The organism is Dyadobacter fermentans DSM 18053 (genome assembly GCF_000023125.1).
In the GTDB taxonomy this organism is placed as follows: Bacteria; Bacteroidota; Bacteroidia; order Cytophagales; family Spirosomataceae; genus Dyadobacter; species Dyadobacter fermentans.
In genome coordinates, this window is record NC_013037.1 from 173,015 (window position 1) to 230,685 (window position 57,671).

The following is a 57,671-nucleotide window of genomic DNA, read 5'->3' on the forward strand; positions in this document are numbered from 1 at the left end:
GCTGAATGCCTTGTATTTTTTGCGCGTGCTGATCGCCCGGCGCATCCACCACAGCAGCGACGAGGAATTGCGCGACTGCAATTCCACATTCACAGACTCGTAATGGTACTGCGGATCGAGGATCAGCGGCAGGTACAGGCGTTGCGGGTTGGCTTGCGAAAACCCGGCGTTCCGGTCGGGGCTCCATTGCATGGGGGTGCGCACGCCGTCGCGGTCGCCGAGGTAAAAATTATCGCCCATCCCGATTTCATCGCCGTAATAAATGATCGGTGTACCGGGGAATGTGAAGAGCAGGGAGTTCAGCAACTCGATTTTTTTACGGTTGTTCTCCATCAGCGGCGCCAGGCGGTGCCTGATCCCGAGGTTAATGCGCGCCTTCGGATCTTTGACATACGTCTTATACATATAGTCGCGCTCCTCGTCAGTAACCATTTCAAGCGTCAGCTCATCGTGGTTCCGAAGGAAAATACCCCACTGGCAGTTGTCCGGTATGGCGGGCGTCTGGTCGAAAATGTCGGTAAGCGGATAGCGGTCCTCCATTTGCAGCGACATAAACATCCGCGGCATGATCGGGAAATGGTAATTCATCTGGCATTCGTCGCCGTCCCCGAAATACGCCGCGGAGTCCTCGGGCCACATGTTGGCCTCTGCCAGAAGCAATGTGCCGGGATAGCGGTCATCGACGTACTTTCTCAGTTTTTTCAGGAATGCATGCGTTTCGGGCAGATTCTCGCAGTTGGTCCCGTCGCGCTCGAAAAGGTAAGGCACAGCATCCAACCTGAACCCATCGACACCCATTTTACACCAGAAATTGATGATTTTGAAGATCTCTTCCTGTACATCCATACTGTCGTAGTTCAAATCGGGCTGGTGGTGGAAGAACCGGTGCCAGTAGTATTGCTCGGCCTCGTTGTCCCACGTCCAGTTCGATTTTTCATAGTCCTGGAAAATAATGCGGGCGTCTTTGAACTGATGCGGATCATCCGTCCACACATAAAAATTCCGATACGCCGAGCCCTTGGGCGCGCGGCGCGCACGCTGGAACCATGGGTGCTGGTCGGAAGTGTGGTTGATCACCAGTTCGGTAATCACTTTCAGGCCGCGCTTATGCGCTTCGCGCAGAAACGTTTTGAATTCCTGAATGTCGCCGTACGACGGGTTAATCGTGTAATAATCAGCAATGTCGTAGCCGTCGTCGCGCAGCGGGGAAGGGTAGAAGGGCAGCAGCCAGATGGCCGTTACGCCCAGGTCTTGCAGATAATCCAGCTGTTCCAGTAGTCCCTTGAAATCGCCTATCCCATCGCAATTTCCGTCTTTGAAGGCTTTGATATGAAGTTCGTAAATGATTGCATCCTTGTACCAATGCAAATTTTTGTCGGGCATTCCTTTCCTGTATTCCATGTGCTGTGTCAATTCAATCGTTCAACTTTTAGAATGTGTGCCGGCATTTCCCAGGGATTCATTTGCACATAATTGTATTCCCCCTGCCATCTGTATTTTTCCCCGCTGAGCATGTCGCTGACGACATAGGGCTGGTCATAGCCGATCCCCAGCTCGTGCAGCGGCACTTTTATGTGTGCTCCCTGTGTATGATTATGGTCGAGATTAACCGCGACCAGCAGCGACTCGCCGCGTTCCGGCGCCAGCTTGGTGTAGCTGATCACCTGGTCATTGTTAGTTTCATTAAAATGAATATTCCAGGTCGATTGCAGCGCTGCGTAAGCCTTTCTCACGCGGTTCACGCGGGTAATGATCTCACGGGTGCGGCTGTAACGGTCCCAGTCCCAATGCTTGATCTCGTACTTTTCGTTGTTGGTATATTCTTCCTTTCCGGGATGGGGCGTGTTCACGCCGTATTCATACACGGGGCCGTACAATCCGTAGTTGGAGGATAGTGTCGCGGCCAGGATGAAGCGGATGATGTGCGCATTCTCGCCGCCTTCCACGAGGTGATGCGGGAGAATATCGGGCGTATTGGGCCAGAAATTAGGCCGGAAATAATATTGCTGGTCAGTTTTGGTGAGCTCGTACAGGTATTGTTCCAGCTCCCATTTGCTGTTACGCCACGTGAAATAGGTGTAGGACTGATTGAAACCGATTTTCGCGAGGCGCTCCATCACACGCGGACGCGTGAATGCCTCTGCGAGGAAAATCACCTGCGGATGCACTTTCCGCACCTCTGCGATGATCCATTCCCAAAACGGGAACGCCTTGGTATGCGGGTTATCGATCCGGAACACATTCACGCCATGCCCGATCCAGAAATCGATCACGCTTTTGAGTTCGTGCCAAAGGTTTTGCCAATCCTGCGTTTCAAAATCGAAAGGAAGAATGTCTTCGTACTTTTTGGGCGGGTTTTCGGCATATTGTACGGTGCCGTCGGGGCGCCATTTGAACCATTGCGGATGTTCTTTCACATACGGATGGTCGGGCGCACACTGATAGGCAATGTCCATCGCTACTTCAATGCCCAGCTCCTTTGCTTTGGTTACCAGTTCCGCAAAATCTTCGATCGTGCCCAGTTCCGGGTGGACGGCCTTATGCCCGCCCAGCCGGTTCCCGATCGCCCAGGGCGAGCCCGGGTCGGTGGCGGATGGTACGAGGGAATTGTTTTTGCCCTTCCGCTTCATTTCGCCGATCGGATGAATAGGCGGGAAGTACAGGGTGTCAAAGCCCATTTTGGCGACTTTGGGTAGCAGCCTCAGCACATCGCGGAATGTGCCGTGTGTGCCGGGCAGCTCGGAGGCCGAGCGGGGGAATAGTTCATACCAGGAGCTGAAACCGGCCTTTTTACGTTCGATTTCGAGCCGGAATGTTTGGTCAAAAACGCTGATGCGGTCCGTGTACCGGATTTTCGACATGGCTTCGGCAAGGTCATCGCCCACTACCATATCCACCGCTTCCTGCGGATCGGATGCATTTTCCAACGCATTGATCCATTGTTCAAATGCCGCCTGGTCGGTTTGCGGTGCGAGGCCGGCCGCTTCTTTCAGGATATCCGCCCCGATCCTCAGTTCTACGGCAATGTCCTGGTTAGCATCAAACTTTTTGAGCAAGCCTTTTTTCCAGGTCGTGAAATGATCGACCCAGCCTGTGAACCGGTATTCGTAAAAACCTTCCCGATCGGGCGTCCAGGTTGCCTGCCAGTGATCGTTGCCGGCATGCGCCAGCGGCACATCGTGCCACATTTGATCCGATTCGTGGCGAAAGATCACGCTTGCCGCCACGGCGTCGTGGCCGTCGGCAATAATGTCCGCAGAAAATCCGACGCTTTCACCGATTGCCCGCCTGGCCGTGAACCTGCCGTCCTCGACCTGCGGCCTTACATTACTGATAACTACTCGTTTTCTGCCATCCAGCCCGCTCATTGTCAATGGTTTTTAGTTTTGTTGATGTGATGAATGTTCGGAGTAACGATCAAAATCGTGCCTGCAGAGTGCCGGAGGTCTTGACTGGTAGGCGAGGTCGCGTACGTTGAATCGAAATCGGGCGAATAGCTTGGGAGTAAAAAAACTATTCAGTAACTTTTAATTTAATTAGCCCACTTCTATCGGATTTTACCACTCAACGACAGCCATTTAACAGGCTCATAGAAACAAAGGCAGTGACGGTACATCAACTGGAAATTAGTGCACTGCCCCGGCAATGCTGACCAGCTTTTACACGCAAAAAGGGCCAAAACAAAGGACTGGGTCATATTTGCCGAATTAATCGATTAGATTTAAAATCTTTCTAGCTTATTTACGACAACTATTTCTACAATTAGGATCAAACGTAGAAGTGGGGTAACTTCGGCTGCATGCAATGCATGCTAATTGATTGTTCTGAACCCTTCTCTTAACTGTAAAATGGATTTTATTATCGTAGACGACAGTGTTTTCGACCTATTCACGCAAGAAAAGCTGCTCCTGAAAAGCGGGTTGACGACGTCTGTGCGGACGTTTAATTCAGCCCAGGCCGCAATCGACCATCTTCGGTCGCAGGGGGCCGACATTCCCGATACGGTAATTCTGCTCGACCTGCAAATGCCGGGTATCAACGGTTTTGAATTCACAGAACATTACGGAATGCTTCCCGAGGCGGTACGGGCTCGGATCAGGCTGTTTATGATCTCGTCCACGGTTGATATCTCGGACATCGAGCAGGCCGAAGCCAATCCGCACATCATTCAGCTGCTTCCGAAGCCGCTCGAAATACCGTTGTTGAGAGAGCTCCTCAAACGGTGGTTTCCCTCCATTTAGCCGGCTGCTGGCATAATATTTAACAGGCTGACGGGAACACTTATCATCAGCTTGCATGAACAACCCAGTTTCTACTTACCGGCTTCAATTCCATAAAGAATTTACGTTTCAGGACTTCGAATCACTGATTCCCTATTTCCGCAAATTGGGTGTCGGGACGATCTACGCGTCGCCCATTCTCGCATCCACCGCGGGCAGCACGCACGGCTACGACGGCACCGATCCCGAGCGGATAGACCCCGAAATCGGCAGCGTGGAGCAGCTCCGGAATATCTCGGGCAGCCTGAGCGAGTCCGGGATCGGCTGGTTGCAGGATATCGTTCCCAACCACATGGCATTCCACGCCGAAAACCCGTGGCTGATGGATGTGCTCGAAAAAGGCAAACAGTCAGCGTATGCTTCGTTTTTTGACATTGCGTGGAACAGCGAGCTTTTCCATGGCCGCGTGATGGTGCCCTTTCTGTCGAGGGAAGTAGATGAAATGATCGCCGCAGGAGATGTAAAGGTACATTTTGACGGCAGCCGTTTCAGCCTCGACTTCGATGGCCTTTCATTCCCGCTAAACCTGCGGTCCTACGCAACCATCCTCGCAAAAGTGGAGGCAAAATCCCAGGCCATCACCCAGCTCGCCGAACAGCTCGAAACGATGAACCAGATCGAGGATGCAGCGGCTTTTTCGCAGCGTTGGGACGAATGGATTATGCAGCTACGCGCGCTCTACAATAATGAGGAGGTGAGGCTCGGGATCGACGCGGCATTGTCGGCGATCAATGCGGACAAGGCCCTGCTAACCCAACTTTCGGAACAACAAAACTATGTGCTTTGCCATTGGCAGCGCACCGAAGAGCAGATCAATTTCCGACGCTTTTTTACTGTCAACGGGCTGATTTGCCTCAATATCCAGGACGAGGCTGTGTTTGAAAAATACCATGCATTCACGCGTCAGCTGGCCGAGGAAGGTATTTTCCAGGGCATACGCATCGACCATATCGACGGACTTTTCGACCCCGCGGGCTATTTGCAGAAACTACGGGAAGCGTTCGGAAACGAAACGTACATTGTAGCGGAGAAAATCCTCGGGGAGGACGAAGATTTGCCTACTCAATGGCCCATTCAGGGAACGACGGGCTACGAATTCCTTGCGGTCGTGAATAACCTGTTCACCAATCCGGCAGCAAAAAAGCCATTTACCGAATATTACAAGGAGTTAACGGGAGACGACCGGCCCGCACACGAAATATTGCTCAGTAAGAAAAGCGATATCCTTTACGGCCACATGGCCGGCGAGCTCGATAACCTCTACCAACTCTTCGTATCCTTGGAATTAACCGATGCGGAAACGATCGGGCGCATCGGCGCGGAGCTGATCCGCCAGGTAATCGGCGAGTTCCTTATCCATTGCCCGGTGTACCGGTATTATGGTAACGCCTTGCCGCTTTCAGAGGACGAAGCACAGGCCATTAAGGATATTTTTGTAGATATCAATAAGCATCATCTCGACCTCTCACCGGCCGTGGAAGTGCTGGAACAATGCTTCATTCACCGGCCTGCGCTCGGGGATGAGGATTTTAACCGCCGTGCCGCCAAATTTTACCAGCGGTGCATGCAGTTTACCGGCCCGCTGATGGCTAAGGGCGGGGAGGATACATTAATGTACACTTACAACCGGTTCATCGGCCATAACGACGTCGGCGATGCGCCCGAGCGTTTCGGTATCACCACCGGCGATTTCCACAAATACATGAAAAAGCGTCGCAAAGAATGGCCTATGGCTATTAATGCGACATCCACGCACGACACCAAGCGTGGCGAGGACGTGCGTGCGCGCCTGAATGTGCTCACCGATATCGCCGATGAATGGCTCGGAAAAGTACGCGAATGGCGGGATAGCAATGCGGCTTCCCGGCAGGCTGGCCAGGGCCCCGACGCCAATGATGAGTACCTGATTTACCAAACGATCGTGGGTGCTTACCCCATGCCGGGTGAAGACGAGGACGATTTAGGAAAACGGCTCGGTGAATATCTTCAGAAGGCGCTTCGGGAAGCGAAAACGAACTCCACATGGTCGGCGCCGAATGAGGCTTACGAGCAGGAAGCGCATGATTTTGCGCGTCAGTTGTTGCACGAAGATTCCGCATTTTCAAGCTCGTTTCAGCCGTTCCTGGAATCGATCACGGATTTTGGCGTGATCAACTCGCTGGCGCAGGTTGCATTGAAATTCACTTGTCCGGGCATTCCGGATGTGTACCAGGGCTGCGAATTGTGGGATTTGAGCCTGGTAGACCCCGATAATCGCCGCAAGGTGGATTTCGGAAAAAGGAAGGAATGGCTCGATGAACTGGAAGGCTACGAAACGGACCGGCTGCTGGAAAAGGTTTGGGAGGGGCGCAGGAGTGGGCAGATTAAGCTCTGGCTCACCCAACGCCTGTTTGCGATCCGCCGCCAGCACCCGCTGCTTTTCACCCGGGGCGAGTACATTCCGCTGAAAGTGCGGGGCACGTACAAGGATCATTTACTCGCATTCGCAAGGCGGCATAAGCGGGATGTTTTTGTGACGGTAGTGCCGCTTCACACAGCCATTATGAGCCGCCAGCAGCAAAAATCGTTTTTTGAACTGGATTGGCAGGATACCCACATTGCATTGCCGGACAACCTGATGCCTGAATGGGACAATGTGCTCACCGAAGGCCAGGAGGTTTTTCAAACGAAACTTTACCCGGCAGAGATCTTCCAAACGGTGCCATTGGCTATGCTACGGGGCAAACGAATGGATAACGAGCGGAATGCAGGCGTGTTGCTGCACATAACCTCGCTGGCTTCGCCATTCGGGATTGGCGACATTGGCCCGGCGGCATTCGAATTCGCAGATTTCCTGGAAAAAAGCGCGCAAAAAGTGTGGCAGATCCTGCCGCTCAACCCCACGGAAGGCGCCCAGGGCAATTCGCCGTACAGCGCGCTGTCGAGCCGGGCCGGTAATCCGCTCCTGATCAGCCCGGAAATACTGGCGGCCGACGGTTTGCTTTCCGACGATGACTTACAGCAAAATCACCTGCCCGAATCGTCTACCGTCGATTTTGAGAAGGTGACAGAACTCAAAAGTAGCTTATTGGAACGTGCGTTCCAGAAATTTGCCGAACAGCCCGGCGACGACTCCCCGGCGATGGAAGAATTCATCCAAACGCACGACGACTGGCTGGAAGATTTCGCAGTATACATGGTGCTCAAAAAGCGCTTTGATAACCAGCCCTGGTACACCTGGCCAGAGGAATTCCGCAACCGCGAAGAGGCTGCGATGAATGAACTTCGCCAATCGGAATCGGAGCAGATCCGGTTTATCAAATGGCAGCAATTCGTGTTTGATAAGCAATGGAAAAACCTCCGCCAATATTGCAACGAGCGCGAGATCAGGCTGCTTGGGGACATTCCGTTTTACGTAAGCTACGATTCCGCCGATGTGTGGGCAAACCGTGAACTGTTTTGCGTGGATGAAGACGGCAAAATCACCGGTATCGCAGGCGTTCCGCCCGACGCGTTTTCGGAGGACGGGCAACTGTGGGGTATGCCGGTGTTCAACTGGGAGGCCATTCGCGAGCAGGGTTACCAGTGGTGGATCGAGCGCCTCGCCCGCAATATGGAAATGTTCGACCTCGTGCGCCTGGACCATTTCCGCGCATTTGCCGACTATTGGGAGGTGCCCGGCGGCGAAGAAACCGCCGTGAACGGCACGTGGAAAACAGGGCCCGGTGAAGAATTTTTCAAAAAAATGGAAACCGCGCTCGGCCAGCTGCCATTCATTGCCGAAGACCTGGGCGAGATCAGTCCCGAGGTTTACATCCTGCGCGACAAATTCGGTCTGCCGGGCATGAAGGTGTTGCAGTTTGCATTCGATGAGAATATGTCGCAATCCGAGCACATTCCCCATCATTACAAACACAACTTCATCGCCTACACGGGCACGCACGACAACAATACGACCCGCGGATGGTTCCGCGAATCGGCTGATGCCGACGTGCGCGAGCGGCTCGAAACGTACCTGGGTAAGCCCATTACGGAGGATAATGCGGCAGCGGAATTGGCGAGACCGGTATTCGCATCCATTGCTAAAACGGCCATTCTGCCCATCCAGGACATTCTTAACCTGGACGAAAGCGCCAAAATGAACATGCCGGGCTCGAACGAGAACAATTGGGCGTGGCGGTTGATGCCGGGACAGATTACCGACGAGGCAGCGCAGTTTCTGACGGGCATTACATTGCTCTACAATCGGGAATAGGCGGTAAAAATCCTTGGAGTTATGTCGGGTGTCGATAGCAGTTGTGGCTATATTTGCGCGTAGCCATTAACCCGATACCGTCATGCTTTTCAAGAAAACCGTCATTTATATACTAATTTGCCTCGCCACTGGGCTGACCTTTGCCTGTGACCGTGCTGCCGGCACACCGCAGGAGGCCGCGGAAATGCTTACCGCCTCGTCGCGGTGGAAGATCGAGGAAATTGCCGTGAACGATGCGGTAACCTTCAAGGACGGCAAGATGACCCAGCAGTTCGGCGGGGTTGATTTTCAGCGGTATATGGAAACCGTGGAAATCAAAAAAGACGGTGTGTTTTCCGGCGTTTTTAACGGGGAAAGCACACCGTTTCTTTTGAAATGGCAAATCACGGACAAAAACATTACCATTGGTGCAGCGGAAGGCGGAAGCAAAGGTGAATGGACCGTCCGGCCGGACGATGTCCGCCAGGATTCGTTTGTGATGAAAACCCGAAGCACCGCCTATGATTACCCCCGCATGACCACAATTGCCCTGAAATTCAAGGCGGAACGATAGCGCATTACTCCATACCTCATTCACCATGACCAGACTCGATCAGGCTTTTGAACAATTTGATGACTACAACAGGCGCTCGCCCGGACAAATCGTTTGGGACGGTGTGACTTATCCTGTGGAATATTTTTATGCATTAAAACTTCACGAATGGGTCGTAAAACTGAACCCTAATGCCAGTGAAAGCCTGCTGCTCGCCTCGCGGTGCCAGCATATCGGCCGATGGGAAATTGCCCGCAACAGCTACCCTGACGGTCGGGTCGGTTATCTCAAATGGCGGAGCGATCTTTCGAAATACCATGCGGGCATAGCGGCCGAAATCCTTGCCGGCGTGGGCTACGACGACGATACCATTTCGCGCGTGAAGCAAATCGTGCTCAAACAGCGCCTCAAAACCGATGAGGACGTGCAAACGATGGAGAATGCCTTGTGCCTCCTTTTTCTTCAATACCAATACGATGACCTCATCGCGAAAATGACCGAGGAAAAAATGATCGACATTTTACGCAAGACGTGGGCCAAAATGACTGACCCAGGCCACGAAGCCGCATTGTCGCTGGCATACAGCGAGCAGGGCAGGGATTTGATTTTGAAGGCTTTGAAAGAAGACTAGCGCCGGACGCGCACATCCGTCCGCGTCCCTTCCTGGGAGCCGTCCAGACTTTGTGCAACCTTCACCAGCTGCACAAATTCCGACCGGTAACCTTCTTCATCTTTGCCAAAAGCCGCCCGCGCTCGCCGGATCACGTCCGCGTAACTGGCGCTACCTTTAAATTCCGAACCGCGGAGCAGCAGCCCGAATTCGGCAACGGCAGATGCAAATCGGAGATTGGCCGAACATTGGTCAAATGCCACCGTGGTTGCTGGTACGGGCAGGTCGAACAGCTTGCTTTTCTCGCTATCGGGTTGTTTGTAACGGACTTTGATCGTCATCATTTCTTTATTGCTGCTGCCAGTGGCTGCATTGCCTGGCTGGTATTTTAATGCGTCCGTTGTGGCGACGTAAGGGCTTTTGACGCCGCTGGGCACGATTTCGTAAATGGCTGTTACCGTGTGGCCAGAGCCCATATCGCCCGCATCCTTCCGGTCGTCGTTAAATTCGTCGTTCCGCAATGCGCGGTTTTCGTAGCCGATCAGCCGGTAGGCCTGCACGTGCGCGGGGTTAAATTCGATCTGGATTTTGACGTCTTTGGCGATCGTAAACAATGTCCCGCCGAATTCCTGCACAAACACCTTCCGCGCCTCCTGGATATTATCGATGTAGGCGTAGTTGCCATTGCCCTTGTCGGCCAGCGTTTCAACATGGCTGTCTTTGTAATTACCCATTCCAAAACCCATCACGCTCAGGAAAATACCGGCTTTGCGTTTTTCTTCGATCAGCTTTTGCAGCTCCGATTCGTTGGAAATGCCTACATTGAAATCGCCGTCGGTAGCGAGTATGACGCGGTTGTTGCCTTTGGGCAGGAAATGCTTTTTGGCAAGGTCATAGGCGAGTTCAATCCCTTCACCGCCGGCCGTAGAGCCGCCGGCTTCCAGTTTGTCGAGTGCGTCTTTAATGGTCTTTTTCTCGCTCCCAGACGTTGGCGCCAGCACCATTCCCGCCGAACCCGCATAGGCCACGATGGAAATTTTGTCCTCCACACGGAGCTGGTCGGCGAGCAGTTTGAATGCCTGTTTAAGAAGCGGAAGTTTGTTGGCCTCATTCATCGAGCCCGATACGTCGATCAGAAATACGAGGTTGGAAGCCGACAGGTTTTCGGCGGAAACGGTTTTGGCCTGTAAACCAATGTGAACCAGCTTCAAACCGGGATTCCACGGCGAATCCGTCGTTTCAGCAACGATTGCCACCGGATGCTCGCCGCGCGGTTGGGGGTAATCGTAATCAAAATAATTGATCATCTCTTCAATGCGCACCGCGTCTTCCGGCGGCATTTGTCCATTATTGAGGAACCGGCGGACGTTGCTGTACGCTGCGCGGTCCACGTCGACGGAGAATGTCGTGACCGGCTGCTGGCCTACCGATAAAAATCCGTTTTCATTGATCGGCTTGTAGCTTTCGGTAGCCTGAGGCATTGCCAGAATCGTCTCCGAATGGGTCGATGGCGCGGCGGCCATATCGAACGTAAACATTTTTCTTACCATTACCGGCTGCTCAGAATCCTTCAACTCCTCCCTTGCTATGTCTTTCTTCTTTACACTGGCTTGTGTTAAAACCACTTTCATGACGGAGTCGGAGGTAATGGGTAAGGTCAATGCCTTATACCCGCTTTTGCTGAATACGAGTGCACGTCCCAGCCTCGGCACACGGATCGTAAAATGACCGCCCTGATCGGTGGCGGTGCCGACCGGACTGCCCTGGATGGCTACCCTGACGCCGGCGATAAGGGCATTGGCACCGTCGGTCACTTTCCCTTTAATGAGCCGCTCGGGGAGGAATGCGAATGCGCTGAAAAGCATGGCCAGCAGAATGATCAGTTTTGTTTTCATGGTTTTCTGATTTCGTTATTTATCCGCTGGATGCGGGCCGGAGGCTAATTCCATAAAAGTTTTCAGATTTTTTTATGGAATTTTGATCGAACCCGCATCCATTAACCGGAAAGCAGGAAAAACAATCTCCCCGCGGCACCAGTGAAGTTTTTAAAATATTTTCAGGGCAAGGTCAAAGAACCGGTACCGGAGGCCGAACGGCTTGCGGCATACCGGCGGCATGGCGATGTGGCGCTGCTGGGGGCGCTGTATGAACCTTATATGGAACTGGTTTTCGGGGTATGCTTCCAGTATTTGCGCGATGAAGACGAAAGCAAGGACGCGGTGATGCAGATATTTGAAAAAATAATCATTGATTTAAAGCAACACGAAGTTTCGAACTTCAAAAGCTGGCTGCACAGCGTGGCGCGGAACCATTGCCTGATGAAGCTCAGGGCAACACGAGTTACCGTGGAGGCGGCATCTGTGGATGAAAGGGAACAGGAATTGCAAACCGATACCGAACCGGAACCGGACCTATTCGCCCTCGATGGCCGACTCGACGCGCTGGATGAATGCCTTCACAAACTCACCAGCGCGCAGCGCGTGAGCATCGAGCTGTTTTATATGCAAAACAAATGCTACCGCGCCATTGCCGATGAAACCGGCTTTGACGTGGGTAAAGTGAAAAGTTATATCCAGAATGGAAAGCGGAACCTGAAAATTTGCATCGAAAGTCATGGCAGCCACTAACGACCACATACCGGACTTCGGCGACTTCGAGCGCTACCATTCGGGCAAAATGCTGCCGGAAGAGCAGCATTGGCTGGAAGGGAAAATGCTCGCTGAGCCCCTCGTGGCAGAGTCTTACGAAGGATTTCTGGCCTGGCGTGCAGAACATACCGACCTTGCGGGCGTCCGCTCCGCATTGCATGAGCGCCTGCATACACGCCTGGCGCGCCGGAATGCGCTGCCGCTGTGGGCGTATGCCTCCGCGGCGTCCGTCGTGCTGGCATTGCTGGTTTATTGGAGTGTGTTTGTGCGCGATCAGAATGCGGAAATGCAGCAACCGGCGGTAAAGCCAAGCCGAATTAGTCAAGCGGAGGCCGAAAAAGCGGATGCATCCGTGCCGCCGACCATCCGGCCGGCCGACGCGCCAAAGGCGTCCGCTCCCGCGCCTGCCGCAAAAGACGTGCGGATTGAAACCCCCGCAAGTCCCGAAACGGTGGAACTGGCGGCTAACCCGGTGGCCGAAAAATCGGTACGCGAGGAAGTGATTGACAACGAATGGGCCAATTCCAGCCTCGCCCGGACGGACGCCGCCAAAACGTCACCATCGCCCGCCAGCACCTTGGCCGCGCCGGGCGCAGCGCAGGCCGTGGGCAAATCGATCGCCGCGCGGATGCGGGCCGAACCGTCGACTTTGTACTCCGTGGCGGAAAAAAAGGATGCGGTGCGCAAACTGGATATTAAAAGTGAACAACTGGCGGACGCGGGGCTGTCGGCGGCCGAAACGAAAGTGGTGGCAGCCGATACGCTCGCTCCGATGCCGGCGGCAGGCTGGACGTCCTACCGGCAATATTTGGATAAAAATACAAAGTCCGCCATCGCCACGGGGCAGGTTTCGGTGGCATTCAGCGTGGGTATATCGGGCGAATTGTCCGGTTTTACGGCGAAAGGACCGGAAGCTTTGCTCGGCGAGGCGATCCGGATTGTCACCAATGGCCCCGCCTGGGCGCCTGCTCGTACGCAAGGAAGGCCGGTCGCTGCCAAGGCCGAAATACAGCTACAATTTCGTTCGTCTAAATAAGCCTTTCCAAATCAAGCGGTTACCCATAGTCTTGTAGAAGTAATTTTAAAAATATTCCTAAAATGGAGCACTTATTTTTTGTGATCTTCTTCCCAGTATTTAATTTTACTACAAGCTCTTAACTACTCACCTCTTAATTTTCTAGCAAATCTGAGTTTGCAATTTCGTGGCATTCAAATGTACTGCGGCCATTTTCAGGCGGCGCACAACGGCTGATTCGAATGAAGTTTGCAATTTTCCGGCTTAAATTTTGTTATGGCAAGTATTATTACTAATTCTACGAAATAATTGTCTGCCGCTTTCAATCGTACAACACCGAATTTGCCTATTTATATTTACCTATGGACAATAGAAAGAATCTGTTGATTATAGACGACGAACCTAGTATTACCAAAATACTGGAACATTTTCTGAAAAAGGATTTCAACGTAGTGATCAAAAATGATGGCTCGGAAGGAATGCTGTGGCTCGAAGAAGGCAACCAGGCCGACCTCATTATCGCCGACCTGCACATGCCCAACCTGAGCGGCAAGGAGTTTCTGAAAGTGGCCAAAGCCAGTAACCTCTATTCCGAAATACCGATTATCATTCTGTCGGGTTCTGACGAGAGCAGCGAGCGCATTCAGTGCCTTAATCTGGGTGCCGACGATTTCATGGTCAAGCCGTTCAACCCGATGGAGGTGCACGCGAAGATCAATGCCGTACTGCGGCGCAGCAAACGCTACTCTTAACCTAGACCGACATGATGGAACTGGCCGGAACATCGACAGAGGCGGCAACGTCAGGCAAAACCTACGTTGCCCAGTTCAGGGTTATTTATGTTCATACCAATTTTCAGGAGTACCTCCGCTTTACCGAGCGGTTCGCCGAATACCTTCAGGTAGAATATTTCGATGCACCCGCCAGCGCGCTGGAAGCATTGAAGGAGAACTATCCGGCCGATGTGATCGTGGCGCACGGCGGCAGCGGCGGCATGGAGCTGCTCGACACCATCCGCAAAAGCGCCGGCTTCGCCAATATCCCGTTCGTGCTGCTGGTGGACAAGCTCGACCGCCAGGCCATCGAAACAGCCCGCGCCAAGCATGCAGATGATGTTTTTTCGATCCATTTCGACGACGGCGACCTCATCACGCGCATCAAATACTTCAAAAAGCGGCAATGGTACGTGGCCAGCAAGGCCTCGCAGAAAATAGGTGCGCAAAGCAACAAAACGCCGCTCTGGAAGCGGGCGATCGACGTGGCCATGACGGGCACGGCCGTGTTGCTGCTCCTGCCGGTGTTTATCCTCGTCGCGATCCTCATCAAACTGGATTCGAAAGGGCCCGTTTTCTACAAATCCAAAAGGGTAGGGAGCGGTTACAAGATATTTGACCTCTACAAGTTCAGGACCATGCGGACCGACGCCGACCAACTGATCCGTAAAATGGCGGCATTGAATATGTATTCCAAAGCGGAGCCGGTTTCGCAGATCGAAACGCAGGGACTGTGCGACGAATGTCTGGCTGGAAACCAATGCAAAAGTCTGCTGTTCCACGACGGCAAGGAGATTTGTGAAAAGCTCTATCACTTCCAGAAGGAGCAGAAAGCGGCATTTATGAAATTCCAGAACGACCCGCGCATTACCCGCCTTGGCCGGTTCCTGCGGAATTCGAGCATCGACGAGCTTCCTCAGCTGATCAACATCCTCAAAGGCGATATGTCGCTGGTGGGTAACCGCCCGCTGCCGCTGTACGAGGCCGAAAAAATGACCACCGACGATAAAATATTGCGTTTTGCGGGTCCTGCCGGCCTTACCGGGTTATGGCAGGTAACCAAACGCGGCAAAGGCAAGGCCGATATGACCGAGGAAGAGCGCACACAGCTGGATATCACCTATGCCCGGGAATTTTCCTTTAAAATGGACATGGAAATCATCCTGAAAACGTTCCCGGCCCTGCTGCAATCGGAGAACGTCTGATGGTGTATAACGGTATGTCAGGAAGCTTTAACCCAATCTTTGTATTCGGGATCATATTTTTTGATGATACGCGCCGGGTTTCCGACGGCAACCGAGTAGGGCGGAACGTCCTTGGTCACCACGGCCCCCGCGGCGATCACCGAATGCCGGCCGATGGTAACCCCCGCGGTAACCACCGCATTGGCGCCGATCCAGCATTCGTCTTCGATTACGATAGGGGCAACGCTTACGCCCTGTTTGTGAATCGGTTGCTGAATGTCCTGATAATTATGGTTCAGGCCGCTGGCAACGATATGCTGCGCCAGGATAACGTCGTTGCCGATCGTAACCGGACCGATAATGACATTTCCAAGGCCCACGAGCGAGTTGGCGCCGATATGCACTGCCCCCACGCCATTGTTAATTGTACTGAAATCCTCGATCATGGAATTGTCGCCGATCGAAAAGGGATTGAACGGGAGTACATCCATGCGTACCCACCGGCGGATGATCACATTTTTACCCCTTTTATGGAAGAAGCGGTTCAAAAATATCCGGACCCAGAGCCTCGGGCGCGCCTGATTGGTCGGGATCAGCATCCAATGGACAAATTTTTTCAGCCCCGGACTGTTCCGGATTTGGTCGGATAACGACATTTTACCTAGATTAGAGAGGTGTAGTAATATTTTTATCAAAAGTATTTTGTATTACTACAAAGTCAAGCGAAAGTGATTTTAAATAAATATTGTTCCGTGATATGCCGATGAAATATGCCGCTTTGGGGCTCCTGCTTTTTTTTACCATTCAGAGCGCTTCTGCCCAGGAGTCTTTGAGCAAAGACGTCGATTACGCGTACCTGGACAGGCTGATCGCCATTAGCAAGGCCAATTATCCCAAAATCAAAATGTACCAGGCGCATATCGATGCGGCTGCCACGGGAGTCAGAAAGGCGAAGCTTTCCTATTTCGATATTTTCAACTTCTCTTACCTGTACGTGCCCAAAAACGACCGTGCTGCGCCGGTTTCCCCTTCATTTCCATTCACTTATCAGTTCGGCTTTTTTGTCAATATCGGCGCCATTCTGCAAAAGCCGTCGATGGTGAAGCAGGCTAAAAGCGAACTGGCATCGGCGGAATACGACAAGCAGTCGTTCGACCTGAATATGGAAGCGGAGATCAAGAAAAGGTATTTCACATACATTCAGAAGAAGGCCGTCTACCGCGTGCGCTCGAATGCGTCGCTGGACGTCGAAAGCATGCTCGACAATGTGAAGAAACGCTTCGAAATGGGGCAGGAGACATTGGAAAAGTATAATCAGGTGCTCATCATGCAAACCGACCACGCACAAAATCTCCTGAATTCGGAGAGCGAAGTGCTGGTGGCAAAAAGCAGCCTGGAAGAATTGTTAGGACAAAAATTAGAAGATATCAAATGACGGAGGTTGTACAGTTTTTAAGATTGCTGCAGAGGAATAAGATCACCCTCATCCTGGTTCCGCTGATCACCGTTATCGTGTGCTATTTCCTGGTGCGGCGGCTGCCGGATACCTACGAGTCGCATGCCCGCATTGCCACGGGCCTGGTGGATAAGACCGACCAGGTGGTAACGCGTGCCAAAGACGAGCAAGATCAGCAGATTGCCCGCAAATTCGAGAGCCTCATCCAGGTAATGCGCCTGAAACGGACGCTCGACCAGGTATCCTACCGCTTGATTTTGAACGATTTGAAAGGCCTCAAAGACTCCACCTGGCGCGAGCCCGTGCGTGCGCTGGAAGAAATGAGCAAGGCCGATAAGGCGAACGCCATTGCGCTGATCACCCAGAAATACCAGAAGCGCGAGGAGCTGTTTTTGTGGAAGCCGGGAGAAAAGAAGCTCAACGACATCATCGTGGACATGGGCTACGGGGCCAACTCGCTGCGCGAAAAGCTGGTCATTTACCGCACCGGCGTGGGCGATTATATCGATATCGAATACGAAGCGGAAGACCCCGATCTGGCTGCTTACGTGATCAATACGCTCGCCCAGGAGTTTATTTCGGACAATTCGTCGCGTGTGGTAGGGAATAATAAGAAGACCATTGACTTCCTGCAAAGTTTCATGCAGCAAAAGCTCAATGCGCTCAACGAGCGGATGAACACGCTGAAAAACTTCAAGATCCAGAACCGCGTACTGAACCTGAACGAGCAGGCTAAGAGCATTTACGGGCAAATGGCCGACTTCGAAACGCGCCGCCAGATCGCCCAGAAGGATATTATCGCCTACACGGCGGCCATCGGCAACATCGATCGGCGCTTTAACCCCACCGAGCGCAAATATTTCGAAAGCGCGTTGACGGACATTAACCAGAAGATCATCGCCACAAAGAGCAATCTCAAAGCGATGAACGAGCGCTACATCCTGAGCAATTTCGACAACCGCGTGAAGTTCAGCCTCGATTCGCTGCGGGGACGGCTTTCGGAGGAAATCAATGAGGCTACCGACAAATATGCCTACAATCCGATGGTGGTAAAGCAGGACCTGGTGACGCAGAAACTGAGCATGGAAATATCCCTGGAACTAGCGAGAAACAGCGTGTCGTCCATTCAGGCAGAGCTCGATCGGCTGAACCGGAAGTTTGACGGACTGGTGCCGAACGAGGCGAAAATCCAGGAATACGAAACGTCCATCGACATTGCCAGTAAGGAATACATCGAAGCATTGCAGCGCTACAATGAAGCGAGCCTCGAATTCAGCTTCCCCGTGTACCTGCGCCTGATCGAGCGCGCGATGCCCGGCGAGGTGCAGGCTTCCAAGAAAATGGTGCTCGTGATCCTCTCCGGCGTGATCAGCTTCACATTCTGCGTGTTTGTGTTCTTTATCCTTTTTTACCTCGACAAGTCAATCCGCTATCCGTTGCAGCTTGCGAACGAAACAGGCAAGCCGGTACTCGGTTATCTGAATGCGCTGGATAAAGATTCGAACCTCAGCCTTTCGGGCATGAATGCGTCGGACGATAAGGCGATACGGTTGTACAAAAACCTCGTGCGGTCCATCCGGTACGAACTGGATAATGAAATGAGCGATCCGAAAATCATCGCTGTCACGAGCCTGGGCTATGATGTGGGCAAAACGCCGTTCGTGATTGCACTGGCCTGGGCATTTTCCAAGATCAATAAGACGGTTCTGATCATCGACGGCAACTTCGGGCAGCCCGACATTTCCAAACTGAACCCGGAAAGCACGCCTTTCGAGAGTTTTGTTAAATCCAATACATTGCCGGAAGCGACGCCGGGGCAGATCAGCATTCTCGGTGCAAGATCCGGTGACATTTCGGTGCTCGAACTGGCCGATGAAAAGACGATCGGCGAGCGTTTGCAGGCATTGAAAACGCGCTTTGATATTATCCTGATCGAAACCGATTCGCTGCGTGCGATGAACCGCGCCAAAGAATGGGTGTCGTTTGCAGACCTGGTGGTGTCGGTGTTTGCGGCCGGCCGCTCGATCGGTTCGGAAGATCAGTCGAAAATACAGTATCTCGACAGCCTGAACGGCAAGTTTGCCGGGTGGGTACTGACCAACACCGAGAGCATTCCGGAACAAGCCGGAAAAGTGGCTAAACCCGTGGAAGCATGAGAATCCTGGAATGGATATGGCTGGCGATTCAGGTAGCGATCGGGTACAACCTGGTGTTTCCGGTGCTTCTGCTGCTGATTTACGGCATCAGAAAGGCCGTGAAAGGCCGTGCGGCCGTGAATGCGCAGGCCGGCCTGCTCGACTACGGCATTATCGTGACGGCCTATGAGTACACCGCTCAGCTGCCGGCCGTGGTGGGCTCGCTGTTACAGCTGCGCTACGAGCGGTACCACATTTACGTCGTGGCCGACAAATGCGATATCAGCAACCTGCATTTTCCGACGGACAAGGTGTCGCTGCTGCGTCCCGAGCAGGTTTTGGGCAGTAACACGCGGTCGCACTTTTATGCCATCCGCCGCTTCGTCCGTCCGCATTCGCACCTGACGATCATCGACAGCGATAACCTCACCGACCCCGACTATCTCCACGAACTGAACGCATATTTTGCCCAGGGGTACGAAGCCGTGCAGGGGGTTCGCGAAGCGAAAAACCTTGATACCACCTACGCCTGCCTGGACGCGGCCCGCGATATTTATTACCATTTCTACGATGGAAAGGTGCTTTTCGGCGCCGGCTCATCCGCCACGCTGGCAGGCTCGGGTATGGCATTCACTACGGCATTGTACGAAAAGGTGCTGGGCCATCTGGACGTCACCGGCGCAGGCTTCGATAAAGTATTGCAGGAAGGCATTGTGAGCCGCGGCTATCGCATTGCTTTTGCGGAAAAGGCCATTGTCTATGACGAGAAAACAACCGGCTCCGACCAGCTGGTGAAGCAGCGCGCGCGGTGGATCAATACCTGGTTCAAATACTTCGGCTACGGGTTTAAGATTTTGTTCAAAGGCATTACCCGGTTCAGTATGAACCAGATACTGTTCGGGCTGGTGCTGCTAAGGCCGCCTTTGTTCATTTTTCTGTTGCTTTCGGTGGCATTTATGTTGGTGAACGTGCTCATTGCTCCGGTGCTGGCGCTGGCCTGGCTGGGTGCATTGGTAGTGTTCGTGCTTGGTTTTTACATTTCCCTGAAAAGCTCGCCTACGGACCCGAAGATTTACCAGTCGCTGGTCAACATCCCGAAATTCATGTTTTACCAGCTCACGGCGCTGCTTAATGCCCGGCGTGCGAACAAGATTTCGGTAGCGACGCGCCAGGAAAACAAAACGCAGGGTTAACACACGGATGCCATGAAAATTTATCCCGAAAAGAGAGTCACCGAGCGAAAGGGGGGATTAGCGTCGCTTACACCCTTGCAGCAAAAAATGCGTCAGGCAGCATTGCTGCTTGCGTTGGTGAGCGTGTTTGTCTGGTTTTTCAAAATACTATTTTTTTAGTGAAAGACATTCAGATACATATTCCCGGAAAAAGCAGTGAGGGGCTGAGCCGCGTGGAAAAGCTGCGGGCGCTGTTCGACCGCCGACTGGCGGGGCTTCTTGTGCTGCTGCTGATTTCGCTGGCATTCGGTGCGCTCATCGCCTACCAGGGCATTCTCGCCGGGGCGGGCATTCTGGGGCTGATGTTCGGTCCGCCGGTGGTGTACTGCATTGTAGCGTTTCCGGAATTTGGCATTACCGTGTTGCTGATGCTCGCCTACCTGCTGTTTTTCGTGGGCCGGCTGGGCGTTAACTTCCCGCTCGGCACCGTCATGGATGGCATCCAGGGGCTGCTCATCCTCGGATTTTTCATCCACCAGAAGCGCCGTTCCGACTGGAAGATATTCAAAGGGCCGATCAGCGTCATGATCCTCATCTGGATCGCCTACAACCTGATGCAGGTCGCTAATCCATCGGCCGAGTCGCGGCTGGCGTGGGTGTACACCATTCGCGCGGTGGCGATCGTGATGCTTACCTACTTTGTATTCATGTACCAGATCCGCACGATCAGCTTCCTGCGGTTCCTGATCAAATTATGGCTCGGGCTGGCGCTGTTTGCGGCGCTGTACGCCTACAAGCAGGAATATATCGGTTTCTCGGCGGCCGAGGATGCCTGGCTCAACTCGGAGGGCGTTGCCGACCTGCTCTTTATCGCCGGGCATTGGCGTAAATTCTCCATTTTCTCGGACCCGGTGGCGTTTTCCTATAACATGGTGGTGGCCGCGATTATCTGCATTGCCTTGCTCACTTTCGTGAAAGAAACCTGGAAAAAAGCGGTACTGGTAATCATGCTGCTGCTATTCTTTTCTTCCATGCTTTTTTCGGGCACCCGCGGGGCATATGTGCTCATACCGGCGGCGATGGTGCTTTTTGTGATTTTGCGGATAAACAGGCAGGTGCTGATATTTACCGGGGTAGCCGGGTTGTTCTTCCTTTTCCTCGTTTTTGTCCCCACCACCGATTCGAACATCGTCCGTTTCCAGACAGCCTTCAAACCGAACGACGACATTTCGTTCCAGGCCCGTAAAAACAATCAGAAACGCATCCAGCCGTACATCCTGACGCACCCGATCGGAGGCGGGCTGGGAGCCACCGGAGCCTGGGGGCAGCGCTTTGCCCCGCAGTCATACCTCGCCAACTTCCCGCCCGACAGCGGTTATGTCCGCATTGCGGTGGAGCTGGGCTGGGTGGGCTTGTTTCTATTCTGCCTGCTGATGTTTTTTATATTGAGAGAGGGGATCAATAACTATTTCCTGATCCAAAACCCCGAACTGAAAACCTATTGCCTGGCGATGCTTTTAGTGGTGTTCGCTTACAACGTGGGCAATTATCCGCAGGAAGCGCTGGTCCAGTTTCCTTCCAACATTTATTTCTACCTCGCAGCCGCGATCATCAATATCACACGCATCATCGACGAACGGGAGCGGAGGACGGTAAATGCATAATTACCCAGCGTATGAAAATAGCTCACCTGATACTGGCGCACGCCGCACCGGCCCAACTATCGAAGCTGATCGGCGCACTTGCTCATCAAGACGCTTATGTATTTGTTCACCTCGACCAAAAGGCTGACCTGAGTGCATTCGGTTTCTTGTTGGAAAGTAAAAATGTGGTGCTCGTACCTGCACGCATTCGTGTGGGCTGGGGCGCTTACAGCATTGTGGAAGCGACATTGCAGGGTTTCAGGGCCATTGCGCACTCCGGCATCCATTTCGATTACGTTAATCTGCTCAGCGGCGCCGATTACCCTTTGAAATCCGCCGGCGAAATCCATGACTTTTTCAGCCGGAACAACGGGCATAATTTTATGGAATACCATCGGGTGTCCGACGAATGGACGGAAGCCATTCCTCGCCTCACCGGTTATCACCTGACCAACTATCAGTTTCCGGGCAAACATCTGGCGGAGAAATGGCTGAACAAACTGCTTCCCGCACGCACGATGCCAGCCGGACTTGAAGCGGTGGGACGCTCGCAATGGATGACCCTCACGATGGACGCGGTGCAGTACATCCTGGCGTATCTGGACGACCATCCCGAGGTGATAAGGTATTTCAAGCTCACCTGGGCCCCGGATGAGATAATTTTTCAAACTATTTTGTATAATTCACCATTCCGTTCTTCGCTCGTTAACGATAATTTGAGGTATATTGACTGGTCGAAAGGCGGGGCAAGCCCGAAAGTGCTGACGGAAGAGGACTTTGACAGATTATCGGATTCGGGGAAGCTGTTTGCAAGGAAGTTTGACCTGGCGCAATTCCCGACGGTACTTAGCAAGCTGGACAGAAAATTCGGAATCACTAATTATAAAGCGAGTCTCAACGGAGGTGGGAAGTTATAAACAACCCACATTAGCCACAGCAACATGGATATTGTCATTACGGGACAGCAGGCCTGGGATGTAGAAATCGGGAGTAACTGTAAAAACATCGCCCTGGAATTCAGCAAGAATCACAGGGTGCTGTACGTCAATTCCCCGCTCGACCGCGTCAGTTTGCTCAAAAATGGCGATGATCCCAAAATCGCGAAACGCCGGGATGTTGTACACGGCAAAGCCGCGGGGCTGGAAAAGGTCCAGGATAACCTCTGGGTACTCTACCCCGACAAGATGATCGAGTCGATCAACTGGCTGCCGGAGATGCTTTTCGATATTTTAAATAAGAGAAATAACCAGCTTTTTGCGGGCTCGATAGCGCGGGCCGCCAAGCACCTTGGGTTCAGGGATTATGTTCATTTCAACGACAATGACATGTTCCGGAGCTTTTTTCTCAAAGACCTGCTCCAACCGCGCCTTTCCATTTATTATTCGCGGGATTACATGCTGGCTGTGGACTACTGGCGCAAGCATGGCGCCCGCGTAGAGCCGGCCCTGATCGCCAAAAGCGACCTTTGCGTAGCGAATTCCACCTATTTAGCCCAATATTGCGGCAGATACAACCCGCATTCCTATTATGTAGGGCAAGGCTGCGACCTCGACATTTTTATGGCAGGCAACGAAGCTCCCGAGCCCGCGGATATCAGCAGCGTAAAACGCCCGCGCATCGGGTATGTGGGCGCATTGCAGAGCATTCGCCTCGATATGGAACTGCTGCATTACATTGCCGAAACCCGGCCCGAATGGAGCATTGTGCTCATCGGGCCGGAGGATAACGAGTTCCTGCAGAGCAATCTGCACCAGCTGCCCAACGTCATTTTCACCGGCTCGCGCAATATCGCCGACCTGCCGGCATACATCAATTCGTTCGACGTGTGCGTGAACCCGCAACTTCTCAACGAGGTCACGATCGGCAATTATCCCAGGAAAATAGACGAGTACCTGGCCGTTGGCAAGCCGGTAGTAGCCACCGCCACCGACGCCATGAGCGTTTTCGCCGAACATGTGTATCTGGGCAAAAGCAAAGAAGACTATGTGGAGCTGATCGAACTCGCATTACGTGAAAACTCCGGCGAGCGCACAGCGGCCCGCCGGTCGTTCGCCAGCTCGCACACGTGGGAAAACAGTGTCAGGGAAATTTACAAGGCCATCAGCACCGTCGGCGGCAGCCTTTGAGCGATACTTTACAGGTTTTTCAGCTGCGATAATCCCGTTTCCGATTCAGCTTTCAATTCCACCAGCTTCTGGTTAAGGCCGCTGTTCCAGTTGCCTTGTTTCAGGGTAGCTTCCAGCTCCTTGTATTGATTGGCGGTATTGAGCAATCCCACGGAAAACAGTGAAGATCGGAATTTGTGAATGGCCTGGCGCAGCTTTTCGAGGTCGTTGGCCAGTGACGCGTCGGCAATGTTCATCAGTTGAATTTTGCTGTCTTTTTCGAAAAGGGCGATCAGCTCGTCGCGCAATTCCTGGTCGCCGCCGGTAATTTCGGTGAGGTAGTCGAGATTCAGGATCGTGTCTGTCATTTTAGCAGGGGAGGGTTGTTGAGTAAATTCTTTGGGTTGTGCTTCGTAATTCTCTTTGTTTCCAAGATGTGCAATGGTATATAAAAGTTCACTTTCCTTAAAAGGTTTCGAAATATAGCTGTTGGCGCCGATACTCAGGCATTCTTCTTTCTCTCCGACCATCGCGTGGGCGGTCATGGTGATGATCGGAATGGTGCTCGAAACCGTGCGGCGGATTTCCTTGATGGCCGTGTAGCCGTCCATGACGGGCATTTGAATGTCCATCAAAACGAGGTCGAATGTTTCCTCCCGAAGCCGGTCGAGCGCTTCCTGGCCGTTGTTCACGATCGTCAGCGGGATATTCAGCCGTTCGAAAATCGCTTTCAGCAGCTTCTGGTTCAATGTATTGTCTTCTGCCGCGAGAATGCGCAGTGAGGTTACAGATGCGGTAATGTCAATTTCTTTCTCAATGTCGTCATGCAGCCCGGCGTCGTTCACGATCCTGAAAGGGAAGTCCATGGTAAACACGGTTCCCTGCCCCAGCTCGCTTTCGAGGTTCAATGTGCCTTCGAATAGCTGAACAAGCGATTTTACGATGCTCAGTCCAAGGCCCGTGCCGCCGAATACCCGCGTAGTGCTTTCAGTGGCCTGCACGAAGCGGTTAAACACCTCTTTGAGTTTGTCTTTTGGAATACCCACACCCGTGTCTTTCACCTCGAAACGGATGTTCTGGACGTCGTTCAGCGGCTCGCCGATCGGTGCTACGCGGAGTTTTACGCTGCCTTTCTCCGTGAATTTCACCGCATTGCCGCACACATTGAGCAATATCTGCGTTAGCCGCAATTTGTCTGTTTCGATAAATTCGGGCAATCCGTCGGCCAGCAGCGCTTCGTAAACAATGCCTTTTTCGACGGCGCGGTGGTGCATGATCGCCGAAATCTCGTCGGCCAGCTCGCGGATGGATACGGGCGCTTTTTCGAGATGGACCTGCCCGGCTTCGATTTTGGAAAAGTCGAGAATGTCGTTGATCAGTTCGAGCAGGTTTTTGCCCGCGTACTGAATGTAACCGACATATTCCTGGCTTTTCTGGTCGGTCACTTCTCCCATAAGCAGGTTGGTGAACCCGATGATCGCATTGAGCGGCGTCCGGATCTCGTGGCTCACATTGGAAAGGAAAATGTCCTTCACCCGCACGGATTTCTCGGCCAGGCTCCGTGCTTTTTCCAGCGTCGCCTCGTAGTTGGCCCGCTCGGTAATGTCCCTGAAAACGGTAATCGCGCTCTTGATCCGGCCGTCGAGCCCGATCACCGGCTGCACGCTGGTTTCGAGGTGATAAATCTTATCGTTTTTCACCAGGTCGATCTTGTTGCCGGTGAGTTTTTCGCCTTGCAATGCCCGCGCAACGGGTAGGGTGTCGGCCGAGAAGCGGACGTGGTACCGTGTCGGATCGAGGAGTTTGATGCGCGTCACCTGCTCTTCGAGCGTCGCGGGCCGCTCGCCGTCCACGCCCAGGATTTCCCGCCCCGATTCGTTGATCAGTTCAATTTTCCGTTCGCTATTGATCACCATCACACCGTCGGGAATGGCTTCCAGGTACTGGCTCACCGTCCGTTCCCTTTCCTTGATTTCATTTTGAAGCAGCCGCTGCTTGCGCTTGTCGAGGTTCAGGAAGATGATCGAGAGGATGGTGAGGATGAAGCCGACCGCCCCGGTGAGCAGGATAAACAGGATGGAATTCTGCTGCGTGTCCGAAACGAGCTTCCGGCGCTGGTCCAGGTTGTGGTTTTCGTAATCTTCGATCTGGTCGATCTTGGCCGTGAGCAGCTGGTTGAGCCTGATCCCTTCGCCTTCCTGGATTTTCGCAAATGCAGGCTCGCTGCCCTGGGTCCGGTAAATGCTGACGACATTCTGCGTGTAGGCGACGATCTGGCTCGAAATGCTCAGTAGTTCCTTCACGCGCCGCGTCTGCGTTTCGTCAGTTTTAACAAGGTTGAACAGCGTGTCGGTAATGCTCACGAGCTGGATCTTCTTGTTGTAGTTATCCGAAAGCAGTTCATTATCCTGCGTGATCAGATAACCGCGCATATTCGACTGAAAATCTTTGGTGACAAGCCCGAAATTAGCCGTCTGGTTCAGCACGCCGATCGTCACATTGAGGCGCTCGTTGTTGAGCGAAAGGTCGCGGACGTTCTTGTAGGTGAAATACTGGGAGCCGAAAATCAATGCCAATCCCAGGTAAATACTGGCATAATACCATCTGAATGAGTCAGTTGTCAGGCGGGTCGGCATGTTTCTGGGGCGGAATCGTTGGGTTTAATGGCACCAAGATCGGAATAAACCGAGACTATATTCAGGTCAGATAGTCAAAATTAAATTTCACGTGCCGGTAAAGGTCCCGGATTTGCTTCACAGGAAACCGGTCCGTCTGCCGCCAGTTCTCGCGGGACATGGTACTGGGCTCGGACTCTGAGTTTTTTTGTTCGAACAACCCCTTGAAATCTTTGTAGAACCAGGCCTTGCCATTGTTTTTCAGGAAAGACATCATCATCCGGTATTCGGTGATGTCGCCCTTCTGGCCTTCCACATACCTTCCGAATTTGGTAAAAAAGGTACTCCTGCGCAGGTGCGGGTGGTCGCTGTACGCGTAGAATTTGCGGTAGCCCGGTTTCCAGAGTGCGAAATCCATTTCGTAGAACCCATTGCGCGGATTTTTCAGGTAGGGATATTCAAAATAGGCGTAAAACCGCACCACATCGGTTTGCGGTTGCTCATGCATAATGTCCACCGCCTGGCTGAAACGCTCGGGAAAAATGGCGGCCGGCGTGAAATCCTCCTGTACATACAATGTGAGCGGGGTTTGCACGGCATCCTGGCCCTTGTTGATGTTGTTGCCCAGGCCCCGGTTCTGCGGCGTGGTAATGAGCCTGAATTCATGCTTTTTCTGCAATTGGAGCAGGTAGTCAATGTGCTCGGGCTTGCTGCCGTCGTCGGACACCACAATGTCGCCGAAACGGCAATGCAGCCCCTCGAACGAAAGAAGCAGGTTTTCCAGCGACTGGCTTCGGTTGTAATGCGTGATGAGGAGCGTCACTTCCTCGAAGAAATATTCCTTGTTCATGCGTATCGGTGCGGTCTATTTCATGAAAACCAGGTCCAGGGTATTTTTCAGCCACCGGTAGCGCAGGTACCCGAGCCGGGCCAGCCTGATCACCGGGTTTTCGCTCAGCTTCCAGTCGGCACGTTCCATGGTACTGGGCTCGTCGGAAGAGTTTTTTTGGTAAAATAATTTGGTAAACTCATTGAAAAACAGTCCTTTTCCTTTTTTCTGCAAAAAGCTCACCGCCATTTTGTACTCGGTGAGGTCGCCCTTGATACCTTCGGGATAGCGGCCGAATTTTTGCAGGAATGTGCTCCGGCGCAAATGCGGATGGTCGCTGTAATAGTAGAATTTCAGGTGATTCATGTCCCAGAACCGGTACACCATTTCGGAATAACCCTTCTGAAATGGTTTCAGGGTAGGATAGGCAAAGTAGGCATAGAAACGCACAATGTCCCATTTCGGGTCTTCTCGCATGAATGTGACCGCGTCTTTGAAATGTTCGGGGAAAATGTCGGACGGCTGGAAATCCTCCTGCACATACAGGGTGTACTCCGATCGCACGGCGTCCTGACCTTTGTTGATATTGTTGCCTAGGCCCCGGTTTTTGGGAGTGGTAATGAGCCGGAAATGGAACCGGTTGGTGAGCGCTTTCACCTGGTCGAGGTGTTCGGGCTTGCTGCCGTCGTCGGACACCACGATGTCGGCAAACCGGCAGCCCAGCGACTCGAAAGTCGCCAGCAGTCGTTCCAGGGAGCCGCTGCGGTTATAATGGGTGATCAGTAATGTTGTATCGGGAAAGTGGTGCTGCATAATGCCTGGAATTACGAAAGATAGTCGCGCATGCCCTGCAACTGGCGTTTGGCCCGGTTGAAGAAGGCTTTGGAAATGCTGCCGTCGTCGAGCAGGCGGCGGGGCGAGGTGAAAACCGTTGCTTTGGAGCTGGTTACCTGTTGCAGGTCACCTTCTTTTTTGAGGTTGAGGGCCATCCGGCCATCTTCCGCCTCGTTCTGGAAATCGCTGCCGACGATGTTGGCATAAATGCGCTGGCCGCTGACTTTGAAACCGCCCGTGCGGCGCCCCACTTCCGTCACGAAGCCCATGTTGAAGCCGTAGACATTGAGGTACTCGCGGTTTTTCTTGCGTATCTGGATCATCAGGCCCGCAAATTTTTCGTAAAACCACAGCCCGAGCCGTCCCTGGCCGTCGGGCGGGATGAATGCGTAATTCCCGTAAACGCCGGTAACGCGCGCGTTTTTGGCCATGGGCTCCACCATGAGGTCGATCCAGTCGGGTGGGTAAAAAGTATCGGAATCGGCGCAGAGGTGGAACTTGCCGCGGGCATTATCGAGGCCCATCTGGCGGGCGAAGGGCGTTCCCTGCACGGTTTGCAGGTAATTGCGCACCCCGAGCTTGTCGAGCACATTCTGTGTGCCGTCGGTGGAATTGTTGTTCACCACCACGATCTCTACATTATACCGGGTGCGGCTGGCGGAAAGCGACGAGAGCGTCCGGTAAATATTATTTTCTTCGTTCCAGGCGGGGATTACCACCGACACGTCGGGGGTTTCGTGCTTAAAACGGCTGATCCGTTCCCGCAGCGCCTGAATCTCGGCTTCCGTGAGGTCTTCGAATCGCTTGTTTGTAAAAAGGTGCGGCAAGATCCATTTAGGTAAACCCAATAAACTCATAATCTGGCAATCAGTAGGTTTTGTACATCTTTACAATCAGGCGAACCCATGCGGCAGGGCAGTTGGGAGGAAAGTTAAAACAATATTCCTGCTTTGTGCAAAAATATTGTAAAATTACTTCGCATATTGCGTTTGGTTCCAACTTCGGTGCATTTGTCAAATGAATTTTGGAAAAATAATTCGTATTGACCACCCCATCTTTTGCGCAACCTGATGGCATTTCAGCTCTTACAGAAATTAAGGAATAAACACTTTCTTTCGCTGGCCGGCAACGGCATTATGTCGGTGCTGGGCATGCTCAATATGATTATCCTGTACCGCGCATTACCCGTGGCGGGCATCGGGATGTGGGTGTTCTTCCTGTCGATTTTGCTGTTGGTGGATACATTCCGGTCGGGCTTTCTCACCACCGCCTTCATCAAGTTCTACGCAGGCGCGGGCGATGCGCGGAAGCGCGAGGTCGTCGGTTCGGCCTGGTTTATCGGCGGGGCCATTACAGGCATTCTTGCATTGATCAACATTCCAGCATTCCTGTTTTCGGATTGGTTCAAAAATCCCTCCGTGGTACTGTTCGTGGAGTGGTTTGGCATTATTTATATCGCCTCGCTGCCGTATTTCATCGCTTCCTGCGTGGTGCAGGCGGAGCAGCGGTTCGATCAACTGCTGTGCATCCGCTTCCTGAGCCAGGGGTTTTTCATTCTTTTTGTGATGATCATGGCATTCACCAAAACGGCGACCCTGCAAAACATCATTTACGCCTACCTGGGCGGCGCGGCGCTTACGAGCACTTTTACCATCATCATGGGCTGGGCGCGGCTTGCCAATTTCAAGGACCGCACGCGCGAATGCATCCGGGAGATCTTCCATTTTGGCAAATTTTCGGTGGGTACCACATTGAGTTCCAACCTGTTCGGGACGTCCAACACGATGATCATCAACTTCATGCTCGGTCCGGCGGCATTAGCGGTTTTCAACCTCGGGCAGCGGCTGATGGAGATCATTGAAATACCCCTGAGAAGCTTTGCCGCTACCGGAATGCCCGAACTGTCGGCCGCCTATAACGAGAACAACCGCCCGAAGGTGATCGACACCATGAAACGCTACGCCGGGCTCATTACCATGGCTTTGCTGCCCGCGTGCATTGGCGCGGTGGTGCTGGCCGATGTGGCGATTCACATTATCGGCGGTGAAAAGTACATCGACTCCGAAGCCGCGAACATCATGCGCCTGTACATGACATTCGCGCTCCTGTACCCGCTCGACCGCTTTTTTGCATTAACACTCGACGTTATCCATCAGCCCAAAATCAATTTCATCAAAGTCCTGATCATGCTCGCGGGCAGCGTCATTGCGTCCGTCACGGGCATTTATCTCACCGGCAGCATTTACGGCGTCGCCATCGCGGGCGTCGTTCCTACGCTCATCGGCGTGGGGATCGGCTACTGGGGGCTCAACCGGTTTCAGCCTTTCAGTATCCTGAGCGTCTTTACGACGGGTTATGCCGAGGCGGTAGGGCTGGTGAGGATCTGGTGGGGCAAGCTGATGGTTCACAAGGCACATTAATGGATTATGCTGAACAAAATACTTAGTCTGGTTGTGTTGCTGCGGTATGGAAAGCTACCGTGGGAGCACCGCTATTTTTACCGGGATACATTGCGCTGCCAGGTGCAGCAGTGGAAATACATCTGGAAGGATTACGTCAGCCGGAAGAAATACAAGCGACTGGCGTTCAGCGGGGAGTTTGCGCCGGAGCTGCAATTTGTGCTGCCATTTGCCTACTGGCATTACAAAAACGGCACCCTCGAAAGCACCGTTTCTTCGAAATACACGAAAGAACTTTACTTTTTTTCGCCCGATCACCGCGAGCAGTTCGATACCCGCTCGAATGAGGGCAATTACAATTTCGAAATGCCGCGCATCCTGTACAGCCAGGATTACGACATGTCGAAATGGGTTCCGGTGCCGCTCAAAGAGACTTACCGAAACGATATTTACGTCTATCAAAAGCCCATTCTGATCATTGCCAACCGGTATAATATGGAATGGGACGGTCCTCCGGTGAGCTATTACAGCATGGAAATGCTCGGTTTCATTCTCGACAGGCTGAAAAGCAAGTACACGGTGATTTACAACCGTCCACGCCCGCAGCACATCACGATGGACAACTCCGACATTTATGATATGGACGAGTTCAGTTGGCTTGCCGCCGAGCATCCCGACGTGATTTTAATGGAAAACCTTTTCAGGGAGAATAGGGCTAATGCCAACAATTTCAATCATTTGCAACTGATGGTGTATGCCAATGCCAGCCATTTCATATCGATCCACGGCGGCACAGCCACTTTGGCGAGTTACTTCGGAGGCACCAACCTGATCCTCTCCAAAAAGGGGCCGGAGCATTATTTCAAATGTTTTGAGAAGCTGTACCCGCAATTTTCGGGTGCAAAAATACTGCATGCGAAAACCGACGACGAGGTTAAACAATACGTCGAAGCGCATTTCTGACGGGATATGGAGGGAAAAAAGGATTACTGGCTCAAATCGGGGTTTATCAATATCGTCCAGAACTTCTCGGGCGTATTCTTCGGCTTCGCGGGCTTCTATTTGCTGGTGCGGCTGTTGACAAAGCACGATTTTGGGGTGTGGACGCTCTTCATCTCCACGACCACCATCCTGGAAGCGATCCGCAGCGGCCTCTTGCAGAATGCATTGATCAAATACATTTCATCATCCGACGCCCGCGAACATCCGGCCATTATTACCGCCTCGTTTGCGATCAACGGCATCGTGCAGGTCGTTTGCATTGCCGCGATCCTCGTTTTCTCACCCTGGCTGAGCCGGCTCTGGGATGCGCCCCAGCTCGTGGAAATGATGTATTGGTACATCGCCATTTATCTGCTTTCGGGCTTGCAGGCGCAGTTTAACGGCATCGAACAGGCCAATTTGCGGTTCAACGGCATTTTCGTCACCACCCTGATCCGCCAGGGCGTTTTCTTTACGTTTGTGCTGGTTTGCTACTTTTTCAGCTTATCGGTTGAACTGATTTTCCTCGTGTGGGTGCAGATCGCGAGCGCGCTTGCGGGCATGCTCATCGCGTACAGCCATGCGCGCGGGCATCTTGCATTATCTGCCAAAATAAGTCGCGAATGGATGGCCAAGCTGTTTGGGTACGGCAAATATGCTTTTGGCACATTAATCAGCTCCCTGCTTTCCGGCACCATCGACCAGATGATGCTCGGCGCGATGCTCTCACCGGCGGCTTCGGGCGCATTCAATATCGCCGTGCGGATCACCAACCTGATCGACATTCCGGGTAACGCGGTGGCTACGATCGTGTTTCCGCAGAGCGCAAAGCGCATGGAGTCGGAAGGGCCGGCGGCCATTAAGTATTTGTACGAAAAATCGGTGGGTACGACGCTCGCCCTGGTTGTGCCGGTAGTAATTTTTCTGTACCTGTTTTCCGGCATTGTGATCACGCTCATTGCGGGAGAAAAATATGCGGATTCCATTCCATTACTTCAAATCACGCTGCTTTACTGCCTGTTGATCCCTTTTGGAAGGCAGTTCGGCACCATTCTGGATTCCATCGGAAAAACGCGGATGACGTTTTTTGTCGTCATAGGTACGGCTACGTTGAACCTCTGCCTGAATTATTTTTTCATCCGGGAATGGGGCGTCGTAGGTGCGGCTTACGCAACTTTATGTTCCAATATCGTAGGTTTTGCAGTGGCGCAGGTGATTCTGCGGAGGGAAATCGGCGTGAGTGTTTTGAATACGTTCGTGTATATGTACAAATTCTATCCCGAGTTCCTTGACCGTTATTTGCGGCCTATGTTGAAAGCGCGGTCTTAAAAATCAGCACATTATGGTAGGTGTATATTTTTCGGGCCGGCTCGGCAATCAATTGTTCCAGTACTATTTTTTGTTGTACCTGAAAACCAGGAACCCGCGCCTGACGTATTTCTTCCCGAATCCCCATCACGCGTACCTGAGCAAATATTTCGATCTGGGCGGTTATCATAACCTCACATTGGGTTCCAAACTCTATTCCGGATTCACGCGCATCATCCCGCGGTTCATCAGCTTTGCGCCGGTTTACGTGCATAACTTTTTCAGCCCGAAAGAGTTTTCGCCGAAAAACGGGCAAATGTACTACGGCTATTACCAGTCGGATTTTTACATTAAGCATTTACCCAAAGGCACATTGCCGAAGCTGAAACCGGAGTTTGAAAAGGCGTTTGACGAGCAGTATGGGGCTATTTTCAGGAACGAGAAGACGGTAGTAGTGCACATCCGGCGGACGGACTATCTTTCCTACGGCAAGCGCGACATCTCGCTGCCGGTCGAATATTTCCAGAAACAGCTCAGCTCGATCGAAAACCTGGATGCGTACAAGGTGTATTTCGTGAGTGACGATATGGATTTCGTCAAAGCCGCATTCCCGGCCCGCGACAACTTTCATTTCGTTTCGAACCCGGAGATCATCGACTTTCAGCTGATCATGAATGCCGATGTCGCCATTATATCCAACAGCACTTTTGCGTGGTGGGCTGCGTACATTTGTAAAAAGAAAAACCACGTGATCGCGCCAAAGAACTGGTTTGGCTTCCGAATTGGCCGCGAACACCCCAAAGGCATTATGACCGACCGGTTCGAATGGAGGGATGTATTGTAAAAATTTTTATATTGCCGCAATGGCTTCCCGCTCGACGCACGCCGCTTCTACGATCTGATGTGAATCTCTTGAATACGCTTTGCCAATGAAACTGAAAGGACATCAGATCATCATTTTTGGTTTACCGCGATTTGACGCACCTATCGAGTCCACCAATTACACGACCGCCAAGCTGCTCGCACGGGAAAACGAGGTGTATTACGTTGAAAACCCCTTCACGCTGAGGGATTTTTTCAGGCTTCGGCGCACGCCGGAATATCAGCTGCGCAAGGAGCATTTTTCGCTCACAGGCCATTCACTGATCGAAACCGACACGCCGAACCTCAAAGTGATCATTCCGCCGATATTGTTGTCGGTGAACTTCCTTCCGGAAAACAGGCTGTTCCGTGCGGCGCTGAAATTCAATGAATTCCTCATCCGCGCCAAGCTGAAAAGCATTCTCGAAACCTACCGGATCAGGGATTACATTTTCATCAATTCCTTCAACTTCCATTACCCCACGCTCTCGGAAGGCCTCTCGCCGAGGCTCAAAGTGTACCATTGCCTCGATCCGATGGTGCTGCCTTTCAACCGGCGGCACGGTGTGGTTTCGGAGGATATCCTCGTGAAGCAGAGCGACGTGGTGATTTGCAGCAGCAGGCAATTGTACGAGGAGAAAAAACAGCAGAACCCGTACAGCTATTTCGTGGCCAATGCGGCCGATCTGGGCCATAGCAGCAAGGCTTTGAACCCCGATTTGCCGGTTTACCCGGCCATTGCCGCATTAAAAAAGCCGGTAATCGGTTACCTGGGTGCGATCGAGCGGCGCATGGATTATGATTTGCTGAAAACGGTCATACTCGCGAATCCCGATAAGAGCTTTGCATTCGTGGGGCCGGTGTCGCGGGAGTTTGTGCCCGACTGGTTCTTTACCGCCGAAAATGTCCATTTCCCCGGCCCGATCGATTACGACGATATGCCTGCGGTGATCAAAGGCTTCGATGTCGCGCTGATCCCGTTCAAGAAAGACGACGTAAGCAGCAGCATTTTTCCATTGAAACTCTTCGAATACCTCGGCGCGGGCAAACCCGTGGTCGCAATTGACTTTAACCCTGATTTAAAGGAGTTTACCAAAGGCGAGGTGACATTCTGCGAAACTGCGGACAGTTTTTCGGAAGCCATTAACACGGCTCTTCAAACCGATAATGCCGAGCAGCGCAAAAACCGCGTAACGATCGCCGCCGAAAACACGTGGGAAAACCGTGTGGATGCCATTGGCGACATTATCCATTACCACCTCGAACAGGTGATCCAGCCGTAGCGACTCCGGAGGCTCCGCAGGAGCCGGATTTCGGTATTGTAATTGATCCCTATAAACAGGATGCCCCTCCGGGGCGGCCGCACCTACTTCCGCGCCATTTCTCCTTCCTGTACCTTCTTAGGTGATTTGTACTGGAAACGCATTTCAATGTGCTTGTACGTCCATGCGGATACAAAATAGATCAGCACGAAATTGACGATAAACAGGTAAGAATATGCTTCCGGGGGAAATTTCAATATCCGGATAAATAATACATTGAAAAGGCTGATCAGCAGCGCGTGCGTCATGTAGATCGAGTAGGAGTATTGCCCGAGCTTATGCAGCAACCGCACGCTTTTGAGCCCTTTTGAAATAAACCCCTTTTCGAAGGAGAATGTGTAAATGCAAATGAAGAAGAGTATTTCAAAGACTGCGCCCCACGGTTTCATGAACTCCCCGTTGTAAATGCTGAGGCAAATGAGGCTCAACGATATCGCTTCCACGGCCGAAAATAGTGCGGGCGACCATTCGCGCACGCGTACGTGGGTGACGCTGAAAAAGTTGAAGCACAAAACGCCGGTGAAAAAACCTAGAATGCCCCTCAAAAAGCCGTAATCGAAGCTGTAATTGATCTGGAAACTTTTGGAAACAGACCAGAGCGCGGCGAGGGAAATGACGATCATGAGTCCGTACCACGCATTGCGACTGCGAAACTGGTTGCTGCGGTGAATGAACACCACCAGACTCCCGAAAACCAGGTAAGCCATCATTTCCGCGCTGATAGACCAGCTGGGAATGTTCCAGCTCACATCCCGCACGCCCGGCACCGGCGTGGAGTTGATCAGGAAAAGTGACGTGAAAAAGGTGTAGACATTGTTGGCCGGATTCACCAGGTTATTGACTTTAATGTAAGGCACCAGCAGGTTTTTGGCCACTTCCATCCCGACAAATGCCAGCAGCATCACGAAATGCAGCGGGTAAATGCGATAAACCCTTTTTTTGAGAAACAGGCCGAACTGGCCCCAATCGGCCAGCGATTGGTAGCTGTACGCGATCACGAACCCGCTGAGGACGAAGAAAAAGTCCACGAACATGTCGGAGTTTTCAATGAAACGGTTGTTCAGAATGGGCGTGTTGGCGAAGGGGCCGAGATGGAACATGAACACGAGCGAGGCAAACAGCCCGCGGAATATGTCCAGTACTTCGAAACGGTGTTTCATGCCGGTGAATTGAGGTAGAATGTGCTGATAAAGCGGTTTACGCCCGTGTCGGTATCGTGCTCGTACGCGAACTCGTCGGATGCCTTGGTCATGATCAGTAGCCCGAAATGCTCGCTGGTATCGGACAGCAGTGCGGGCATTTCGAGCTCATCGAGCTGTTCGATGAAAAAGGTCGCCCGGCCCGCTTCGTCGGTCCGCACGCACAGCGAATCCATTCCATTGTGGTAAATCGGGAAGTCCATCGGCCGCACAATGTCTTCAAGCGGCCACATGATCTTCTTCCGGTCCTGGCCCACGAGGACGAGCGGCTTGCCGTAATCTTCCTTTTCGAGCACCACGGCCCCGCCGGTAAACCCGATTTTGAGCAGCGATTCCCGCTCGCCGGAGTGTTTCACGGCATTGGTGAGCAATTCCATGATCACCCATTTGATTTTGGCCATCAGGGTATCGTCGAGCGGCGTAATGCCCGCTTTTTCCCGGATGTGGCCCAGGCACACGTTCAACGTGCCCGGGATACCTTCCCGGTTACAATCGAAAACTATTCTGATCTGATCCTCCTCCCTCATAAACTAACTTAGTGAGCCCATCGCCTCCTCGAAATTGTCAAATATCCTGAACACCTTGTCCATCCGGATGAGCGTGAGCAGGTTCTTAACATCCGGTTTCAGGGAGACCAGGTAAATATCGACATTGCGCGGCATCGCATATTTCAATGCCACGACGAGGCTTCCCAGGAATGAACTGTCGATATAATTCACGTTTTCAAAACTGACGATCACCAGGCGTACTCCCCGGCCGATGATCGTGATCATTTCTTCCTTAAATGCGTCGGCATTCGAAAGACTTGCCTCTTCCGGTAAAATAGTGGCGTGCACGACGCGGTTTGCTTCCTCAACTTTCAGTATCATATATGGCTATTGTTTTTCTATAAAAATGATGCTCGCGTCGTCCATCTGGTTGCTGTCGTCAATCAGGTCGAGGACGTTCCTGCGAATCTGCTCGAAGCTGTCGGGCTGGCCGAGGTAGGGGGTTATTTTTTCTACAAAAAACGGATAGTCGCTTTTCTTCGATCCGTTGGACGGAATGTCGATCATCCCGTCGGTGAAGATCGCGAGCTGGTCGCCGGCTTTCATTTGTACGATTTGCTTGTCATAAAGGCCGTCTTCGAGCAAGCCCAGCAGCAGCCCGGTCGATTGTATGGTGGATGTCCTGCCGTTTTCGGGCGAGTAGCTGATCAGCGGAAGGTCGCCCGCCCCCGTGTAATGCACCTCGCCCGTGTGGGTGTCGAGCAAGAGCAGCGACAGGCTCGACAGGATGTTCTGCAAACTTTCATCGAGGTAAATCAGCTTGTTGATCTTCTGTACGATCGTCGCCAGCTCGAAATCCTGGTCGAGCACGCAGAAGCGGATCGCGGCACGGATGTAGCTCAGGAAACCGAAGGTGAAAAACCAGGCTTTCCATTTTTTACCCATAATATCCCCCAGGAATGCGAAGCAATACCGGCTGTCGACCTGCACGAAATCAATAAAATCACCACCCGGATACCCGCGGTAGCCTTTGTGCCAGTAAAAAATCCGGTAACCGCTCACCCGCGGCGCGTGCGTGGGAATGGACTTTACATTCAGCGTTTCCGCCGCTACTTTCAATTCCCTTACCGACCTTACGTGCTCGTTTTCAAGGGTTTTGATGATATTATTCAGCTTGGTGATGATCACCGGGATCGGCGTCTCTTTGTTGATGAAGTCCAATGCCGACATATTGAGGCCTTCGAGCACCAGTTTATTATCGGTGAACGATGTCAGGAACACGAAAGGAATGTCGCTGATGTTGGGATTGAGCAGCACGGCCTGCCGGAAATCGAAACCGTTCATTTCGGGCATATCATAGTCTGAAAGGATCAGGTCGGGCGTTTCCACGAGCAGCATTTTCAATGCCTCCGTCGCCGATTCGCACAGCACGCAGGTGTATCCGGCCCGCACCAACGCGTGTTCAACCACCGTTCGGAACAGCAGGTTATCCTCCACGAGCAGGATTTTCTTGACGGTGGTCGGCGGATCGGGGAAGCTGATCATTTCTTGTTGAAGTTAAGCACAAATAAAAGTACCCCACCGAAAATAATGAGCAGCGACACCAGGTCCATAATCGTAACGCCGTCATTGATATTGAAATAATACACCGTAAAAAGCTCGAAGCTCGGCGGCGCGGGCATGATGATCATCGCAAAGCCGACCACGATGAGCAGGATCGCGAGAATGAACATGACGCCTTTCTGAACGATTTTGCCGCGCTTGGGTGCATTGATCCGGCTATCGAACTGGTTTTCGGAAAGCAGTTTTTCCAATCCTTCCAGTAATTCTTCCCGCGACAGGTTATTTTCCTGATCGAGCTCTTTGAATGGCGCCAGCCGTTTTTGTGTGGCCGCCGACCGCTGAAACGCGTCGGCGATCTGTTTCTGAAAATCCCGCGAATGATGCCCGTCCACATCGGACTGCTCAATGGCCTCGATCAGCTCTGCTACCTTTCGCTCCACGCGCGTAATGTCCTGTCCCTGAGAAGCAGGCGGAGTGGAGTCGGGATTTTGGTCGTTGAGCAGGCGGTTGAGTTTCACGCTTGGATTAGTTTGTTCGTCGGAAGGCTGTCAGGAATGCATTCAGGGATGTTTTTACAAAAACCGGCGATCATCTCCGGATTTTGGTTAAAGCTATGTTTTTATTATTAAATTTGAAATAGTTCTACAAATCAACACAAATATTCCTTCGTTTCAGCAGCATTACCGGCACAATTTTGCGCATGAAAAAAGTTTCGATCGTAACGGTGAATTTCAATCAGCCGAAGGTTACCGAAGACTTACTGAAATCGCTGGCGGAAGTGAATAACTACCCCGATCTGGAAATCATCGTCGTCGACAATGGCAGCAAAGCAAACCCCGTGCCGGAGTGGAAGGAGCGGTATCCCGGCATATTGTTTATCCGGTCGGATGAGAATACGGGCTTTGCAGGGGGCAACAACATCGGTATGGCCCACGCCACAGGCGATTACCTTTTCCTGATCAACAACGACACCGAGGTAACGGCCGACCTGATCGGAAAACTGGTGGATTCGATGGAGGCTAACCCGAAAATCGGGATGATATCCCCCAAAATCCATTATTTCGACCAGCCCGGGATGCTGCAATACACCGGCTACACGCCGATGAACTACTACACTTGCCGCAATGCGTGCATCGGGCAGTTTGAGCAGGACCGCGGGCAATACGATTTCCTCACCGGCCCCACCGGCTACGCGCACGGAGCCGCAATGATGATCAGCCGGGAAGCGTGGCAAAAGGCCGGCGGAATGGCCGAGAACTATTTCCTTTATTATGAAGAGCTCGACTGGTGCGAGCGCATTAAAAAAGCCGGGTACGAAATCCACGTCAACCTCGACGCGCTGATTTACCACAAGGAATCGGTGTCAGTAGGTAAGCGCACTGCGCTGAAAGAGTTTTTTATGAACCGCAACCGCATTTTGTTTATCCGCAAAAATGCGCCCGGTTTTACATTCCTGCTGTTTTGGTGCTATTTCATGCTGGCGGTGGTGCCGCGGAATATCATTCAATACATTAAAAATAAAGAGTACCATTTCATCCCGGTGTTGCTGAGCGCCATTACCTGGCATTTCAAAAACAAACCCGATAGCAAAAACCTAGGCTTCCCGTTGACCCGCTGATTTATGGAGATCGTTTTCTGGCTCAGTTTGTTCATTGTTTTCTACACATTTCTTGGCTACGGCATCGTGCTGTACCTGCTCGTGCGCATTCGCAGGGCATTCAGGGGAAAACGGCTCGCACCAGGTCTCGACCAGGATTTCCCGACGCTCACGCTGGTGATAGCGGCCTACAACGAGGAAAGCATTATTGAAGAAAAAATCGCGGATACGCTCAGCCTGTCGTACCCGGCGGGCAAGCTGCGGCTGCTTTTCGTTACCGACGGCTCCACCGACCGCACGCCGGAACTCGTAGCGAAGTACCCGCAGATCAAGCTCATGCACACGCCCGTACGCAGCGGGAAAATCCTCGCCATGCACCGTGCTATGGACGCAGTGGACACCGAAGTGGTCGTTTTCACGGACGCCAACACGTTTCTGAACAAAGACGCATTGCTGCTCATTGCCAGGCATTATGCCGATGCCCGGGTAGGGGCGGTGTCGGGCGAGAAGCGCGTAATGCAGGATGCGCTTTCCGATGCCACGGCGGGGGAGGGTTTCTACTGGAAATACGAATCGGCCCTCAAAACTTGGGATTCGGAGCTGTATTCCGTGGTGGGAGCAGCGGGCGAGCTGTTCAGCGTGCGGCGGTCGCTGTACCGTTCCGTGGAGCCCGATACCATTCTCGACGATTTCATGATCTCAATGCAGATCGCCGAAAAGGGTTACCGCATTGTGTATGAGCCGGAAGCGTATGCTTCGGAATTGTCGTCAGAGAACATTAAAGAAGAGTTGAAACGGAAGGTGCGCATTGCGGCGGGCGGTATTCAGTCGATATTGCGCCTGAAAAAGCTGCTGAACCCGTTTCATGATCCGCTGCTGTCCTTCCAATACATCAGTCACCGCGTGCTTCGCTGGACGGTGACGCCGTTCCTGATGATCCTCGCGCTGGTGCTCAATATAATTATCGTGGCCCAATCGGGCGGGCTCATTTATCAGGTGCTGCTCGCCGGACAGGCCGGATTTTACCTGCTCGCGCTGGCGGGATGGGTGCTGGAAACCCGGAAGATCAAAATCAAGGCCCTTTTTGTGCCCTACTACTTTTGCATGATGAACTACGCGGTGCTGGCGGGCATCCGGCGGTACATTCGCGGCTCGCAAAGTGCTGCCTGGGAAAAATCCAAAAGAAAAAGCGCATAGCAGGTATTGCTATGCGCCAATAAAAGCTCATTACTGATATTACAGCGTCTTCAACCGCTCCGATTCCGATTCCAGGATCGGGATCAGCCCGTCGATTTCTGCCGAAATGCGGTGGTACATGTCCAGCAGGTGTTCCTTCGATTGTTCGTCCTTGATGGCCTTTTCAAGCACTTCCACTTTCGGTCTCACGTGCGTGAGGCCTGTCATCGTGAATGAAGGTTTCAATCCGTGCACGATACTGGCTGATTCTTTCAGATCGCCCGATTCCAGAGCGCCCTGCAAGGCCCGCCAGCGGGGCACCGAGTCGCTCAGAAATGCATCAAAAATCATGTACAGGATTACAGGATCTTCTCCGTACGCCTGGTCGATGTAGGCAAGGTCCAGGGAGGGGTTGAGTTGTAAGGCCATCGGTTCGTGTTAAAAGTTTTCCAGAGGTCAGTTAGTGGGAATTCGTGTTACTATTTGAAGAAATATTTCGACAATATAACCCGATTCTGCAAAACTATCACATTATTGTTGGTTCTCCTGCTCTTTTACTTCTTCTTTGGCCGGCTGCTTGGCCTGTTCCTTCTCTTTCTTACGGAAATACCTGCGAAACAGGAAGTTGGAACGAAGCGCGGTCATGTTTTCGTCCAGCTTCTCGGTAGTGCTTTCCAGGTTTTTCAGCGTTTCTTTCAGGTTGGAAGCCGTGGCTTCGTCGTGCAGCAGGACGCCCAGCGGACTGGTTTTATTCGAATTGAGATCCGCGCTGGCTGTTTTCAGGTTATTGACCATCACATTCGCCGACGACACCGTTTCGTTCAGGCGCGCAATGCTGCTCCGAAGGTCTTTCATGATCACGGTGTCCGTAGCGAAATCATTCGCCAGCCCGCCTTTTTCATTCAGTTTCGCCGAGAAGCCGGCCAGCGAGGCAGTGAGTGACTGCGCATTCACGGACGCTTTTTTCATCGCGCCCAGGGTCTGGTCGAGGTCGTTGTAAAGACGCTCGTCGTTAAGCAGCATACCTACCGTACCTTTTCCGGCGAGGATGTTTTTACTGATGGTCTTGAATGCGCTGGTGATGCCGAGCAGGTTTTTGTTGTTTTCCGAAAGCACGGCGAGCATTTCTTCCGTACTTTCAATTTTCTCCACGAGCAGCTCATCGCCGTCCTCAATGGAAGGCACTTTTTGCGTGCCGCCGTAAATGACGATGATCTTGTTGCCGATCAGACCGTCGGTGCTGACCTTGGCCTTGGCATTTTTGCGGATGAATTCCTGCGACTTTTCTTCGATGTTGAGCATTACCTCTACCTTGGAATTGTCGAGGAAACGGATGCTCTTGACAGTTCCGATCTTCACCCCGGAATACCAGATATTGTTACCGATTTTCAGTCCGTTTACATCATCGAAAATGGTTTTGACGGTAATAGTCGATGAAAAAACCTTCTTCATGCTTCCGATGGTGAGAATCCCCACTACGAAAATGAGAATGCCGATGATGACGAAAAGGCCTACGTTGACCGAGCGTTTGGTTGATGTTGCCATTATTAGTGGATGAAATTATAATCGTAAAAACTCTTGATCCGCTCTTCGTCGGAACTAAATACTTCTTCAAATGTGCCCGTTTTCAGGAACTTGCCGTCGAGGAGCATCGCAACGCGGTCGCCGGTGTCGCGTGCGCAGGTAAGGTCGTGCGTGATGATGATGGAGGTGGTTTGGTATTTCTCCTTCACTTCATTGATCAGCTCGTTGATTTCGAGACAGGTAATAGGGTCGAGGCCGGCCGTTGGCTCATCGTAGAGCATGATTTCCGGTTTGAGGATCAATGTGCGCGCGATCCCGATCCGCTTGCGCTGGCCTCCCGAAAGCTCCGCGGGGACCTGGTTGATCGTTTGCAGCAGGCCCACGGCGTCGAGTACATATTCAACCTGCTCGTCAATCTCCGCACGGGTGAGGTTCGGGATGTTCCGCACGAGCGGGAATTCGAGGTTCTCACGGACGGTCATACTATCGTACAAGGCGCTGTTTTGGAATGAAAACCCGATTTTAAGCCGCAAATCGCGCAAATCGTTGCCTTCTTGTTTGGAGACTTCTTTCCCCAGCACCACACAATCGCCCCGGTCCTGTTTGAGCAGGCCTACCATGATTTTGATCAACACGGACTTACCCGTTCCCGAGCGGCCGAGCACCACCATATTTTCACCCTTGTTCACGGTGAGGTCCACGCCTTGCAGCACGTGCAGGTCGCCGAACGACTTGTACAGGTCGCGTACCTCGATAACCGGCTCGCCGGGTTTGAATACTTCTTCCATCTTAAATTCTGAAATAATTGGATATCTGTACAATGATCACCTCCTCGATAAAAATGAGGAACATGGATGTCACGACAGCTGAGTTGGCCGCCTTTCCGACGCCCTCTGTGCCTTTGCTTGCATTATAACCCTGGTAACTGCCCACGATGCCGATCGTGAAGCCGTACGCGATCGCCTTCGCCACGGATGTCCAGATGTCCAGGAAGGTGATTTGTTCAAATGCGTTTTCAAAAAAGGCTATAAAACTGGTGCCTTCGTTCAATGTGACGTTCAGGTACGCGCCCAGCAGGCTGACCAGCGCACAATAAAACATGAGTACGGGAATGGCGATCGTGCAGGCCACGACGCGCGTCACGACAAGGAATTTGAACGGGTTGACGGCCGAAACCTCCATCGCGTCGATTTGCTCCGTTACCCGCATCGAGCCCAGTTCCGCACCGATGCTCGAGCCGATTTTACCCGCGCTGATGAGCGCCGTAACCAGTGGTGCAAGCGCCCGGACAATGGCGATCGCCACCAGGGATGGCAGCCACGAGGTGGCCCCGAATTCGGACAATGATGGCCGCGACTGCTTGGTGAACACCATCCCGGTGATAAACCCGGTGAGGCTGATCAGCAACAGTGATTTGTTGCCGATTGCATAGCACTGTTTGACAATCTCCTGGAATTCCATTCTGCCACGGAAAATTTCGCGGAAGAAACGGATGAAAAACACGTACGCATTATAGACCGCCAGCAGGGAATTGTCCAGGCCTTTGCCGTATGTGTATTGCTTTTTGTTAGCGCTCATTCAATCGGATAAAAATTTGCATTAAACTTTATTTATTAGGCTGTTACGGGCAGCAGGGCTTTTTCACCGCCAAGCATCCGCTCCTCGAACCATCGCATCCGGTAGGCATTCATCGCATTCTTGCCCAACTGATCGAGCAGCCGGTAGTTTACGATCAGTCCCACGGCCGCACCGATTCCCGGAATGAGCTGCGCCATTTTGGCGAGGTCGATGTAGTCGCGGTATTCCTGCTGGAACGTTTTCCAGTTGAATTCGTGAATGTCGGTCGGGAGGTCTTTGCTGCGGACGTCCCAATGGATCATTTGCGCAAAAACATCCTGCCGGCCTTTCTGGCTTGAAAATGTCAGCTGGAAAATGTGGAGTATAAAAAGCCGTTCCCGGTAATCGTTCACGGGCCTGCCGTACAAGGCTGCGATTTCAAAAAGGAGTTTGATTTTAATGCCGATCAGGATCGGAAACTCTGCCAATGCAAGCAGGAAACCGCCCGCGCCGGTAATGCCGCCTTCCGCCGCTCCGGCTTTTTTATAGAAATCGATTTTTTTGCGGACCGCCGTTTCAATCTCTTCCAGCGTTGCGCCGGGGATGCCCTGGCTGGTGGTATATTCGGCCCCTGTGAGCACGCCGCGCACCATCTGTTTGATCGTGCCGGTGATTACCTGGTGGACCTTGTCGGGGATAATGTCGTTGATTTTATCCTGAAACTTCTTGGAAGTCCGGTCGATGAAGTTCGGCCGCTTCTGCATTTTGAGCTGCCATTTGGTGAATTCAGGTTTTATCTGCTCTTCATATGGGTGCATATCGTTTCAGGGCTAATGTCGGACAGGATAGAGAAACGGTGGTTTTGCATGTGGTCAGCAAAAATCATTCCAATATCGTATAAAGTCAAAAAACAGCCTTAGAATTCCCCGGAAGATATGCAGGTGCTTGCCCACTCCGGGGTTTCAGCAAATAGCAACGCTTACTATTATATGTTCAAACTATCTGATCCATAGTTTTTTACTGAACACCCTGCCATTCGATTCAAACTTGATCAAATGCATCCCGGAAATTTGCTTCGGAATGGTGAATGTCCCATTGGGGCGGGCATTCAGTTTCCGGTGTACCAAAGATTGGCCATCGAGGCCGATCAGGCTGATCTGGCCGGTTTGCTGCCGGGCGAATTGCACGGTAACCTGTTCGCCGCGCACAGCCGGGTTTGGAAATATGTCGAAGCGCGCATCCGGGTCTTTTTCCGTACCCAGCACGAGGGTAGGGGCAACTTCCGCAATGGCAGGCGCGGCGGATTCCGCCACGTCGTTCACCGCTACCAGCCGATAAATAATCGGTAGGGCCGATTCGCCCGGTTCGTCACGCCATTCGGCCACGGTTCCTTCTACGCGGGCAAGCGGCGCGAAAGCCGCATCCTCGCCAAACTTGCGTTCCAGCACATAATGCTTAGCTCCGGCAACCGGCTGCCAGGTAAGCCGCACGTTTCCGTCTGCCCCGCTTTGGGCAGTGAGTACCGTGCCCGGCAGCGCCGTGGCAATGGATACGCCGAAAAACGTAAATGCCCGCATACCCTTGGAGTTGGTAATGTACGGACCGGTGAAAGGATAGTACGGGCCTCCCTGTTCGAGGTAAGGGGGCAGGTAATCGAGCTTGGATGCGTTTTGCGGGGATTTAAGGTCGAGGATAATGCGGTTGCCCTCCGCTTTGCCGCTTGCTGCGGCGCCTGCCTGGTGATCGAGGTAGAAAAATGTGCTCAGGTCGAGCACGGGGCCGCTGGGGTGGTTGTAGGGTTCGGGGTATTTCAATTGCTGGCCCTCGTCGAATACCAGGGTGAGGCTGTTCTTTTCGGCATTGTTGTAAAATGCCTTTCTCAGGTTCGGCGAGGCGATGTCGGTGGTGTCCTTGGAACCGTAAAAATCACGGAGCATGAGGCGGGAAAGCTCAAATGCGCTCTGCTTGTTGCCATCGCGATTGTAATGCAGGCCGTCGAAACCGGTGGTTCCGACGGTTGCGAGGTTGTCGATGTCGGGATAAATATCGGGCAGGCGCCGCTGGTAGTCGCGGATGAGCACGCCTATCAGCGAAGAATGGTAAATGATGTCGATCTGGTAAACATAGAGCTTTTCGAGCCCGGCAAAATCGGTTTTCAGGTTTTTGTACAAAACATCGAAATGTCCTTCCCAATTGCCGCCCTCGCCGTACGATTCGCTTTCGCCTTGTCTGAAAATGTAGGCCTTCACCGCATGTGCGACGCCCGCTTTCTGTGCCCGGTAAAGCATCCGGCCGTAGCCGGTCGTGAAATCCGTGGGATTGTTTTCCGTGCGCAGCGAATGCGAATAGGCCGACGACCAGTGGTATCCCGCATTGATGAGGCAGTTCGGCACACCCGACTTTTCCATCAATTGTTTCTGGATTTCAAAGCCGATCGAGCCGACGCCGTTGTTGTACGGATGCATATTCGACAATGCCCAAAGCGTGTCGGCGGCATTGTAGGGCGTCGTGTTGAGGTTATCGGTAATCCTTCCGAATGTCCGGCAGAACATACTCGTGTCCCGTTCCGCGAAAAAGCCCGTCGAATTGGATTGGCCGGAAAGGATGTACACGTCACCGGCCACTACGCGCGTCCGTGAGACGATCAGCGAAGAGTCGCCGTCTTTGCAAAGAAAAACTTTGAAATCATAGTTGGCCCGCTCCGCCTTGATTGTCGCCTCGGTGCTGAATGTACCCTTTTCATTCCCTCCATACTGAATGTTTGCCCTCCTGTACTGATATGCCTCGCCGTTCCGCAGCACTTGCACCGATACATATTTCCACCCGGGGGCATCCACAATCCCGGAAACGGGCGCATGGCCCTCGCTGTTGGCATCGCGCGGATAGAGCTGGTAGTCTTGCGGCAGTTTTCCGAACAGTACCTGGTCGAAGCGTTGCGCGGTGGTGTAAGTAACCGTCAGAAGCGTTAGTCCGAATGACCACAGCAGGGTTTTGGCGGCTTTCTCGTCGAATAGCCTGCCTTGATAGAGGATTTTCAGCACAGGGTTTGGGTTTTATTTTAACCGGACAGGCTTGACGCCCTCCCGCGTTATTTTCACGGGGTTGATCAGTCCTTTGTCGTCGAAAGACATTACGTCAATGCAAGTTTCCCGGTGGTTGCCATCGGTTTCTGTCAAAGGGCGGCGGTGGTAAACGATGTACCATTCGTCTTTGCCCGGAACCTGTATTACCGAATGGTGACCGGCACCGGTAGCCACTTTGGGATCTTGCTGCAAAATTTTATCTACTCGTTCGAAAGGCCCGAAAGGCGAATCGGAGATGGCATAGGCCACGGAATAATCCGGTCCTGTCCAGCCGCCTTCCGACCACATGAAATAGTACTTACCATTGCGGATAAACATGAACGGGCCTTCCACATAGCCTTTCGGCGTAATTTCCCTGAATATAGTACCATCTTCGAACGGAACAAAGCCGGTGAAGTCGCTTTTTAGCTTGGCCACATTGCAATGCCGCCAGCCGCCATAGAAAAGGTAATATTGGCCGTCTTTGTCCTTGAACACAAACTGGTCGATCGGCTGCGCGCCGTTGTGGAACTTGTCGATGAGCGGTTTGCCCAGGTAATCCTTGAATGGGCCTTCGGGACGATCGGCGACGGCCACGCCTATACCGCCTTTTTCATTGTCGTTCTGAATGTCGTTGGCGCCGAAGAAGAGGTAGTATTTCTTATCTTTTTCGATGATGGAAGGCGCCCACATGGCCCGCTTAGCCCATTTTACGGCCGAAGTGTCGATGATGTTGGGATGTTTGTTCCAGGTCACGAGGTCTTTGGACGAGAATGCATCCATATGGACCTGTTTGTTGTAAGGGGCCGAGAATGTGGGGTAAATCCAAAATGTTTTGTTAAAGATGATTCCCTCGGGATCGGCATACCATCCGGGGAACACCGGGTTGCCGGAAGTTTTCTGGGCTTGTGCGAAGGATGCGTAACAAAAGAGGTTTAGTAATGCAAATGCAAGCAGTTTTTTCATAATTGAGTTTCGGTAATGGGCAATGTAACTGCTGCAAGATCCAAATTTTTGCGCAATTAATAAACCTCGCCCGCACCTCCTCCGCCGAATTCTCCTCCACCGAATTCCAGGCCCTGCCCGTCCGGCGTTGCGCCCAGCTGGTGGGCGGCGATAATGGCTTCCAGATTTGCATACCGGCGTTTCCTGTCCTGCTCGTCCGAGATCCCGTGGCGGGGCGTGTGCAGGTACTTCATGAGCGCAACCGACGCGACGATCATGAGCACGCCCGCGAGCACCATTTCCTGCGAACCGGTAAGCGGGCTGAAATAATGCAGGTAAGTATAAGCCGAAAATGCGAAAGCCAGCAAACCCACGATGAACAGCACGCGGTTAGCCGTCTTTAAACCAACCCAAACATACAGCACCGGGATAATGAACGTAAACATGTAGAAAAGCGGCGCGAAAGCGATTTGCGGTGCAATGGACACATTCAAGCCGCTGATCACAGCATTCAATTCTCGCACGACGAGGTAATTTCCACCCAAATAGAAGGTTACGAGCGAAAGTAGTTCAAGGATTTGCTTGCATTCGCGGTAATAAAGCGCCTTGTTCTTACGGCTTCCGAAATAAATGGCAGCGGAGAGGATCATCACGCCAAACGGGAGCAGGGCTTTCCCGAGCGGGAACTTCATCATGAGATCGGCCAGCACGGTAAATAACAGCCCGAAAATGACCACCGGCCCAAGCAGATCGGCATAGCGTAACGTGGCGGGGATGACAATGGCAAGCCCCACCAGGCAGTACATCCACAGCGGCGCGTTTTCAAAAACGAGGAACACTGGTACAATCCCTGCGCCGACGGCCGCGTAAAGCAGTGCATTATCGACGCCGGAGTGGAAAAGGTTTCTGGTTTTGATTAAAAATTCGAGGGAAAACAGGAAGCAGACGCAGCAAATGAGGCTGAGCATCGAAAAGCGGACTTCTGAACCTCCATCGTACAGAAACAGCGACAGAAAACCGACGAAAAACGTGCATGCGATCACGCCGAAGAAAAACAGACCGATTTTGACGAATATGCCTGGCCGGTAAAATTTTTCGGGAAATACTTCCTTCACCGCTTCGAGCTGCTCTTCGGAAAGCAGGTTCTTCGCTTTCCATTCTGCCGCCTGCGCCTGGATGTGCAGGTTTTCGACCCAGGTTTCGTTGTATGCCTTCTTCATTTTTTGATTCCCAGGAATTTTTTGAAGTTCAACAGGAAATAGATGACGCCGATGCTGGAAAAGAAAAAGTAGAAAATACCCAGTCCCACCGCAGCGTCGGCGCCGAGGTTGGTGAAAATGACGTATGTAAGAATCGAGTACCCATAAACCGTGCCCATCAGCAAAAACAGCAGTGACTGCGCCTGCCGCGCCCGGAGAATGAAAAAGTAGCATAGGCCGAGCCCAATCACGAAGTAGAGGGTTTTGGGATCATAACTGAACAGCCCGATCTGTGCCGCAATGCAAGCCAGATTGCCGCCCATGAGCATATAGGTGAATGCGAAGTGCTTTTTGACATTTTGTTCCTCCGATATCCAGCCTGTCGCGGTAAGTACCGAGCCGAGCGCAATGGCCGGGATGATCAGTTTGCCGTCCGAAAAATCGTTGCCGGATAGCACGGAAAGCGGCGCGATGGTGAGCCCGAGCCAGGAAGCGAGGCCGGTAATGGCCATGGACAATGCGCCGCGGTGGTCGAAACGGTAGGCGCAGAAAAAGAACAGGATGGTCGGGATCATGACAGCCAGCCCGTACCGCGTTCCGAATACATTGTATTGGTATTGAATGTAACCTTCGAGCCCCAGGAACGTCGAGCAGCCGAGCAGCAGCACGTAATCCGCGAATTTGTTGGGATTATGCACCTGCTCGCGGGAATAGGGAAGGCTGTTTTTGTAAGTGTAGTAAAAACAGGCCACCGTAATGCAGGCAATGGCGGCAATAATGGCCTGGTGCCCGATCGTGTCAATGTTTTCGTAGATCAGCACACCCGCGCCGGAACTGAACAGCAGGATGCCCAGGTATAAAACCGAGCGCAATTCCCAGTGAATGGAAAATGCTTTTTCGTTCTCGAATGATGCAATGGCATCCGCCTGCCGGTCGGAAATAATTCCCTTGCTGCTGAGGGAATTAAGGATGGATTGTATAGTCATGGAAGTTGAGACGAGGGGAGACAAAAATAGCAAACTTTACCATGAACCCTTCTTCGGACGGCTTCCGCAATTATCTAACGGGCCTAGCAAATACTTAACGGTATAATATCAGAACCGCAGCACGAAATCCTCCTTCACCTGCTCGCTTCGGAAGAAAACCAGTCCGATCCAGAACAGGTCCACCGTCACCGTCACTTGCGGATGCGCCTTGATGTACTCCCAGGCACGGGTCATTTCTTCCGACCAATAAATATCGTCGAAAATGAACAGCGAGCCGTTTTGAATGTGTGGCAGGCACTGTTCGAAATACCGTACGGTTGGTTCGTAGCGGTGGTTGGCGTCGAAATACGCAAAGTCAATGGGCCGGTCGAGCGTTTCAAGCCTTTTGGGAAGCGTTTCATCAATATTGCCCAGCACGACTTCGACATTTTCCGCGCCCTCCCGTTCGAAATGCTCCTGCGCCTTGCCGGCCGTTTGCGGACAGCCCTCGAAGGTGATCAGCTGCGCATCCGGCTTCGCTTTCGACATATATAAGGTAGTGAGCCCGAGTGATGTGCCGAGCTCGATGATCGTCGCCGGTTGAAAACGCCGGATTAGCCGGTAGAAAAGTCGGCCGAATTTGGCGGGTTTTTCTGCGTTTTTTGCGATGGTCCTGATCTTGCGCAGGTTGGATTTGTTGATGCGCGAGCCGGCGCCGAGGTCGAGGATCTCGATTTGCTCGTCGGAACGCAGCAGTTCGTTCCGCAGCTTTCGGATCGCCTCGTATTCCGGGTTATTGTCCTTCCGGACGGCAATTACTTGGTTGTAAAGTTCGAACAGGAAAGGGGAGTGTATGGCATGCTCGTTTCCCGAGCGCAAAAGGTACTTAATATAAGCAGCAATCAATGCAGTGGAATTTTAAGTTCGGCCGGGCCGACGATTTAGTTGAGGCGATAAGGCGCTACCAGCGAAAATGCGGGGATCACGACGCGGAACTGGCGGCCGTCGAGCACGCGCTCCATCAGGTAGGTGCCCGCCATTTTGCCCATATCGGTACGCAGGTTGCAGCCCGACACGTAATCATGCACATCGCCCGGTTCCAGCACGGGTTGCAGCCCTACAATGCCCGCGCCTTCCACTTCGCGTACGGTTCCGTTGGCGTCGTGGATCAGCCAGTGCCTTCTCAGCAGTTTAACGGTATGCTCGCTGTGGTTCTCGATCAGGATTTTGTAGGTAAACACAAAATGATCCTGACCCGGATTGGAGTAGTCGGGCTGATATTCCGTCAAAACGGTGACTTTGACACCATCTGTAACCTTGGAAACCATATAGATCGAGGGTGTTGTAAAAGTAATGGGACTATCGGAGCGGCGGTAAATATACCTGTTTGCACCTCACTTTTAACGAAAATAGTCATCAATTGCTGATAAAACCAAATCAAAAAAGACATAATTTGGTTTTCTAAAACAAATTCAACCGCATGGATGTAAAAATTGAGCAGTCGTGGAAAGAGCGGCTCGCGCCCGAGTTTGAAAAGCCCTATTTCGCGTCACTCACCGCTTTTGTGAGGGAAGAATACCAGACCAAACAGATATTTCCGCCCGCTAAGCAGATATTCAACGCCTTCAATTATTGCAGTTTCGATGAATGCAAAGTCGTAATCCTGGGGCAGGACCCTTACCACGGTCCCGGCCAGGCGCACGGCCTCTGTTTTTCGGTGAATGACGGTGTGCGCATGCCGCCTTCGCTGATCAATATCTTCAAGGAAATCCAGCAGGACCTCGGAAAGCCCTTCCCGCCATCGGGTAACCTCGAACGCTGGGCGAAGCAGGGCGTGCTGCTTTTGAATGCGACGCTCACGGTGCAGGCCGCCACGGCCGGCTCGCACCAGGGAAAAGGCTGGGAGCGATTTACGGACGCGGTGATCAAATGCGTGTCCGACGAGAAAAGCAACGTCGTGTTTATGCTTTGGGGCCGGTATGCGCAGGAAAAAGGCGCGGTAATCGCCGCTTCGAAGCATTTCGTGCTGAAAGCGAAGCACCCTTCGCCCATGTCGGCGAATGGCGGCGGCTGGTTCGGGACGAAGCATTTCAGTAAGGCAAACGAGTACCTGGAAAGCAAAGGCCTGGAACCGATCAACTGGTAACCGTGGAAATAAAAAGAGAGCCGGGATGCCCGGCTCTCTTTAAGATTTTCACTCCTATTACTATTATTAATTACTTCTCGATGTTGGAATTCATCTCCAGCACTTTGTCCCATTGGCCTTCGTTGGCTTTCACAAATGCTTGTCTGTCGGCATTTTGTGTGTACTCGCGGGCAGCGTCGCTGGTGCGGAATGTCAGGTAATGGATCACATCGAATTCCTCACCACTCTCGTCCGACTTCTGCACATGTCCGGCCGAGTAGGCCACCACATCTTTCACCGCTTTCTTCATCGTCGCAAAATCGCGGAGGTGTTTTTCAACTTCCTGTGTGCTGGTACCGGGCTTGAACTTGATGCAAACCACCCGCTGAATCTCGGCCGGTTTGTGCGGTACATAAGCGCCGTAAATGACCAGCATAAAAACGCAAAGCGCGAAAACGGGGACCAAATATCCTAATGTTTTATTTCTCTTCTTCATTATAGCAAAATCCATGAATGCAATGAACCATTTTTCTTGCTACAAATGTAAAACTTAAATCGATTATTGTATTATTTGGATAATAAATATAAATAATTTTGAAAAAATAATATTTGAGAAAAGAAACGATCCCTGGAAATCTACTTTCCGAAATAATATTCGGCGAATATTTTTTTGCATAATTTTTAAATGAGGCTTGCGCGTTGCTCACTGAATATCGCTTGTGGGTTTAAAAAGTCGCGCTAGTGAAAAATCAAGTGTCGCAAACCCGGCATTGTGTTACTTTTTTTGCAAATGACGTCTCAATAGGTGTAAAACAGCCGAAAACCACCTTCCGAATATTGTATGGCGCCATTCCATTCACCGCAGCGAAAAAAAACTGAAAAAAAGCGGATTTTTTTCATCTACGCACTGCATCTCAGTCTTATAGTCGCATTTATATTGCTTCAAACCGGTGCAAAACCGCGTTGGGGCTTCTGGGCGCACAAGCGGATCAACCGCCTGGCGGTATTCCGGCTGCCGATGGAAATGCAGGTTTTTTACAAAAAGCATATCGACTATCTGACCGAAAATGCCGTGAATCCGGACAAGCGGCGTTATGCCGTCGTGGGCGAGGCTGAGCGGCATTTTATCGACCTGGATGTGTACGGCGACAGCGCATTGGCAGTACTACCCAAACATTGGCAGGCGGCCGTGAATAAGGTGGGCGAGGACAGCCTTCGCAAACACGGCATTGTGCCGTGGCATGTGCAGATCGCCGCTTCGCAGCTAACGTCTGCATTCAGGGAAAAGAATGCGGCCCGCATTCTCCGCATGTCGGCGGACCTCGGCCATTACATTGCCGATGCCCACGTGCCGTTGCACACCACGCGCAACTATAATGGGCAGCTCACCGGCCAGGACGGCATTCACGGTTTCTGGGAATCGCGGCTGCCGGAGATTTATGCAGAACAATATGATATGTGGCTCGGCCCCGCCGCTTACCGTGAGGATATCGCCCACGACATTTGGCAGGCCGTCGAGGCCTCGCATTCGGGAAGTGATTCTGTGCTGGCTTTTGAAAAGCAACTTACGGAAGCATTCAAGCCGGACAAAAAGTACGCATTCGAATTGCGGAACAACATACTTACCCGCATGCATTCCCGCGACTTTTCCGAAAAGTACCACCGCGCGCTGGCCGGACAAGTGGAGCGGCGGATGCGGGCCTCGGTGCAAATGGTGGGGGATGTTTGGTATACCTGCTGGGTGAATGCCGGGCAGCCCGATCTCGGAACTTTGGTGAATGAAGAGATGGACGAAAAACAACAAGCCGCTGAGCAACAAGGTTGGTTGCAGCGGCTTTTGAAAGTCAGGCCGGAGTCGGAAGACTGAGCGGTGTTGGGATGTTGGGTAAGAGCCGGACGATTAGTTGGTTGATTAATCGCTGGATTAGCCGGTTGATTAATGTATGGAAATGAGCACTTTGGCTGTTACCAACAGTTGTCCTACGTGCCGCTGCGTGTGTTCGGCGGCGTGAAACAGCAGTCCCAAATGCGTGGAGGGCACCATCGCGCGGCCTACGTAGCGGATTTCGGTCAATGTTTCGGAATTCGTTGCGCGGAGTTGCTGCAATGCGGTTTCCAGCTGATTGCTGAACTGTTCCAGCAAATAATTGTAGGTGCAATCCACAAACGGTTCATTGCCTTCGGCTTTGAGAAACGCCATCTGGCTCTCGCTGAGCGACTCTTCGCGTGCGTAGGTGAACAGGCGGTCGAGCACGCCCGCGAGGTGCTGCAAATGGAAGCCCACCGAGGCAACGCCAGCCGGTTTTTCCCAGAGCAGTTTGGTAGGAAATGTGTTGGCAAAAATGCCAAGTTCCTCACGCGCCTGCAACAATGCATGCGCCACGGGTTGGAGCAGTGCGGGTATTTCGGGAAGCGGGCCGCGGAGCCACACTTCAAGTTGTTCTTTTTTTTGCATGGCTAAAAATAAACGAAAAAGGGACCTTTTTACAAGTCCCTTTTCGCACTAATCAATTGTTGTCAGAATTTATTTTGCAATGTCGATCTGCACCGGCTTGCCTTTGATGGTGTTGCCATCCATCGCACGCAATACCGCGCGTGCATCGCGCTCAGGTACGTCTACGAAAGTGAATTTGTCGTAAATGTCGATCGCACCGATGGTTTTGCCCGGAATGTTGGCTTCGCCGGCAATAGCACCCACGATGTCTTTCGGCATGATGTGGTCTTTACGGCCCAAGCTCAGGAACAAGCGGGTCATACCAGCTTCGGGGGCCGACTGACGGCGCTCTCCGCGGTCACCACCTCTGTCGCCACGCTCGCCACGCGGTGCATAACGGTCGCCTCCGCGGTCACTGCCGAAACGGCTTCCGCCTTCGCGACGATCACCGAAACGGCCGCCTTCACGACGTTCGCCACGACCGAAGCGGTCGTTACCGCCTTCGCGACGTTCGCTGCGACGCTCTTCCCATGCGAGGTTGCTGTCGGAGTATTCGTTTTTCTGAACGCCCATGATCTGCTTCGCCATTGCGCCTACGATTTGCTCGGTTGAGAAACCGCTGTGGTGCAGCATTTCAAGTACGTCGTTGTACAGTTCTTCGTCGTTGCTTTCTTTGATGGAGTTTGAAATATTCTCCACAAAACGTGCCTTACGAACACCTACGATATCTTCGAATGAAGGAATTACCCCTTTCTCGATTTTAACCTTGGTATAGCTTTCAATGGATTTCAGACGGTATTTTTCGTCACGGGCAACGAGTGAGAACGCCTTACCCGACATTCCCGCACGCCCCGTACGGCCGATCCGGTGTACGTAATATTCTTCGTCCATCGGAATGTCGTAGTTGATCACGCCATCCAGTCCGCTTACGTCGATACCGCGTGCTGCAACGTCAGTAGCAACCAGGATAGTAGTAACACCCGCCTTGAATTTGCTCATAACATTGCTGCGCTGCTGCTGGCGGAGGTCTCCGTGGATACCTTCCGAAGCGTAACCACGCAATTGCAGGTCTTCCACAATCTCGTCCACCTTGCGTTTGGTATTACAAAAAACCAGCAGGGACTTAATGTGGTGCATATCGATCAGCCGGGTCATTACTTCGACTTTCGCCTGTGGTTTTACTTCAAAGTAAACCTGCTCGATATTCTGGTTGGTCAGCTCGTTGCGAACTACCTTAATTAAGGTAGGGTCGTTCAAAAAGCGCTTGGTGATCGACATGATCGGCTTCGACATGGTTGCCGAGAAAAGGATCGTCTGGCGATCTTCCGGCATGTCGGCCAGGATGCTCTCGATGTCCTCACGGAAGCCCATATCGAGCATTTCGTCAGCCTCATCGAGTACCATCATGCGTACTTCGTCGAATTTCAGGGTGCGGCGCTCCATGTGGTCCATTACACGGCCCGGAGTTCCTACAACGATGTGTACACCTTTTTTCAGGGAGCGGATCTGACGGTCGATCGAGTCACCACCGTAGATGGCTTCGATGCGCACGCCACGCATAAATTTGGACAGACGGCCGAGTTCTTCCGAAACCTGCACCGCGAGTTCGCGGGTAGGGCAGAGGATCAGGGCTTGTACTGCATTACTGGATGTATCTATTCTTTCCAGCACGGGAATACCGAATGCCGCAGTTTTACCGGTACCGGTTTGAGCCTGACCAATTACGTCAGAGCCCTGCAAAACTGCCGGGATTCCCTGTGCCTGTATCGGTGAGGGTTTTTCAAAACCCATTTCTTGCAAGGCTTTCAGGATGTTTTCGTTGAGTCCAAGCTCTTCGAAAGTTTGAAAAGTTTCAGTAGTCATTCTATTGCTTTTAGTATTAATTCTTGAATTGAACGGATGTTCCGGTTTGAGGGGCGATGATGGCTGAAAACAGCACAATGATCCTGCGGGACAAGCCCAACACATGCATCAGTCCCGATGAAATCGGACCACATCACCGGCATTCCGGTTTTACTCGTAAAAAATTGAAAGGGATTGCGACAAAGCCCACCACTAACCATCCGTGGGGCTCTGCGTGTGAACGGTAGGTCCAGCCGGGACAAATTTTGAGGCTGGCAGGTGATCTATAATGTACTAGACCGTTTATGAGCAGAGAAGCGAACGGATGTTCCTTCAAATTGTGACGCAAAAGTAAGAACAATATTTTGTAATCGCAATGCTTTTTGAAAAGTAATTGTAATATTTCTAGAAAACGAAAACCCGGCGCGTTAAAAACGGCCGGGTTTATCCAGTCAGGTTTGCTGATTCAGAATAATTCTTTGACGTCCGTATAAGGCAAATGCCATGCTTCGGCAACACCTTTAAATACTACTTTTCCGTGAACGACATTCAATCCCCTGCGCAGCTCCTCGTTGGTGGAGCAAGCCTGCTTCCAGCCCTGGTTGGCCAGTTGCAGGGCATAGGGGAGGGTAGCGTTGGTTAATGCGAGGGTGGAGGTGTAAGGTACCGCGCCCGGCATGTTGGCCACGCAATAATGTACGACGCCGTCCACTTCGTAGATCGGATCTTCGTGTGTGGTTGCTTTGGATGTTTCGAAGCAGCCGCCCTGGTCGATCGCCACGTCCACCATCACGGTGCCGGGCTTCATGAGTTTGAGCATGTCGCGGGTAATAAGCGACGGGGCTTTCGCGCCAGGAATCAATACGCCGCCGATGATCAGGTTGGCGCCCTGGATGAGCTCGCGGATATTGTATTCGTTGGACATCACCGTGTCCACATTCGCGGGCATAATGTCTTCCAGGTAGCGCAGCCGGGGCAGGCTGATATCCATAATCGTTACATTCGCTCCCAGTCCTGCGGCCATCTTCGCCGATTGCGTTCCTACAATGCCGCCGCCGA

At 52.3% G+C, this 57,671-nt stretch carries 51 protein-coding genes (2 of these 51 running past the window's edge); 23 read left to right on the forward strand and 28 right to left on the reverse strand.

What is annotated here, in order from left to right; genetic code table 11:
• Positions 1-1,401, reverse strand: partial view of a maltose alpha-D-glucosyltransferase gene (gene treS, locus DFER_RS00740; protein WP_012779771.1) — the beginning only. 1,941 nt of this gene lie to the left of the window's left edge; the window shows 1,401 of its 3,342 coding nt (coding positions 1-1,401); the start codon lies at positions 1,399-1,401; its stop codon lies beyond the left edge, outside the window.
• An 8-nt stretch (positions 1,402-1,409) separates the two neighbouring features.
• Positions 1,410-3,368: an alpha-1,4-glucan--maltose-1-phosphate maltosyltransferase gene (locus DFER_RS00745; protein ID WP_012779772.1), complete on the reverse strand. Its 1,959-nt coding sequence runs from the start codon at positions 3,366-3,368 to the stop codon at positions 1,410-1,412.
• Between the two features lie 480 nt (positions 3,369-3,848).
• Here DFER_RS00745 and DFER_RS00750 point away from each other — a divergent pair, with 480 nt between their 5' ends.
• The 4 genes from DFER_RS00750 to DFER_RS00765 all read left to right on the forward strand — a co-directional run bounded on the left by DFER_RS00750 (position 3,849) and on the right by DFER_RS00765 (position 9,677).
• On the forward strand, positions 3,849-4,241 hold the full coding sequence (locus tag DFER_RS00750; RefSeq protein WP_012779773.1) for a response regulator: 393 nt from the start codon (positions 3,849-3,851) through the stop codon (positions 4,239-4,241).
• A gap of 55 nt (positions 4,242-4,296) precedes the next feature.
• Entirely contained in the window at positions 4,297-8,514 is a 4,218-nt protein-coding gene (gene treY, locus DFER_RS00755; RefSeq protein WP_012779774.1) for a malto-oligosyltrehalose synthase, read from the forward strand.
• Positions 8,515-8,596: 82 nt separating this feature from the next.
• The gene (locus DFER_RS00760) at positions 8,597-9,067 is read left to right on the forward strand and encodes a hypothetical protein (RefSeq protein ID WP_012779775.1); all 471 of its coding nucleotides are present in this window, start codon (positions 8,597-8,599) and stop codon (positions 9,065-9,067) included.
• A gap of 25 nt (positions 9,068-9,092) precedes the next feature.
• The gene (locus DFER_RS00765; protein ID WP_012779776.1) at positions 9,093-9,677 is read left to right on the forward strand and encodes a DUF4202 domain-containing protein; all 585 of its coding nucleotides are present in this window, start codon (positions 9,093-9,095) and stop codon (positions 9,675-9,677) included.
• Here the strand turns inward: DFER_RS00765 and DFER_RS00770 are convergent.
• The gene (locus DFER_RS00770; protein WP_012779777.1) at positions 9,674-11,551 is read right to left on the reverse strand and encodes a vWA domain-containing protein; all 1,878 of its coding nucleotides are present in this window, start codon (positions 11,549-11,551) and stop codon (positions 9,674-9,676) included. The two genes, DFER_RS00765 and DFER_RS00770, sit on opposite strands and share 4 nt — an antisense overlap.
• Positions 11,552-11,692: 141 nt before the next feature.
• On the opposite strand from DFER_RS00770, the gene DFER_RS00775 reads away from it, so the two are divergent.
• The 4 genes from DFER_RS00775 to DFER_RS00790 all read left to right on the forward strand — a co-directional run bounded on the left by DFER_RS00775 (position 11,693) and on the right by DFER_RS00790 (position 15,297).
• Entirely contained in the window at positions 11,693-12,283 is a 591-nt protein-coding gene (locus tag DFER_RS00775) for an RNA polymerase sigma factor (RefSeq protein WP_012779778.1), read from the forward strand.
• Positions 12,270-13,340, forward strand: coding sequence for a hypothetical protein (locus tag DFER_RS00780; RefSeq protein WP_012779779.1), 1,071 nt, complete (start codon positions 12,270-12,272; stop codon positions 13,338-13,340). Before DFER_RS00775 ends, DFER_RS00780 begins: the two co-directional genes overlap by 14 nt.
• Before the next feature lie 341 nt (positions 13,341-13,681).
• Entirely contained in the window at positions 13,682-14,071 is a 390-nt protein-coding gene (locus DFER_RS00785; protein ID WP_012779780.1) for a response regulator transcription factor, read from the forward strand.
• 11 nt (positions 14,072-14,082) lie between these two features.
• Positions 14,083-15,297 carry a sugar transferase gene (locus DFER_RS00790; protein WP_012779781.1) on the forward strand — a complete coding sequence of 405 codons (1,215 nt, stop codon included), beginning with the start codon at positions 14,083-14,085 and terminating at the stop codon, positions 15,295-15,297.
• 17 nt (positions 15,298-15,314) lie between these two features.
• On the opposite strand, the gene DFER_RS00795 is transcribed toward DFER_RS00790, so the two are convergent.
• Positions 15,315-15,932, reverse strand: a complete 618-nt coding sequence (locus DFER_RS00795; RefSeq protein WP_012779782.1) for an acyltransferase — start codon at positions 15,930-15,932, stop codon at positions 15,315-15,317.
• 101 nt (positions 15,933-16,033) lie between these two features.
• Here DFER_RS00795 and DFER_RS00800 point away from each other — a divergent pair, with 101 nt between their 5' ends.
• From DFER_RS00800 to DFER_RS00825, 6 genes are all read left to right on the forward strand, one after another.
• Positions 16,034-16,711 (forward strand): TolC family protein, encoded by a 678-nt coding sequence (locus DFER_RS00800; protein ID WP_012779783.1) that lies wholly within the window; start codon positions 16,034-16,036, stop codon positions 16,709-16,711.
• Positions 16,712-16,734: 23 nt separating this feature from the next.
• The gene (locus DFER_RS00805; RefSeq protein WP_229206138.1) at positions 16,735-18,888 is read left to right on the forward strand and encodes an exopolysaccharide transport family protein; all 2,154 of its coding nucleotides are present in this window, start codon (positions 16,735-16,737) and stop codon (positions 18,886-18,888) included.
• Positions 18,885-20,060 carry a glycosyltransferase gene (locus tag DFER_RS00810; protein ID WP_012779785.1) on the forward strand — a complete coding sequence of 392 codons (1,176 nt, stop codon included), beginning with the start codon at positions 18,885-18,887 and terminating at the stop codon, positions 20,058-20,060. Before DFER_RS00805 ends, DFER_RS00810 begins: the two co-directional genes overlap by 4 nt.
• Positions 20,061-20,218: 158 nt before the next feature.
• Positions 20,219-21,703, forward strand: coding sequence for an O-antigen ligase family protein (locus DFER_RS00815; RefSeq protein WP_012779787.1), 1,485 nt, complete (start codon positions 20,219-20,221; stop codon positions 21,701-21,703).
• A gap of 11 nt (positions 21,704-21,714) precedes the next feature.
• Entirely contained in the window at positions 21,715-22,599 is an 885-nt protein-coding gene (locus DFER_RS00820; RefSeq protein ID WP_012779788.1) for a beta-1,6-N-acetylglucosaminyltransferase, read from the forward strand.
• A 24-nt stretch (positions 22,600-22,623) separates the two neighbouring features.
• Positions 22,624-23,808, forward strand: a complete 1,185-nt coding sequence (locus DFER_RS00825) for a glycosyltransferase (protein WP_012779789.1) — start codon at positions 22,624-22,626, stop codon at positions 23,806-23,808.
• A gap of 8 nt (positions 23,809-23,816) precedes the next feature.
• Here the strand turns inward: DFER_RS00825 and DFER_RS00830 are convergent, their stop codons facing one another.
• The 4 genes from DFER_RS00830 to DFER_RS00845 form a co-directional block, all read right to left on the reverse strand.
• Complete coding sequence (locus tag DFER_RS00830; RefSeq protein WP_012779790.1) at positions 23,817-26,423, reverse strand: hybrid sensor histidine kinase/response regulator; 2,607 nt, start codon at positions 26,421-26,423, stop codon at positions 23,817-23,819.
• Between the two features lie 61 nt (positions 26,424-26,484).
• Positions 26,485-27,252, reverse strand: a complete 768-nt coding sequence (locus DFER_RS00835) for a glycosyltransferase (protein ID WP_012779791.1) — start codon at positions 27,250-27,252, stop codon at positions 26,485-26,487.
• 15 nt (positions 27,253-27,267) lie between these two features.
• The gene (locus tag DFER_RS00840) at positions 27,268-28,044 is read right to left on the reverse strand and encodes a glycosyltransferase (RefSeq protein WP_012779792.1); all 777 of its coding nucleotides are present in this window, start codon (positions 28,042-28,044) and stop codon (positions 27,268-27,270) included.
• An 11-nt stretch (positions 28,045-28,055) separates the two neighbouring features.
• A complete protein-coding gene (locus DFER_RS00845) occupies positions 28,056-28,892 on the reverse strand; it encodes a glycosyltransferase family 2 protein (RefSeq protein ID WP_229206139.1) in 837 nt (278 codons plus the stop codon).
• A gap of 243 nt (positions 28,893-29,135) precedes the next feature.
• On the opposite strand from DFER_RS00845, the gene DFER_RS00850 reads away from it, so the two are divergent.
• From DFER_RS00850 to DFER_RS00870, 5 genes are all read left to right on the forward strand, one after another.
• Positions 29,136-30,485 carry a lipopolysaccharide biosynthesis protein gene (locus DFER_RS00850; protein ID WP_012779794.1) on the forward strand — a complete coding sequence of 450 codons (1,350 nt, stop codon included), beginning with the start codon at positions 29,136-29,138 and terminating at the stop codon, positions 30,483-30,485.
• A 6-nt stretch (positions 30,486-30,491) separates the two neighbouring features.
• Positions 30,492-31,427 (forward strand): hypothetical protein, encoded by a 936-nt coding sequence (locus DFER_RS00855; RefSeq protein WP_012779795.1) that lies wholly within the window; start codon positions 30,492-30,494, stop codon positions 31,425-31,427.
• Between the two features lie 6 nt (positions 31,428-31,433).
• Positions 31,434-32,774 carry a flippase gene (locus DFER_RS00860; protein ID WP_012779796.1) on the forward strand — a complete coding sequence of 447 codons (1,341 nt, stop codon included), beginning with the start codon at positions 31,434-31,436 and terminating at the stop codon, positions 32,772-32,774.
• A gap of 13 nt (positions 32,775-32,787) precedes the next feature.
• Positions 32,788-33,597, forward strand: a complete 810-nt coding sequence (locus tag DFER_RS00865) for an alpha-1,2-fucosyltransferase (protein ID WP_012779797.1) — start codon at positions 32,788-32,790, stop codon at positions 33,595-33,597.
• Between the two features lie 85 nt (positions 33,598-33,682).
• Complete coding sequence (locus DFER_RS00870; RefSeq protein WP_012779798.1) at positions 33,683-34,897, forward strand: glycosyltransferase family protein; 1,215 nt, start codon at positions 33,683-33,685, stop codon at positions 34,895-34,897.
• A gap of 83 nt (positions 34,898-34,980) precedes the next feature.
• Here DFER_RS00870 and DFER_RS00875 read toward each other — a convergent pair whose 3' ends face one another.
• Genes DFER_RS00875 through DFER_RS00895 form a run of 5 tightly spaced genes read right to left on the reverse strand, consistent with a single transcriptional unit; the run spans position 34,981 to position 38,704 of the window.
• A complete protein-coding gene (locus DFER_RS00875; RefSeq protein ID WP_012779799.1) occupies positions 34,981-36,096 on the reverse strand; it encodes an acyltransferase family protein in 1,116 nt (371 codons plus the stop codon).
• The gene (locus tag DFER_RS00880) at positions 36,093-36,662 is read right to left on the reverse strand and encodes an ATP-binding protein (RefSeq protein WP_012779800.1); all 570 of its coding nucleotides are present in this window, start codon (positions 36,660-36,662) and stop codon (positions 36,093-36,095) included. Before DFER_RS00880 ends, DFER_RS00875 begins: the two co-directional genes overlap by 4 nt.
• 3 nt (positions 36,663-36,665) lie before the next feature.
• Positions 36,666-37,004: an STAS domain-containing protein gene (locus DFER_RS00885; RefSeq protein ID WP_012779801.1), complete on the reverse strand. Its 339-nt coding sequence runs from the start codon at positions 37,002-37,004 to the stop codon at positions 36,666-36,668.
• Between the two features lie 6 nt (positions 37,005-37,010).
• Positions 37,011-38,168 (reverse strand): response regulator, encoded by a 1,158-nt coding sequence (locus DFER_RS00890; RefSeq protein ID WP_012779802.1) that lies wholly within the window; start codon positions 38,166-38,168, stop codon positions 37,011-37,013.
• Entirely contained in the window at positions 38,165-38,704 is a 540-nt protein-coding gene (locus DFER_RS00895) for a hypothetical protein (RefSeq protein ID WP_012779803.1), read from the reverse strand. The genes DFER_RS00890 and DFER_RS00895 overlap by 4 nt, the downstream gene beginning before the upstream one ends.
• Before the next feature lie 182 nt (positions 38,705-38,886).
• On the opposite strand from DFER_RS00895, the gene DFER_RS00900 reads away from it, so the two are divergent.
• Positions 38,887-39,804, forward strand: a complete 918-nt coding sequence (locus DFER_RS00900) for a glycosyltransferase family 2 protein (protein ID WP_012779804.1) — start codon at positions 38,887-38,889, stop codon at positions 39,802-39,804.
• Between the two features lie 3 nt (positions 39,805-39,807).
• On the forward strand, positions 39,808-40,980 hold the full coding sequence (locus DFER_RS00905; protein ID WP_012779805.1) for a glycosyltransferase family 2 protein: 1,173 nt from the start codon (positions 39,808-39,810) through the stop codon (positions 40,978-40,980).
• 39 nt (positions 40,981-41,019) lie between these two features.
• Here DFER_RS00905 and DFER_RS00910 read toward each other — a convergent pair whose 3' ends face one another.
• The 11 genes from DFER_RS00910 to apaG form a co-directional block, all read right to left on the reverse strand.
• Positions 41,020-41,388, reverse strand: coding sequence for an Hpt domain-containing protein (locus tag DFER_RS00910; protein ID WP_012779806.1), 369 nt, complete (start codon positions 41,386-41,388; stop codon positions 41,020-41,022).
• Positions 41,389-41,490: 102 nt separating this feature from the next.
• Positions 41,491-42,504, reverse strand: coding sequence for an MlaD family protein (locus DFER_RS00915; protein ID WP_012779807.1), 1,014 nt, complete (start codon positions 42,502-42,504; stop codon positions 41,491-41,493).
• A 2-nt stretch (positions 42,505-42,506) separates the two neighbouring features.
• Positions 42,507-43,271 (reverse strand): ABC transporter ATP-binding protein, encoded by a 765-nt coding sequence (locus tag DFER_RS00920; protein WP_012779808.1) that lies wholly within the window; start codon positions 43,269-43,271, stop codon positions 42,507-42,509.
• 1 nt (position 43,272) lies between these two features.
• Positions 43,273-44,061: an MlaE family ABC transporter permease gene (locus DFER_RS00925; RefSeq protein WP_012779809.1), complete on the reverse strand. Its 789-nt coding sequence runs from the start codon at positions 44,059-44,061 to the stop codon at positions 43,273-43,275.
• Between the two features lie 35 nt (positions 44,062-44,096).
• Complete coding sequence (locus tag DFER_RS00930; RefSeq protein WP_012779810.1) at positions 44,097-44,858, reverse strand: EcsC family protein; 762 nt, start codon at positions 44,856-44,858, stop codon at positions 44,097-44,099.
• A gap of 180 nt (positions 44,859-45,038) precedes the next feature.
• Positions 45,039-47,081: a sialate O-acetylesterase gene (locus DFER_RS00935; RefSeq protein WP_012779811.1), complete on the reverse strand. Its 2,043-nt coding sequence runs from the start codon at positions 47,079-47,081 to the stop codon at positions 45,039-45,041.
• A 12-nt stretch (positions 47,082-47,093) separates the two neighbouring features.
• Positions 47,094-48,068: a glycoside hydrolase family 43 protein gene (locus tag DFER_RS00940; RefSeq protein ID WP_012779812.1), complete on the reverse strand. Its 975-nt coding sequence runs from the start codon at positions 48,066-48,068 to the stop codon at positions 47,094-47,096.
• Positions 48,069-48,124: 56 nt separating this feature from the next.
• A complete protein-coding gene (locus DFER_RS00945) occupies positions 48,125-49,267 on the reverse strand; it encodes a hypothetical protein (protein ID WP_012779813.1) in 1,143 nt (380 codons plus the stop codon).
• Positions 49,264-50,232: a DUF2157 domain-containing protein gene (locus tag DFER_RS00950; protein ID WP_012779814.1), complete on the reverse strand. Its 969-nt coding sequence runs from the start codon at positions 50,230-50,232 to the stop codon at positions 49,264-49,266. The genes DFER_RS00945 and DFER_RS00950 overlap by 4 nt, the downstream gene beginning before the upstream one ends.
• Positions 50,233-50,340: 108 nt before the next feature.
• Positions 50,341-51,117 carry an O-methyltransferase gene (locus tag DFER_RS00955; RefSeq protein ID WP_012779815.1) on the reverse strand — a complete coding sequence of 259 codons (777 nt, stop codon included), beginning with the start codon at positions 51,115-51,117 and terminating at the stop codon, positions 50,341-50,343.
• Positions 51,118-51,152: 35 nt separating this feature from the next.
• On the reverse strand, positions 51,153-51,539 hold the full coding sequence (gene apaG, locus DFER_RS00960) for a Co2+/Mg2+ efflux facilitator ApaG/CorD (RefSeq protein WP_012779816.1): 387 nt from the start codon (positions 51,537-51,539) through the stop codon (positions 51,153-51,155).
• Between the two features lie 152 nt (positions 51,540-51,691).
• Here apaG and ung point away from each other — a divergent pair, with 152 nt between their 5' ends.
• On the forward strand, positions 51,692-52,357 hold the full coding sequence (gene ung, locus DFER_RS00965; RefSeq protein ID WP_012779817.1) for a uracil-DNA glycosylase: 666 nt from the start codon (positions 51,692-51,694) through the stop codon (positions 52,355-52,357).
• A gap of 70 nt (positions 52,358-52,427) precedes the next feature.
• Here the strand turns inward: ung and DFER_RS00970 are convergent, their stop codons facing one another.
• Positions 52,428-52,802, reverse strand: a complete 375-nt coding sequence (locus DFER_RS00970; protein WP_229206140.1) for a Dabb family protein — start codon at positions 52,800-52,802, stop codon at positions 52,428-52,430.
• A gap of 471 nt (positions 52,803-53,273) precedes the next feature.
• Between DFER_RS00970 and DFER_RS00980 the strand changes: the two genes are divergently transcribed.
• Complete coding sequence (locus tag DFER_RS00980; RefSeq protein ID WP_143828621.1) at positions 53,274-54,203, forward strand: zinc dependent phospholipase C family protein; 930 nt, start codon at positions 53,274-53,276, stop codon at positions 54,201-54,203.
• Positions 54,204-54,272: 69 nt separating this feature from the next.
• Here the strand turns inward: DFER_RS00980 and DFER_RS00985 are convergent, their stop codons facing one another.
• The 3 genes from DFER_RS00985 to ald all read right to left on the reverse strand — a co-directional run.
• A complete protein-coding gene (locus DFER_RS00985; protein WP_012779820.1) occupies positions 54,273-54,791 on the reverse strand; it encodes a DinB family protein in 519 nt (172 codons plus the stop codon).
• A gap of 69 nt (positions 54,792-54,860) precedes the next feature.
• Entirely contained in the window at positions 54,861-56,633 is a 1,773-nt protein-coding gene (locus DFER_RS00990; RefSeq protein WP_012779821.1) for a DEAD/DEAH box helicase, read from the reverse strand.
• A gap of 445 nt (positions 56,634-57,078) precedes the next feature.
• Positions 57,079-57,671, reverse strand: the 3' portion of a protein-coding gene (gene ald / locus DFER_RS00995) for an alanine dehydrogenase (protein ID WP_012779822.1). The gene runs 520 nt beyond the window's last position; only the last 593 of its 1,113 coding nucleotides appear in the window; the start codon falls outside the window, past its right edge — the gene reads right to left on this strand; its stop codon occupies positions 57,079-57,081.

Coding starts and splice junctions, on each gene's coding strand:
- DFER_RS00745 (WP_012779772.1), bottom strand. CDS start 3,368: ATGAGCGGGCTGGATGGCAGAAAACGAGTAGTTATCAGTAATGTAAGG.
- DFER_RS00750 (WP_012779773.1), top strand. CDS start 3,849: ATGGATTTTATTATCGTAGACGACAGTGTTTTCGACCTATTCACGCAA.
- treY (WP_012779774.1), top strand. CDS start 4,297: ATGAACAACCCAGTTTCTACTTACCGGCTTCAATTCCATAAAGAATTT.
- DFER_RS00760 (WP_012779775.1), top strand. CDS start 8,597: ATGCTTTTCAAGAAAACCGTCATTTATATACTAATTTGCCTCGCCACT.
- DFER_RS00765 (WP_012779776.1), top strand. CDS start 9,093: ATGACCAGACTCGATCAGGCTTTTGAACAATTTGATGACTACAACAGG.
- DFER_RS00770 (WP_012779777.1), bottom strand. CDS start 11,551: ATGAAAACAAAACTGATCATTCTGCTGGCCATGCTTTTCAGCGCATTC.
- DFER_RS00780 (WP_012779779.1), top strand. CDS start 12,270: ATGGCAGCCACTAACGACCACATACCGGACTTCGGCGACTTCGAGCGC.
- DFER_RS00785 (WP_012779780.1), top strand. CDS start 13,682: ATGGACAATAGAAAGAATCTGTTGATTATAGACGACGAACCTAGTATT.
- DFER_RS00790 (WP_012779781.1), top strand. CDS start 14,083: ATGATGGAACTGGCCGGAACATCGACAGAGGCGGCAACGTCAGGCAAA.
- DFER_RS00795 (WP_012779782.1), bottom strand. CDS start 15,932: ATGTCGTTATCCGACCAAATCCGGAACAGTCCGGGGCTGAAAAAATTT.
- DFER_RS00800 (WP_012779783.1), top strand. CDS start 16,034: ATGCCGATGAAATATGCCGCTTTGGGGCTCCTGCTTTTTTTTACCATT.
- DFER_RS00810 (WP_012779785.1), top strand. CDS start 18,885: ATGAGAATCCTGGAATGGATATGGCTGGCGATTCAGGTAGCGATCGGG.
- DFER_RS00820 (WP_012779788.1), top strand. CDS start 21,715: ATGAAAATAGCTCACCTGATACTGGCGCACGCCGCACCGGCCCAACTA.
- DFER_RS00825 (WP_012779789.1), top strand. CDS start 22,624: ATGGATATTGTCATTACGGGACAGCAGGCCTGGGATGTAGAAATCGGG.
- DFER_RS00830 (WP_012779790.1), bottom strand. CDS start 26,423: ATGCCGACCCGCCTGACAACTGACTCATTCAGATGGTATTATGCCAGT.
- DFER_RS00835 (WP_012779791.1), bottom strand. CDS start 27,252: ATGAACAAGGAATATTTCTTCGAGGAAGTGACGCTCCTCATCACGCAT.
- DFER_RS00840 (WP_012779792.1), bottom strand. CDS start 28,044: ATGCAGCACCACTTTCCCGATACAACATTACTGATCACCCATTATAAC.
- DFER_RS00850 (WP_012779794.1), top strand. CDS start 29,136: ATGGCATTTCAGCTCTTACAGAAATTAAGGAATAAACACTTTCTTTCG.
- DFER_RS00855 (WP_012779795.1), top strand. CDS start 30,492: ATGCTGAACAAAATACTTAGTCTGGTTGTGTTGCTGCGGTATGGAAAG.
- DFER_RS00860 (WP_012779796.1), top strand. CDS start 31,434: ATGGAGGGAAAAAAGGATTACTGGCTCAAATCGGGGTTTATCAATATC.
- DFER_RS00865 (WP_012779797.1), top strand. CDS start 32,788: ATGGTAGGTGTATATTTTTCGGGCCGGCTCGGCAATCAATTGTTCCAG.
- DFER_RS00870 (WP_012779798.1), top strand. CDS start 33,683: ATGAAACTGAAAGGACATCAGATCATCATTTTTGGTTTACCGCGATTT.
- DFER_RS00875 (WP_012779799.1), bottom strand. CDS start 36,096: ATGAAACACCGTTTCGAAGTACTGGACATATTCCGCGGGCTGTTTGCC.
- DFER_RS00880 (WP_012779800.1), bottom strand. CDS start 36,662: ATGAGGGAGGAGGATCAGATCAGAATAGTTTTCGATTGTAACCGGGAA.
- DFER_RS00885 (WP_012779801.1), bottom strand. CDS start 37,004: ATGATACTGAAAGTTGAGGAAGCAAACCGCGTCGTGCACGCCACTATT.
- DFER_RS00890 (WP_012779802.1), bottom strand. CDS start 38,168: ATGATCAGCTTCCCCGATCCGCCGACCACCGTCAAGAAAATCCTGCTC.
- DFER_RS00900 (WP_012779804.1), top strand. CDS start 38,887: ATGAAAAAAGTTTCGATCGTAACGGTGAATTTCAATCAGCCGAAGGTT.
- DFER_RS00905 (WP_012779805.1), top strand. CDS start 39,808: ATGGAGATCGTTTTCTGGCTCAGTTTGTTCATTGTTTTCTACACATTT.
- DFER_RS00910 (WP_012779806.1), bottom strand. CDS start 41,388: ATGGCCTTACAACTCAACCCCTCCCTGGACCTTGCCTACATCGACCAG.
- DFER_RS00915 (WP_012779807.1), bottom strand. CDS start 42,504: ATGGCAACATCAACCAAACGCTCGGTCAACGTAGGCCTTTTCGTCATC.
- DFER_RS00920 (WP_012779808.1), bottom strand. CDS start 43,271: ATGGAAGAAGTATTCAAACCCGGCGAGCCGGTTATCGAGGTACGCGAC.
- DFER_RS00925 (WP_012779809.1), bottom strand. CDS start 44,061: ATGAGCGCTAACAAAAAGCAATACACATACGGCAAAGGCCTGGACAAT.
- DFER_RS00930 (WP_012779810.1), bottom strand. CDS start 44,858: ATGCACCCATATGAAGAGCAGATAAAACCTGAATTCACCAAATGGCAG.
- DFER_RS00940 (WP_012779812.1), bottom strand. CDS start 48,068: ATGAAAAAACTGCTTGCATTTGCATTACTAAACCTCTTTTGTTACGCA.
- DFER_RS00945 (WP_012779813.1), bottom strand. CDS start 49,267: ATGAAGAAGGCATACAACGAAACCTGGGTCGAAAACCTGCACATCCAG.
- DFER_RS00950 (WP_012779814.1), bottom strand. CDS start 50,232: ATGACTATACAATCCATCCTTAATTCCCTCAGCAGCAAGGGAATTATT.
- apaG (WP_012779816.1), bottom strand. CDS start 51,539: ATGGTTTCCAAGGTTACAGATGGTGTCAAAGTCACCGTTTTGACGGAA.
- ung (WP_012779817.1), top strand. CDS start 51,692: ATGGATGTAAAAATTGAGCAGTCGTGGAAAGAGCGGCTCGCGCCCGAG.
- DFER_RS00985 (WP_012779820.1), bottom strand. CDS start 54,791: ATGCAAAAAAAAGAACAACTTGAAGTGTGGCTCCGCGGCCCGCTTCCC.
- DFER_RS00990 (WP_012779821.1), bottom strand. CDS start 56,633: ATGACTACTGAAACTTTTCAAACTTTCGAAGAGCTTGGACTCAACGAA.